This is a genomic window from Sinorhizobium sp. BG8 (assembly GCF_016864555.1).
In the GTDB taxonomy this organism is placed as follows: domain Bacteria; phylum Pseudomonadota; class Alphaproteobacteria; order Rhizobiales; family Rhizobiaceae; genus BG8.
In genome coordinates, this window is record NZ_CP044011.1 from 895,504 (window position 1) to 952,312 (window position 56,809).

General features: G+C 62.2%; 50 protein-coding genes, 1 tRNA gene, 1 other RNA gene and 1 pseudogene (2 of these 53 running past the window's edge). 29 read left to right on the top strand and 24 right to left on the bottom strand.

Annotated features, from left to right (window positions below; genetic code table 11):
- Positions 1-3,436, bottom strand: partial view of an alpha-2-macroglobulin family protein gene (locus F3Y30_RS04095; protein WP_203425266.1) — the 5' portion only. Its footprint begins 2,015 nt before the window's first position; only the first 3,436 of its 5,451 coding nucleotides appear in the window; its start codon is at positions 3,434-3,436; its stop codon lies beyond the left edge, outside the window.
- Positions 3,437-4,106: 670 nt separating this feature from the next.
- On the opposite strand from F3Y30_RS04095, the gene F3Y30_RS04100 reads away from it, so the two are divergent.
- A complete protein-coding gene (locus F3Y30_RS04100) occupies positions 4,107-5,051 on the top strand; it encodes an AEC family transporter (RefSeq protein ID WP_203425267.1) in 945 nt (314 codons plus the stop codon).
- A 100-nt stretch (positions 5,052-5,151) separates the two neighbouring features.
- On the opposite strand, the gene F3Y30_RS04105 is transcribed toward F3Y30_RS04100, so the two are convergent.
- Positions 5,152-5,760, bottom strand: coding sequence for a cytochrome c family protein (locus F3Y30_RS04105; RefSeq protein WP_203425268.1), 609 nt, complete (start codon positions 5,758-5,760; stop codon positions 5,152-5,154).
- A gap of 152 nt (positions 5,761-5,912) precedes the next feature.
- Here F3Y30_RS04105 and F3Y30_RS04110 point away from each other — a divergent pair, with 152 nt between their 5' ends.
- Positions 5,913-6,677: a 3-deoxy-manno-octulosonate cytidylyltransferase gene (locus F3Y30_RS04110; RefSeq protein ID WP_203425269.1), complete on the top strand. Its 765-nt coding sequence runs from the start codon at positions 5,913-5,915 to the stop codon at positions 6,675-6,677.
- Positions 6,677-7,531 carry a prephenate dehydratase gene (locus F3Y30_RS04115; RefSeq protein ID WP_203425270.1) on the top strand — a complete coding sequence of 285 codons (855 nt, stop codon included), beginning with the start codon at positions 6,677-6,679 and terminating at the stop codon, positions 7,529-7,531. The genes F3Y30_RS04110 and F3Y30_RS04115 overlap by 1 nt, the downstream gene beginning before the upstream one ends.
- Positions 7,532-7,570: 39 nt before the next feature.
- On the opposite strand, the gene nudC is transcribed toward F3Y30_RS04115, so the two are convergent.
- On the bottom strand, positions 7,571-8,542 hold the full coding sequence (gene nudC, locus F3Y30_RS04120) for an NAD(+) diphosphatase (protein WP_203425271.1): 972 nt from the start codon (positions 8,540-8,542) through the stop codon (positions 7,571-7,573).
- The gene (locus F3Y30_RS04125; RefSeq protein ID WP_203425272.1) at positions 8,539-8,949 is read right to left on the bottom strand and encodes an HIT family protein; all 411 of its coding nucleotides are present in this window, start codon (positions 8,947-8,949) and stop codon (positions 8,539-8,541) included. Before F3Y30_RS04125 ends, nudC begins: the two co-directional genes overlap by 4 nt.
- Positions 8,950-9,064: 115 nt before the next feature.
- Here F3Y30_RS04125 and ffs point away from each other — a divergent pair.
- From ffs to F3Y30_RS04140, 3 genes are all read left to right on the top strand, one after another.
- Positions 9,065-9,162, top strand: an RNA gene (ffs, locus tag F3Y30_RS04130) — signal recognition particle sRNA small type.
- A gap of 48 nt (positions 9,163-9,210) precedes the next feature.
- Complete coding sequence (locus F3Y30_RS04135) at positions 9,211-11,103, top strand: DNA polymerase III subunit gamma/tau (protein ID WP_203425273.1); 1,893 nt, start codon at positions 9,211-9,213, stop codon at positions 11,101-11,103.
- Between the two features lie 31 nt (positions 11,104-11,134).
- Positions 11,135-11,458: a YbaB/EbfC family nucleoid-associated protein gene (locus F3Y30_RS04140; RefSeq protein WP_203425274.1), complete on the top strand. Its 324-nt coding sequence runs from the start codon at positions 11,135-11,137 to the stop codon at positions 11,456-11,458.
- Here the strand turns inward: F3Y30_RS04140 and F3Y30_RS04145 are convergent, their stop codons facing one another.
- Both F3Y30_RS04145 and F3Y30_RS04150 read right to left on the bottom strand, forming a co-directional pair.
- Positions 11,459-13,279: a patatin-like phospholipase family protein gene (locus F3Y30_RS04145; RefSeq protein ID WP_203425275.1), complete on the bottom strand. Its 1,821-nt coding sequence runs from the start codon at positions 13,277-13,279 to the stop codon at positions 11,459-11,461.
- A gap of 73 nt (positions 13,280-13,352) precedes the next feature.
- Entirely contained in the window at positions 13,353-13,964 is a 612-nt protein-coding gene (locus tag F3Y30_RS04150; protein ID WP_203425276.1) for an MOSC domain-containing protein, read from the bottom strand.
- A 56-nt stretch (positions 13,965-14,020) separates the two neighbouring features.
- Here F3Y30_RS04150 and recR point away from each other — a divergent pair, with 56 nt between their 5' ends.
- Both recR and F3Y30_RS04160 read left to right on the top strand, forming a co-directional pair.
- Entirely contained in the window at positions 14,021-14,626 is a 606-nt protein-coding gene (gene recR / locus F3Y30_RS04155; protein WP_203425277.1) for a recombination mediator RecR, read from the top strand.
- Positions 14,627-14,637: 11 nt separating this feature from the next.
- Positions 14,638-15,909, top strand: coding sequence for a lytic murein transglycosylase (locus F3Y30_RS04160; RefSeq protein WP_203425278.1), 1,272 nt, complete (start codon positions 14,638-14,640; stop codon positions 15,907-15,909).
- Positions 15,910-15,957: 48 nt separating this feature from the next.
- Here the strand turns inward: F3Y30_RS04160 and F3Y30_RS04165 are convergent, their stop codons facing one another.
- On the bottom strand, positions 15,958-17,586 hold the full coding sequence (locus F3Y30_RS04165; RefSeq protein ID WP_203425279.1) for an MFS transporter: 1,629 nt from the start codon (positions 17,584-17,586) through the stop codon (positions 15,958-15,960).
- 286 nt (positions 17,587-17,872) lie between these two features.
- Between F3Y30_RS04165 and rimP the strand changes: the two genes are divergently transcribed.
- From rimP to F3Y30_RS04215, 10 genes and pseudogenes are all read left to right on the top strand, one after another.
- Positions 17,873-18,484, top strand: coding sequence for a ribosome maturation factor RimP (rimP, locus tag F3Y30_RS04170; RefSeq protein WP_203425280.1), 612 nt, complete (start codon positions 17,873-17,875; stop codon positions 18,482-18,484).
- 120 nt (positions 18,485-18,604) lie between these two features.
- Positions 18,605-20,212, top strand: coding sequence for a transcription termination factor NusA (gene nusA, locus F3Y30_RS04175; protein ID WP_203425281.1), 1,608 nt, complete (start codon positions 18,605-18,607; stop codon positions 20,210-20,212).
- Positions 20,213-20,246: 34 nt separating this feature from the next.
- Entirely contained in the window at positions 20,247-20,909 is a 663-nt protein-coding gene (locus F3Y30_RS04180) for an RNA-binding protein (protein WP_281435423.1), read from the top strand.
- Positions 20,910-21,013: 104 nt separating this feature from the next.
- Positions 21,014-23,679 (top strand): annotated as a pseudogene (infB, locus tag F3Y30_RS04185) (translation initiation factor IF-2).
- A gap of 242 nt (positions 23,680-23,921) precedes the next feature.
- A complete protein-coding gene (rbfA, locus tag F3Y30_RS04190; RefSeq protein ID WP_203425282.1) occupies positions 23,922-24,332 on the top strand; it encodes a 30S ribosome-binding factor RbfA in 411 nt (136 codons plus the stop codon).
- Positions 24,333-24,340: 8 nt separating this feature from the next.
- The gene (gene truB, locus F3Y30_RS04195; RefSeq protein ID WP_203425283.1) at positions 24,341-25,276 is read left to right on the top strand and encodes a tRNA pseudouridine(55) synthase TruB; all 936 of its coding nucleotides are present in this window, start codon (positions 24,341-24,343) and stop codon (positions 25,274-25,276) included.
- Positions 25,277-25,483: 207 nt separating this feature from the next.
- The gene (locus F3Y30_RS04200; RefSeq protein ID WP_203425284.1) at positions 25,484-27,199 is read left to right on the top strand and encodes a sensor histidine kinase; all 1,716 of its coding nucleotides are present in this window, start codon (positions 25,484-25,486) and stop codon (positions 27,197-27,199) included.
- A gap of 164 nt (positions 27,200-27,363) precedes the next feature.
- Positions 27,364-27,633, top strand: a complete 270-nt coding sequence (gene rpsO / locus F3Y30_RS04205) for a 30S ribosomal protein S15 (protein WP_134649621.1) — start codon at positions 27,364-27,366, stop codon at positions 27,631-27,633.
- 357 nt (positions 27,634-27,990) lie between these two features.
- Entirely contained in the window at positions 27,991-30,135 is a 2,145-nt protein-coding gene (pnp, locus tag F3Y30_RS04210) for a polyribonucleotide nucleotidyltransferase (RefSeq protein WP_203425285.1), read from the top strand.
- A 96-nt stretch (positions 30,136-30,231) separates the two neighbouring features.
- Positions 30,232-31,248 (top strand): class I SAM-dependent methyltransferase, encoded by a 1,017-nt coding sequence (locus F3Y30_RS04215; protein ID WP_203425286.1) that lies wholly within the window; start codon positions 30,232-30,234, stop codon positions 31,246-31,248.
- Positions 31,249-31,359: 111 nt separating this feature from the next.
- Here the strand turns inward: F3Y30_RS04215 and fabI are convergent, their stop codons facing one another.
- The 3 genes from fabI to fabA all read right to left on the bottom strand — a co-directional run bounded on the left by fabI (position 31,360) and on the right by fabA (position 34,034).
- Positions 31,360-32,166: an enoyl-ACP reductase FabI gene (gene fabI / locus F3Y30_RS04220; protein ID WP_203425287.1), complete on the bottom strand. Its 807-nt coding sequence runs from the start codon at positions 32,164-32,166 to the stop codon at positions 31,360-31,362.
- 4 nt (positions 32,167-32,170) lie between these two features.
- Positions 32,171-33,394 carry a beta-ketoacyl-ACP synthase I gene (gene fabB / locus F3Y30_RS04225; RefSeq protein WP_203425288.1) on the bottom strand — a complete coding sequence of 408 codons (1,224 nt, stop codon included), beginning with the start codon at positions 33,392-33,394 and terminating at the stop codon, positions 32,171-32,173.
- A 124-nt stretch (positions 33,395-33,518) separates the two neighbouring features.
- Positions 33,519-34,034, bottom strand: a complete 516-nt coding sequence (gene fabA / locus F3Y30_RS04230) for a 3-hydroxyacyl-[acyl-carrier-protein] dehydratase FabA (RefSeq protein WP_203425289.1) — start codon at positions 34,032-34,034, stop codon at positions 33,519-33,521.
- A 319-nt stretch (positions 34,035-34,353) separates the two neighbouring features.
- Between fabA and irrA the strand changes: the two genes are divergently transcribed.
- A complete protein-coding gene (irrA, locus tag F3Y30_RS04235) occupies positions 34,354-34,767 on the top strand; it encodes an iron response transcriptional regulator IrrA (RefSeq protein WP_203426481.1) in 414 nt (137 codons plus the stop codon).
- Positions 34,768-34,849: 82 nt separating this feature from the next.
- Here the strand turns inward: irrA and F3Y30_RS04240 are convergent, their stop codons facing one another.
- On the bottom strand, positions 34,850-35,485 hold the full coding sequence (locus F3Y30_RS04240; RefSeq protein ID WP_203425290.1) for a trimeric intracellular cation channel family protein: 636 nt from the start codon (positions 35,483-35,485) through the stop codon (positions 34,850-34,852).
- A gap of 207 nt (positions 35,486-35,692) precedes the next feature.
- Here F3Y30_RS04240 and F3Y30_RS04245 point away from each other — a divergent pair, with 207 nt between their 5' ends.
- The gene (locus F3Y30_RS04245) at positions 35,693-36,166 is read left to right on the top strand and encodes a hypothetical protein (RefSeq protein ID WP_203425291.1); all 474 of its coding nucleotides are present in this window, start codon (positions 35,693-35,695) and stop codon (positions 36,164-36,166) included.
- Positions 36,167-36,276: 110 nt separating this feature from the next.
- Positions 36,277-36,570, top strand: coding sequence for a hypothetical protein (locus F3Y30_RS04250; protein WP_203425292.1), 294 nt, complete (start codon positions 36,277-36,279; stop codon positions 36,568-36,570).
- 82 nt (positions 36,571-36,652) lie between these two features.
- Here F3Y30_RS04250 and F3Y30_RS04255 read toward each other — a convergent pair whose 3' ends face one another.
- Positions 36,653-37,423: a YdcF family protein gene (locus F3Y30_RS04255; protein WP_246752944.1), complete on the bottom strand. Its 771-nt coding sequence runs from the start codon at positions 37,421-37,423 to the stop codon at positions 36,653-36,655.
- A 419-nt stretch (positions 37,424-37,842) separates the two neighbouring features.
- On the opposite strand from F3Y30_RS04255, the gene F3Y30_RS04260 reads away from it, so the two are divergent.
- Entirely contained in the window at positions 37,843-38,166 is a 324-nt protein-coding gene (locus F3Y30_RS04260; protein WP_203425294.1) for a hypothetical protein, read from the top strand.
- An 83-nt stretch (positions 38,167-38,249) separates the two neighbouring features.
- On the opposite strand, the gene F3Y30_RS04265 is transcribed toward F3Y30_RS04260, so the two are convergent.
- The 7 genes from F3Y30_RS04265 to F3Y30_RS04290 form a co-directional block, all read right to left on the bottom strand.
- Positions 38,250-38,567: a hypothetical protein gene (locus F3Y30_RS04265; RefSeq protein ID WP_203425295.1), complete on the bottom strand. Its 318-nt coding sequence runs from the start codon at positions 38,565-38,567 to the stop codon at positions 38,250-38,252.
- A 257-nt stretch (positions 38,568-38,824) separates the two neighbouring features.
- Positions 38,825-39,037, bottom strand: a complete 213-nt coding sequence (locus F3Y30_RS04270; protein WP_203425296.1) for a hypothetical protein — start codon at positions 39,035-39,037, stop codon at positions 38,825-38,827.
- Between the two features lie 455 nt (positions 39,038-39,492).
- Positions 39,493-39,693, bottom strand: a complete 201-nt coding sequence (locus F3Y30_RS26155) for a hypothetical protein (RefSeq protein ID WP_246752945.1) — start codon at positions 39,691-39,693, stop codon at positions 39,493-39,495.
- Positions 39,694-39,722: 29 nt separating this feature from the next.
- Positions 39,723-39,965, bottom strand: coding sequence for a 30S ribosomal protein S21 (gene rpsU / locus F3Y30_RS04275; RefSeq protein ID WP_203426482.1), 243 nt, complete (start codon positions 39,963-39,965; stop codon positions 39,723-39,725).
- Positions 39,966-40,368: 403 nt separating this feature from the next.
- Positions 40,369-40,578: a cold-shock protein gene (locus F3Y30_RS04280; protein WP_203425297.1), complete on the bottom strand. Its 210-nt coding sequence runs from the start codon at positions 40,576-40,578 to the stop codon at positions 40,369-40,371.
- A gap of 325 nt (positions 40,579-40,903) precedes the next feature.
- Positions 40,904-40,979 (bottom strand) — tRNA-Ala (locus F3Y30_RS04285).
- A 144-nt stretch (positions 40,980-41,123) separates the two neighbouring features.
- Complete coding sequence (locus tag F3Y30_RS04290; RefSeq protein WP_203425298.1) at positions 41,124-41,513, bottom strand: TIGR02300 family protein; 390 nt, start codon at positions 41,511-41,513, stop codon at positions 41,124-41,126.
- Positions 41,514-41,821: 308 nt separating this feature from the next.
- Between F3Y30_RS04290 and aroA the strand changes: the two genes are divergently transcribed.
- The 3 genes from aroA (at position 41,822) to rpsA (ending at position 45,643) form a co-directional block, all read left to right on the top strand.
- Positions 41,822-43,189 carry a 3-phosphoshikimate 1-carboxyvinyltransferase gene (gene aroA / locus F3Y30_RS04295; RefSeq protein WP_203425299.1) on the top strand — a complete coding sequence of 456 codons (1,368 nt, stop codon included), beginning with the start codon at positions 41,822-41,824 and terminating at the stop codon, positions 43,187-43,189.
- Entirely contained in the window at positions 43,189-43,821 is a 633-nt protein-coding gene (gene cmk / locus F3Y30_RS04300) for a (d)CMP kinase (protein ID WP_203425300.1), read from the top strand. Before aroA ends, cmk begins: the two co-directional genes overlap by 1 nt.
- 115 nt (positions 43,822-43,936) lie before the next feature.
- Positions 43,937-45,643 carry a 30S ribosomal protein S1 gene (gene rpsA, locus F3Y30_RS04305; protein ID WP_203425301.1) on the top strand — a complete coding sequence of 569 codons (1,707 nt, stop codon included), beginning with the start codon at positions 43,937-43,939 and terminating at the stop codon, positions 45,641-45,643.
- Positions 45,644-45,718: 75 nt separating this feature from the next.
- Here the strand turns inward: rpsA and F3Y30_RS04310 are convergent, their stop codons facing one another.
- A complete protein-coding gene (locus F3Y30_RS04310) occupies positions 45,719-47,389 on the bottom strand; it encodes a hypothetical protein (protein WP_203425302.1) in 1,671 nt (556 codons plus the stop codon).
- 418 nt (positions 47,390-47,807) lie between these two features.
- On the opposite strand from F3Y30_RS04310, the gene F3Y30_RS04315 reads away from it, so the two are divergent.
- Together F3Y30_RS04315 and F3Y30_RS04320 are read left to right on the top strand one after the other, a co-directional pair.
- On the top strand, positions 47,808-49,190 hold the full coding sequence (locus F3Y30_RS04315; RefSeq protein ID WP_203425303.1) for a nicotinate phosphoribosyltransferase: 1,383 nt from the start codon (positions 47,808-47,810) through the stop codon (positions 49,188-49,190).
- Positions 49,191-49,247: 57 nt separating this feature from the next.
- Entirely contained in the window at positions 49,248-49,580 is a 333-nt protein-coding gene (locus F3Y30_RS04320; protein WP_203425304.1) for a DUF6665 family protein, read from the top strand.
- A 21-nt stretch (positions 49,581-49,601) separates the two neighbouring features.
- Here F3Y30_RS04320 and F3Y30_RS04325 read toward each other — a convergent pair whose 3' ends face one another.
- The 4 genes from F3Y30_RS04325 to F3Y30_RS04340 all read right to left on the bottom strand — a co-directional run bounded on the left by F3Y30_RS04325 (position 49,602) and on the right by F3Y30_RS04340 (position 53,570).
- Positions 49,602-50,852, bottom strand: a complete 1,251-nt coding sequence (locus F3Y30_RS04325; RefSeq protein ID WP_203425305.1) for a hypothetical protein — start codon at positions 50,850-50,852, stop codon at positions 49,602-49,604.
- 112 nt (positions 50,853-50,964) lie between these two features.
- The gene (locus F3Y30_RS04330) at positions 50,965-51,591 is read right to left on the bottom strand and encodes a ribonuclease D (RefSeq protein WP_203425306.1); all 627 of its coding nucleotides are present in this window, start codon (positions 51,589-51,591) and stop codon (positions 50,965-50,967) included.
- Between the two features lie 127 nt (positions 51,592-51,718).
- The gene (locus F3Y30_RS04335) at positions 51,719-52,990 is read right to left on the bottom strand and encodes an MFS transporter (RefSeq protein WP_203425307.1); all 1,272 of its coding nucleotides are present in this window, start codon (positions 52,988-52,990) and stop codon (positions 51,719-51,721) included.
- Positions 52,991-53,123: 133 nt separating this feature from the next.
- Positions 53,124-53,570 (bottom strand): helix-turn-helix domain-containing protein, encoded by a 447-nt coding sequence (locus F3Y30_RS04340; RefSeq protein ID WP_203425308.1) that lies wholly within the window; start codon positions 53,568-53,570, stop codon positions 53,124-53,126.
- Between the two features lie 307 nt (positions 53,571-53,877).
- On the opposite strand from F3Y30_RS04340, the gene F3Y30_RS04345 reads away from it, so the two are divergent.
- Positions 53,878-56,601, top strand: coding sequence for an ABC transporter transmembrane domain-containing protein (locus F3Y30_RS04345; protein ID WP_203425309.1), 2,724 nt, complete (start codon positions 53,878-53,880; stop codon positions 56,599-56,601).
- Positions 56,602-56,644: 43 nt separating this feature from the next.
- On the top strand, positions 56,645-56,809 hold the beginning of the coding sequence (locus F3Y30_RS04350) for a cyclic nucleotide-binding domain-containing protein (RefSeq protein ID WP_203425310.1). The gene runs 291 nt beyond the window's last position; 165 of the gene's 456 nt are visible here — the first part of the coding sequence; its start codon is at positions 56,645-56,647; its stop codon lies beyond the right edge, outside the window.

Sequence of the window (56,809 nt, forward strand, 5' to 3'; positions counted from 1 at the left end):
CCTGCAAGGCCGCCTGTCCGCCGTCGCCACCGGTTCTGAGCCTTCCGGTCGCCCCGAGCGAGCCGTCGATCAGGCGTCCATAGAGGTCGCGGATCTCGAGCCCGAGCCGCCTCTGACCGAAGTACCAGCCATCCGGATCAGGTGCCTCGTAGCGTGTAAGGTTCAGGATGCCGACGTCGACCGCGGCGACAGTGACATAGGCTTCCTCCCGGGCGCCGGCGCCTCTCACCTGGAGGCTCACGTCGAGAGCCTGCCGTGGCAGCATTTTTTCGGGCACCTCGAGCGCAACGTCGAGCTTGCGCTCGCCGGGATCGACCTTCACCCATTTGATGCCTATGGCGCGCATGGGCATGCGGCTTTGCTGTGCCTCGCCCGGACGGAAGAGGGTTGCCGTCACATAGGCGCCCGCGCCCCAATCCGCCGTGACGGGGATTTCGACCTCTCCGCCCGTCTCGTCGATGCTTTGGGTCGTCGTGGCGATCAGGCTCTCGGAACCTGCGGTCACTAGCAGTTCTCCGGCGTAGCGCGAGGAAACCTTCAGCTTTGCCGTTTCGCCCACGGAGTAGCTTTCCTTGTCTAGGGCGATTTCCAGGGCGTCGGGCGTTTCCGTCGAGGTTGCGGCCACGTACCAGCCAGCGTCGAACTCGACGCTTGTCGCCGGACCGTCCGGCTCGGGGGTCTCTACCTCCAACCGGTAGCGGCCCCAGGTCACCGGAACGGCAATCTCGGCGCCGTCGCCCGTCAGGTCGACCGAGCCGCTCGCAAGCTTCTGCGTCGAGAGCACCGGCTCATAGCGCCAGGAGCTCCCGTCCCGGTACCACTGGTAGTTCCTTTCCACGCTGAGAAGTCGCCACGGGAGGCCTGCCATCTGGATCTTGCGTCCTTCGCCATCGACGGCGATCACGTGGAACCGTGCGGTCGAATTCTCCGCGAGGTCGCCGGAGAATTCGGGCTTAACACCGATCATCGGGCCGGATGGCCTGACAGGAAGGACCAGGGAGCGCTCCACCGCCCGTCCGCCTGCTTCGGTCATCCTGAGCGTGACGCTGGCGTTCAGGAGCTGCGTGGTCGATGGAGGATCGGTGACGGTGACGTCGAAGACCGCTTTGCCGTTCTCGTCGAGTGTGTCGATGTTTTCGAGCGGGACTCGATTTTCCTCAAGCTCTTCCTCGTCCGCGAGACCAAAAAGATAGCCCTTGAGGGACGGATTTTCGCGGGTGGGCTTCAGACTGACATCGCCCTCGATGCTCAGGCCCGCAGCCGGTGCACCGTAGAGATACCGGCCTTCGACTTCGACAGGAACAGGCGCGCCGACCGCGATGTCCTTCGCCGTGCTCGTCATGTCGAACTCGATGCGGTCAGGGACAAAGTCGTCGACAAGAAACTGCTTCTCGGCGATCGCAGCCTGCTTGGAGTCTGCGAAGATCTGCATCGTCCAACTGCCGCGCATGGCGTTCGCCTGGATCGGCAGGTCGACCGTATGTCCGCCGAGCGCGCCACCCTGGCTGACGATCCGGCGATCCTCGACACCGTCCGGCCGCTGGAAGACGAAGGTGAGCGGCAGGTTCTCGACCGCACTTGCCTCGATGTCTCGGGCAAGCGCGGAAGCGTGGACGGTCTCGCCGGCGCGATAGATGCCGCGCTCGGTCCAGGCGAGAATGTCGATCGCGCCGGGCGCCGCGCGTCCCGTAACGCCACGGTCGGACAGATCGAATCCCGCGCGCGTCATATCGAGAAATACGAAATCCGAAGTGCCGTTTCGCGCCATGATGACCGCTGGAGCAGAAGCGGAACTGCCGCGGATGAGGCCCGCGGTGAACGTCGCATGGCCCGCGATGTCGGTCGTTGCCGTTCCCAGAACCTCGTTGTTCTTGGCTAGCAGCTGGAGTTCGACGTTCTGCATGGGCCGGGCGCTGTCCAGGGAGCGTGCGAAGACGTGTAGGCCGTCGGTGCCGGCGTAGGTGGTGAGGCCGATATCGGAAACCACGAACCACTGCGTGGCTCTTGCGTCCCAATCACGACCGGGGGAGTTGGAGGCAGTCGCCGTCATGACATAGATGCCTGGCTTGCGCTCGGGCAGGATCTCGTCGACGGGAACGCTTGTGACGACGTCCTTGTTGAGTTCCGTGCTGACGTCGACGGTACCCTTCCACACGCGCTCGCCGCTTTCATTCTCGATACGCTCGGCACTGTAGCCATCGATCTGGGTGAGGAGCTGCGAGCTGGCGAGGAGTGGTGCGATCGCCCGGTCGCCGATGCGGTACACCTCGAGATCGGCGCTCGGCGTGTTGACCGACACGATCGGAATGCCGCGCCGCGCCGAGCCGGGCAGTACGAAGCTGTCACCGGTGAACCGGACGCTCGCGGAGCGATCCTTCACATAGATGTCGAGGCTGACCGGAGACTCCAGCGTTTCCTCGACGGACGACGGCAGGCCGGCCCGGAAGCCGATCTTGTAACGCTGGCCGTGGGTAAGGCCCTCGATGCAGATCTGGCTGTCCTTGGCTTCGACTGCCTTCGGCGCCGTGCCATCGAGCGTAACAAAGGACGCATAGTCCGCCCCGACCTTGACGAGCGGCTCGGAAAACCGGACGCACGCCCGGGGATCGATGCTGTCGGCATCTATCGTGTGCTCGACGATGCGGAATCCCTGGCGTGCCTTCAGCGCCAGGTAGGCGGTGCGGACACTGGGATCGGCGACAAGGGCGAGGCTCGCCTTGTAGGCGTTGAGGCCCGCGCGATAGTTTTCGGATTTGTCCAGCGCATCTGCAAGAACCGCGAGCGCCTCGGCGCGAGAGGACGCGCTGCGTGTCAGCTGGTAGGCGTTGATCGCCGCCAGCACTCCCTGGTTGGCGATTTGCGAGTCGTTCTGTGCACGGGCTGCGGCGCGTGCCATCTCGATCCAGATGTATCGATCATCGGGAGAGATCGCCAGCGCGCTTCGGAAGGCGGTGATCGCCTGGCTGATACGGGAAGACACCGTTTCGATCCGGCCGAGGGCCGCCAGGCTTTCGGCGCCCTGTCCCTGCTGATCCGACGCAACCTCGAGGCCATCCTTCATGTCCCGCGCCTCGGCCAGCAATCGATCCGAAACGAAGGTCAGCCTTGGGGGCGCGCCGATGTCGGGTTCGCCGTCCGCCAGTATGATCTTCCCGGCAACCGTTCCCGGAAAGCTGGACAGCGTGTTGAAGTCCGACTTCAGGAAGCACCACTTTACTTTCGGATTGTAGGTGAACGCGCGGCAGGATTGGTCTGCGATGCAGCTCGCCTTGCAGCCGTCCAGGGTCACATCCTGAACGGTTCGAAGGTCGAAGCCGTAATAGTCGCTGTTTTCGCTCGTCACCGCTTCCCGCCGTGTCTCGGCGGTCGCGGGCAGCCCTATGCCCGCGAAGGCCAGGAAGAAAACCGAAAAGGCGACCAGTTTGCGTACCGACATGAATTCCTCCAAGGGTGGCGATATGTGCTGTCCCGAGATCGACGCATCACATGAAGCGGCTGTTTAGTTCTCGCGCCTTCCTTCGGTGCGACGCGCGTTTCCGCCTCCTCCGTCCGTGCCGAGGCTAACGCGTCAACCGCAAGCTGCAAGGTACCTCAAGCAAGATGATCCGGAAATTTTGCGATGTCGACAAAGGGGACGTTTGGCGGGACTGTTTTAAAAGAGGGTTCGCAATCTTTTTCGGTCGGGAGCGCGCGGGAGGCCAAATCCGGCGGTTGCGGTCCGTTTGTTAACTATTCGTTAACCCTGCAAACGCATGATCGCTTCATCGACGGTTCGCGATTCCTGTCACACGGCTGTTATGCGCAGTCTCTAGGAAGGTCGCAACGGGCTGATGCTACCCGCCAAAGGGTGGCTCGGCGGAGAAATGTGTCCCCGCGCTGACCACGGATGTACTGGCAGCGCGAGGGACGCTTCCCCGACTGGATCGGGGGTGGGAAGCGGGGTTCGACCCCGCTTTTTTCATTCGCGTGTATCTCGATGCCGCCGGCTTTTTGATCGGCGGGCATGGACCCGATCCCGAGATTGCTCTACCCATCGAATGCTGGTTCGGGCAATGCGCGGCCAGTCTTGCTGCCCGCATCGATTCTCGCCGACCCCAGAAGCCCACATGACCGACGTCGCATTCAATGTCGTTCCAATCTTCGCACTGATCTTTCTCGGTTGGCTGCTTGTCCGCACTGGCTATCTGCAAGGCGGTGTGGGTGAGGCATTGGGGGAGTTCGTCTTCCGTGTCGCGGTGCCGGTTTTGTTGTTCCGCACGATAGCGGAAGCCGATTTTTCCGGCGAATCCCCCTGGCGGATATGGGTCGCCTATTTCAGCGGCGTCGCCGTCACCTGGACGGCGGGTCACGTCTTCGCCACGCGGGTCTATGGACGGGATCAGCGATTTGGGGTTCTCGCAGGCGTGTCGTCGGCCTTCGCCAACACGGTCTTCGTGGGATTGCCGCTGGTCTCGCGCATCGTCGGGGAAGAGGGGCTCGTGGCCCTCTCCGTGCTTTTGTCCGTGCATCTTCCCGTGATGATGGTCGCGGGGAGCGTGCTGATGGAGCGGGCCGAGCGCAAGGAGGGCGGGCGCCCGGCGCAGAGCATGGCAAAGCTGCTGCTCGGCATTGGGCGCAATCTCCTCTACAATCCGCTGGTCATCGGGCTTGTCGCCGGTGCGCTTTTCCACCTGGGGGGCGTACCGCTCGGCGGACCGGCCAAGGTCATCGTCGACCAGCTCGCAGCCGTTGCCGCCCCGGCGGCTCTCATCTCGATCGGCATGGCGCTGGTGAAGTACGGCGTGAAGGGCAACCTGGGACCGGCACTGACGATGACCGCCTTCAAGCTGTTCCTGCTCCCTGCCTGCGTATACACGGCCTGCCAGTTCCTGGGCCTCGATCCGCAGTGGACTGCGGCCATGGTCCTGACGTCGGCGGTGCCGACCGGCGTCAATGCCTGGCTGCTCGCCAATCACTTCGGCGTCGGCCATGCGCTAGCCTCGTCAACCATTACGATGACCACGGCGGTCGGAGTATTCAGCGTGTCGTTCTGGGCCTGGCTGCTCGGCTAAAGATCAAGCGCGCGGCTGTCGCGATCGACAACGTCGAAATCTTCCAAAGAAAAACCCGGCGCGAGGCCGGGTCTGTCCGTGTCCGAGTTGGGAGCGGGCCTTACTGCTGGGCCGGTGCCGCTTCCGTTCCGGTGGTGGCACTTGCGCCTTCGGCAGCGGGCTCGGGCAGCGGAGCCGGCGAATCGGAGAGGCTGCGCAGATAGGCGATCAGGTTTGCGCGCTCGTCATCCTTCTTCAGACCCGCGAAGCCCATTGCCGTGCCGGCGATGTACTTCTTCGGCGCGGTGAGGAAGTGGTTCAGGTGCTCGAAGTCCCAGACCTGCTTGCCGCCTTCGGAGAAGGTCGTCATCGCGGCCGAGTAGCTGAAGCCCTCGTGCGAGGCGATCGGGCGGTTTACGACATCCCAGAGATCGGGGCCGACCTTGTTAGGCCCTCCCTTCTCCCCGGAATGACAGGCTTGACACTTCTTGAATACGGCTTCGCCAGCGGCGGCGTCGGCCTTCGCCAGAAGCGTTGCGATCGGAACGGCAGCGGCTTCGGCCGCGCCACCACCGCCACCTTCAGCGCCGGCCTCTTCGGCCACGATCGTGAAACCTTCCTTTTCGGGAGCTTCCGAGTGAAAAATACCTTCCGATGCGATCGATACCGACATAAGTACGAAAACGGTACCGAGCAGGGCCCCAACACCCATATTCACATAAGAGTTCATCCGCAAACGCTCCCCTCGAACCGGCTTAAACAAGCCGGCCAGTCTTGAAATCGCGCGGAACCTATGTCTTTTGCTGCGTCGTTGCAACAGAGATTGTGGCTCCCGCACTGAGACCTTTTGACACTTTTCGCGGGGGTTTTGAAGGGTTACCCATGAATCAGGTGAATTTTGACCAGACGCTCGTCCTCATTCCGGCACGCATGGCGTCGACGCGTCTCCCCGGCAAGCCCCTGGCGGATATCTGCGGTCTGCCGATGATCGTTCAGGTTGCCAAGCGCGCGTTCGAGGCTCGCGCCGGCCGCATCGTCGTCGCTGTGGACCATCAGGACGTTTTTGACGCCGTGACCCGGGCCGGTTTCGAGGCGGTGATGACCCGCGTCGACCATCAGTCGGGGTCGGACCGGATCCACGAGGCACTCGCCAAGGCCGACCCCGAGGGCAAGGCGAACACCATCATCAACGTGCAGGGCGACCTTCCGACCATCGATCCCGATGCGATCCGCGCGTCCCTTCGTCCCCTGGAAGATGCCGCGGTGGACATTGCGACATTGACGACCGAGATCACGGACGAGGAAGAGAAATCCAATCCAAACGTGGTGAAGGTGGTTGGCTCCCCGCTGAGCGAAACGCGTCTCCGGGCGCTTTACTTCACACGTGCGACCGCTCCGCACGGCAAGGGCCCGCTCTACCACCACATCGGGCTATATGCTTATCGTCGCAAGGCCTTGGAGGCTTTCGTCTCGCTGAAGCCGTCCACCCTCGAGATGCGCGAGTCCCTCGAACAGCTGCGCGCGCTCGAGGCAGGCATGCGGATCGATGCCGAGATCATCGAGACCGTGCCGCTCGGCGTCGACACTGCGGGCGACCTCGACAAGGCGCGCGCCATTCTTTCCGCATCTCGCCCGGGAGGAGTCTGATGACGCTCAAGACCAATAAGATCGCCTTTCAGGGCGACTACGGTGCCAATTCGGACATGGCGTGCCGCGACATGTTTCCCGACATGGAGCCGCTGCCCTGCCAAACCTTCGAGGATGCCTTCCTCGCGGTGGAGAATGGTGAGGCCGATCTGGCAATGATCCCGATCGAGAACACCATCGCCGGCCGAGTGGCAGACATCCACCACCTTCTGCCGGATTCGCGGCTGAACATCGTCGGCGAGTATTTCATGCCGATCCGGTTCCAGCTGATGGTGCTCCCCGGCGTGACGAAGGATGAAGTCCGTACGGTTCACAGCCACATCCATGCCCTCGGGCAGTGCCGCAACATCGTGCGCCGCAACGGCTGGAAGCCGGTGATCGCCGGCGATACGGCTGGCGCGGCAAAGCTTGTCTCCGAGACCAAGGACCGCAGCATGGCGGCGCTTGCGCCGCGCCTGGCGGCGGATCTCTATGGCCTGGAGATCATTGCCGAGAACGTGGAGGATGCCGATTCGAACGTGACGCGTTTCGTCGTGCTGTCACGCGAACAGACGCAGGTCTCGCGTACCCATGACGACGAGATCATCGTCACGACCTTCGTCTTCAACGTTCGCAACATACCGGCAGCCCTCTACAAGGCGCTCGGCGGTTTCGCGACGAACGGCATCAACATGACCAAGCTCGAGAGCTACCAGATCGGCGGAAGGTTCGTGGCGACGCAGTTCTACGCCGACATTCAGGGCCACGTGCTCGATCCGAACGTCAACAGGGCGTTGGAGGAGCTGCGGTTCTTCTCGGAGAAGGTCCGGATCCTTGGCGTCTACAAGGGACACAAGATGCGCGGCCAGCTCTGAGGCCGCGCAAGTTCGAATCCGCGCGGATTACCCCGCGCTCTACGACCAATCGAGCCAGTCGCGCATCAGGCGGTGGGCGATGGCACCCTTGGGCGGCGGCGAAGTCGTGCCGGAAACGGCGCCGGTCGCGGCATTGCGCTCCAGCATTTCGGCCGTCTCACTGCGCGTGAACCAGCGGCAGTCTTCCAGCTCCTGCTCGTCGCGATGGATGTCGAAGGATTTGGCCTCGCCGTAACAGCCGATCATCAGGGAATGCGGCATCGGCCAGGGTTGGGAGGCATGGTACCGCACCCGCCCCACGCGGATACCGGACTCCTCGAGCGTTTCCCGCCGTACGGCATGCTCGATTGTTTCGCCGGGCTCGACGAAGCCGGCAAGACACGAATACATGCCTTCCGGAAAATGCGGAGAGCGGCCGAGGAGGCACAGGTCCCGCTCGATATCGATGACCAGCATGATGGCGACAGGGTCGGTTCGCGGGAATATCGTGTGGCCGCATGCCTCGCAGACGCGGCGATAACCGCCGATCTCGGACCTGTTGGCCCCGCCGCACTTCCCGCAGAAGCGGTTGTTGAGGTTCCAGGTGAGAAGGCTCGACGCCTGGGCGAACTGGCCAAGAAGATCGTCGCCCAGCATCTGCTGGCGATAAAGGGTGCGCCCGTCGGCAGCTCTCAGCGGCTCGTGCAGCGTGTCGGGGTCCGCCTTGACCGGGATCGCCAGGCGCGGCTCGCCGTTTTTCAGGTAGCCGAGCAGGATCGCCTCGTCGGCGATCGGATCGAGGCTTGCCAGTTCGTAGGGCGCAAAGAGTGGATCGACGATCTGTTCGTCGTGCTTGACGACGAGCTTGCCTCCGGCAAAGGCAAAGGCATGGACGTTCGCCGCCGCAAAGGCTGCTTCCACGCAATCCGCGGCACGGTATTCGGAACGTCGGTCGAGGCTGTTTTCCGCAAAGGCGACGAGCGTGCTGGGCTCAGCATGCGGCAGATGGAAGTCGAACAGGGATGACGTCATGATTTCAGGGCTTCCACCAGCTTGGCTGCGAGGCTTGCCCTTTCCTCGTCATCGCGAATCTCGGCGCTTCCGAAACCCCAGACCGGGCCGGGCCAGTTCGGATCGCCCTCGTTTCGGGCGATGACGTGCACATGCAGCTGCCGCACGATGTTTCCAATCGCTGCGACGTTGATCTTCGTCGCACCGGTCGCGCGCTTCAGGGCCTCGCCAACGAGAGCCGTCTCGAAAGTGAGCATGGTCTGGTCCAGGGGCGTCAGCTCGAAAACTTCGCTGATGCCGCCGCGTTGGGGAATGAGCACGAGCCAGGGCCACCGGCCGTCCTTCATCAGCCGCAATTCGCACAGGCCGATCTTGGTCACCAGATCGCTGTCGCGTGCAAGCCGTTCGTCGAGGTGGTATTCCGTCAAGTTTCGCTCCCGGAGTTTCTTTGACAAGAGTCATGCCATGGGTTCGGATGATGCTCCAACAGTTTTTTGAGGGCGTGGCTTGCAATTGGGTTCAATATTGCCGATATGGGGTACGGGAGGTTGGTGGTGGACGAGCCACTCGCCAACCGGGTCAGGTCCGGAAGGAAGCAGCCCTAACGAGCCCAGGCACGGGTCATCGTGCCAGCCTCCCACCCTTTTCCGTCCTGTCTGGACAAGACTTATAGCCAAGCGGCAGGGGCGATGACCGACAATACCCTTCCTCCAGAGCAGGAAAAGCCGGCCGCGTACCGCGTGCTGGCGCGCAAATATCGACCCAAGGATTTTTCGGACCTCATGGTCGGCCAGGAGCCGATGGTGCGGACGCTGACGAACGCGTTCGAGACCGGCCGCATCGCCCAGGCCTACATGCTGACCGGGGTGCGCGGTGTCGGCAAGACGACGACGGCGCGAATTCTCGCCCGCGCACTCAATTACAAGACTGCCGAAATCGACAAGCCGACGATCGACCTCAGGATACCGGGCGAACATTGCCAGGCCATCATGGAAGGCCGGCACGTCGATGTGATCGAAATGGACGCGGCCTCGCACACCGGCATCGACGATATCCGTGAGATCATCGAACAGGTTCGCTACCGGCCAGTCTCCGCGCGCTACAAGGTCTATATCGTCGACGAGGTGCACATGCTCTCGACGCAGGCTTTCAACGGTCTCCTGAAGACCCTCGAGGAGCCTCCGGAGCATGTGAAGTTCATCTTCGCCACCACCGAGATCAGGAAGGTTCCCATCACGGTCCTTTCCCGATGCCAGCGCTTCGACCTGCGCCGCATCGGTGCGTCCGAGCTGGTTGGCCTGTTCACGACCATCCTCGGCAAGGAAGGTGTCTCTGCGGATGCCGACGCCCTGGCAATGATCGCCCGTGCGGCGGAAGGCTCGGCGCGCGATGGCCTGTCACTTCTCGACCAGGCAATCGCCCATGGGAGCGGCGCCGTCGAGGTTGAGGCGGTTCGCTCAATGCTCGGCCTTGCGGACCGAGCGCGGATCGTCGATCTTTTCGAGCATATCGTGAGGGGCGACGCTGCCGCGGCGCTCGCCGAATTTTCCGCCCAGTACGAGGCGGGTGCGAGCCCGCCCGTGGTGCTCACCGATCTTGCCGACTTCACCCACCTGGTGACCCGCCTGAAGTATGTGCCCGAAGCGGTCACCGATCAGTCGCTGAGCGAAATCGAGCGGGTACGCGGACTGGAGTTCGCCAATTCCATAACCGTGAGCACACTCTCGCGCATGTGGCAGATGCTGTTGAAGGGGATTCCCGAGACGGAGTCCTCCAGCAGGCCTGCAGGCGCGGCCGAAATGGTCCTCATTCGCCTTGCTCATGCGGCCAACCTCCCGTCGCCGGAAGATGCGGCACGGCGTCTCGCCGAGCTTGCGAACGGCGATGCGGCCGGCGGAAACGGTCCGAGGCCTTCCGCCGCCGGTTACCCGGGGAGCAGTGTCCAGCAGCCAAGCGCTGCCATGCCGGCGCAGACGCTCGCGCGCCCCTCCGAATCCGGCCCGGCCCGCCCCTCCGGCGGAAGTGCGGCGACGATGCTGCGCGCGGTTCCCCAGGCAGCCCCGCAGCCCGAGACGGTCGGGCGTATCGAGACGCGCGCGGCGGAAGCTCCAGCCGCGCAAGCCGCCGCGAAGGTGCCCGTCGCTTCCCTTAATGACATTGCGGATCTCTGCACGAAGAACCGCGACATTCGACTGCGCGCGCTGTTGCGCGGTTTCGTGCGCCTCGTCCGGCTGGAGCCGGGCCGGCTCGAGATCAACCTCGGCGACGACGCGCCGAAATCACTGGTCGCCGATCTGCAGCGCAGGCTCGAGGAATGGACTGGTACGCGCTGGATGGTGATCCTGTCGCGGGAGGCGGGTTCCCTCACGCTTGCCGAGGCGGAGGCCAAGGAACAGGAGGATCGCGTCGCAGACGCGCGCCAGGATCCGGATGTAGCGGCAATCCTCCAGCGCTTCCCCGGAGCGAAGATCACCGACGTGCGCATCAAGGTGCAGGAAGCGGAGGTCGAGACCCTGGAGGCGCCGGCCGCCGCCGAGTCTGCCGAGGGCGACATTCTCCCAGGCGACGATATCGAATACTGAAAAACCCGAGAACGACGAGAAGGAGAGACCGATGCGCGACATCATGGGCATGATGGGCAAGGTCAAGGAAATGCAGGCCAAGATGGAGAAGATGCAGGAGGAGATCGCTGCGCTGGAGGTCTCCGGCACGTCCGGCGGTGGTCTCGTCTCCGTTACGCTCGATGGGAAGGGCAATTTGAAGGGCTTGAAGGTCGACCCCTCGCTCTTCAAGGAAGATGATGTCGAGATCCTCGAGGATCTGATCGTCGCCGCCCACAAGGATGCCAAGGACAAGGCCGAAGCGCTGGCCGCCGAGAAGACCAAGGCGCTGACGGCCGGTCTCCCGATCCCGCCCGGCTTCAAGCTGCCGTTCTGATCACCCGTTCGGTGCTGGTGGTGGCGGTGGGGCGCTCGGCGCGCGCGCGCTTGTTTCCATACTTGCCGCAATGCGCAGATTGGCCTTCTGGCGCGTGACCGGATCCGTTGCCGGCGCTCCCGCCGAATGACCGGCTGCCGCCGCTTTTTCCGCGAAGGTTCTCAAGGCCTCCCGTCTTTCCCCGGAAAGATCGACGAATCCGGTCGGCGTGTAAGAGGAAAGAATGGTCTCGTAGGCGAATGCGCCGGGCTCGAGTGATCCTGCCGTTCCGACGGGGCCGCCCTCGGCATCGAAGCGTTCCTGCATTCGCTTGAGGGATTGCGCGAGCGTCGGAAGCGCCGTGATGGCGCGCCGCCAGCGGTGCTCGTTGAAGCTGAAATTGCTGATGACCGTCGTTCCGGCTTCCTTGCCGAGTTCGGAGAGGTAGGACACGGTCTTTTTCTCCATGTCGAGGTTGAGGCCGCCCTCCTTGCTGTCGTCGAGCCGGATCTCGACGATGCGCTCGCTGTAACCGTGCAGCTGGCTTTGCAGCGTGTCCTGCCAGTTCCGCGCAGTGGACAGGATGGAGGCGACGAATCCCGAAAGGCCGCTGACCGGCAGGACCGGCGTGATATCGTCTTCCTCCTCGCCTTCCTGGAACGTGTTCGGCATGAATACCCGTCTGCTGTGCCTTCGCGGATCGTAACTTGCGAGCGAGATGCCGAAGGTCGGGCGTGACGGCAGGAGGCTGTCGAAAAGATGGATAGGGAAGTTGCTGGTGATGCCGCCATCCGAAAACAGGCAGCGCACCGGAACGGGTTCCTTGGAGTCGTCGGTAGGCACGAGTGAAAGATCACGGCGGTAGAGCGGAACGGCGCGTATAAGGCCGGGGAAACTGAGGCTCATCCGGGCGATGACCGCCACCGGCAGTTCCTCTGACGGCGGCAGGTCATAGAAATCCGATGGAATACCCTTGCCTGTGGCCTCCCGCTTGCTGCTGACCCTTAGCAGGTAGTTCATGATCGATGGGGGGAACAGCAACTCGAATTCCGACTTGCGGAAGCAGTGGACCCTCGTGGCGAAGGGAAGTTCGTAGGGGCGCCGCGACGAAAGATCGGTCGTGACACTGGCCACCCGGATTTCCGCTTTCGTCAGGTCACCGATCGTCAGCGGATCGCCGCCGCTTCGCCCGGCCACCGCCTCGATTTCAGCTGCGATCCAGTCCGTGAAGCCGGGTTCGGTTTCTCCCGGCTGCGTGAGGCCACTGCACAGCCCGAAGTCATTGGATGGAAGGACGGTCGTGACTGCCCGGTAAAGCGCATAGACGAGCATCCCGAGGACGCCGATGAGCAAGAGAACCAAGCCGAGAAGGGCGCCTTCGATGCTCCGACTGAGGAGCGCTATCAGCAATCCCGGAATGGCGCCGATGATCACCTCCTTCGCAAAGCTGCGGAGCGTCTGCAACAGCACCGCCCAAACCTTGCTGCCTTTCGCGCGGATGGCGGCCATGCCGATACTGAAGAGAGGTTTTGTTTCCTGCGATGGCTGGAAGAAGGTCGGAAGCCTGGCCGCGAGCACGTCGGGCATCGCGTTCACGCGCTCGAAGCCGGCATTCCTTTCCACCGGATCGGTCGAGGTGCTCCGCCTGTATTCCGCCGCTGCCGCCATGACCGCTCCGATCGCCCCGGCGGAAGTGCCGCCGATGGAGTGGAAACGGTAGGTCTTCGCAAGTTCGCAGATCGCATGCGGGAAGACCACGCCGGACGTGATGCCCCCCTTCATGATGAGATCGCAATTCTTGGTCGGGTTTGCGTAGGGCAGTGCAGCGTTCGTGTCTGTCATGCGGCACCTCTTGGTCGAGTTGCACCAGTATGGATTGCATAACGAAATATTGCACGCGTTTTTGTTGTGAAGGTCAGCCAGTCAGCGCGGCCTTGAGCCTGCCATTGATCGGGGTTGCAAGATAGCGCAACCGGTCTGCTTCCGACAGGTTCTTTCCGAAGGTCGCCAGCAGTTCAGGCATCGTGACGCGCTCCCCGGGGAAAGCGGAGTAAGTGACGGGATCGCCGGCCTGTACCACGCCGTCGCTGAGGACGCGGCAATAGAAGCCGGGCCGTCCGGCCTTCAGGAAGACGCTGGCGAAGCCCGGATCGCCCATGCGCGCGGCAAAGGTCGCGCAGGGAACGCGTGCCGAGGTGACCTCGAGCAATACCGTCTCGGTCTCGAACCGGTCGCCGACCGAGACATCCCGGCTGTCGATTCCCTCGATAACCAGATTTTCGCCGAACGTCCCGGGATCGAGTGTCCGGCCGAGTCGCTCCGCCCACCAGTCGACGTCGATGGAGCCCAACCCATAGATGGCCTGATCCGGACCGCCATGATGCTTGCGATTGCAGATCGTGTCGCCGATCAGGCCTTCGCGGTCGAGCATGACCGGGGCGCTGACGGGGCGCTTGAAGATACCGGTCTTGTAGGACCGTCCAGGGGTCACTTCCGCTTGTCCGATACAGACCGAGCTGATTTTCATGATCGCACAATCCTTCCGCGATTCCGTTACCGGAAGATATGGAGTAGAAACCGCCCATGGCAAAACGAGTCACCGGCCCCGAAATTGAAAAACTCATTCAGCTCCTGGCGAAGGTCCCGGGTCTCGGCCCGCGTTCGGCGCGCCGCGCCGCTCTTCACCTCGTCAAGAAGAAGGACCAGCTGCTGGGGCCGCTTGCCGACGCCATGGGTGAGGCGCATCGCAAGGTACGCATCTGCTCCTGCTGCGGCAACGTCGATACGATCGATCCCTGCACCGTCTGCACGGACGAGCGCCGGGACCAGTCCGTCATCATCGTGGTGGAGGATGTCTCCGATCTCTGGGCGCTGGAGCGGGCGGGCGCAATGAACGCCGCCTATCACGTCCTCGGCGGCACGCTTTCGCCCCTCGACGGGATCGGGCCTGACGATCTCAACATTCGCGGACTGATCGAGCGCATCAGCGCCGGCGGAGTGCGTGAACTGATCATCGCCGTCAACGCGACAGTCGAGGGTCAGACGACCGCGCACTACATCACCGACCAGCTGGCGGGGCTCGAGGTCAAGATAACCCGGCTTGCCCACGGCGTGCCCGTCGGAGGCGAGCTCGACTATCTCGATGAAGGTACGCTGACGGCAGCGCTCAGGGCGCGAACGGCGATATGAGGGGGCCAGGAATGCGGCTTGAAAGCTTGCGCGTACGCGCGTGCCTGCATACGCGAACTGCAGTTGCGGCTCTCTCCCTGCTCTTGGGCGCGCTTCCCTCCCATGCCGCATCGAAGGCGGAAGTCGAGGGCCAGTTCCAGGCCTGGCTCGCCAACGACCTGTGGCCGGAAGCTTCGAAATCCGGGGTCTCGCAAAAGGCCTTCAAGTCGGCATTCGAGGGCGTGCACCTCAATTGGGATCTTCCTGATCTGGTACCCCCGGGTGCGGCTCCGCAGAAGGAGCAGAAGCAGAGCCAGGCGGAATTCTCGTCTCCGGGCGCGTATTTTTCAGAGAAGCGACTGCAAGGGCTCGCGACGAGCGGAAGATCGCTCGCCAAGACTCACGCCGCGACGTTGCGCAAGGTCGAGCAGGCCTATGGCGTGCCCGGCGAGATCATCCTCGCCGTGTGGGGACGCGAATCCGGCTTCGGCCGTGCGGATATTCCGCATCCGGCAATCGAGGTTCTGGCCACCAAGGCCTTCATGTCGACGCGCAAGGATCTCTTCCGCCGCGAGCTTGTCGCCGCCCTGCACATCATCGATGGCGGAGACCGTACGCCATCCCAGCTGAAGGGCTCGTGGGCGGGCGCCATGGGGCAGCCCCAGTTCATGCCGACGAGCTATCTGAAGTATGCCGTCGATTTCGATGGCGATGGTGTCCGGGACATATGGAATTCCGTTCCCGACAGCCTTGCGTCCATCGCGAACTACTTGCGCAAGAAGGGTTGGGAAGCGGGCCGCTCGTGGGGTTACGAGGTCACCATCCCTGCCGGCGTCACATGCGCCCAGGAGGGGCCTGATCTTGCCAAGCCGGTTTCGGCCTGGGCTGGCAGCGGCATCACCCGGATTTCCGGAAAGCCGTTCCCGAAGTCTGAGCTCGGCGCCTCCGCGATGATGCTGGTTCCGGCCGGGCGGCACGGCCCGGAGTTCATCGTCACGCCGAACTTCTACGTCATCAAGGAGTACAACAACTCCGACCTCTATGCGCTCTACATCGGCAACCTGGCCGACCGCATCGCCTACGGCTCCGGCCCGTTCGAAGCGAACTGGGGTGATGTTGGCAAGATGTTGCGCTCGGATGTGCTGGCCATGCAGCAAGCCCTGGTGGCGAAGGGCTACGACGTCGGCAAGGCCGATGGCCTGCCCGGATTCAAGACCAGGCGCTCCCTCGGTGACTGGCAGGCGAAGGCGGGAATGACACCGACCTGTTTCCCCGACGCTTCCCTGAAGGCGAAGCTGCGGTAGGCGCGTCGTCGCGCGCCTCTTTGGCGTGCAGCCCGCCGGCCCACCCGTTCAGTGCATGTCGACCTGCTGCTTGTAGCGCTCGTATTCGGTCGGAAGGATCGTCTGGCGTTCGATCATGCGATGGACCCGCGGAGCGTCCGCGCTGCGATGCAGTGCTCGCAGCCGGTCGCCGTTTTCCGCGTCGGCCTTGGTGCGGCGCTGGTTGTGACGAACGTATTCGACCCATGTCGGGACATGATAGGTTTCCGTCCATACCGTGGGGTTTTCCAGATCCCGCATCAGGGTCCATTGCCCCGCCCCGTCGCGGATGCGGATGCGCCTCCGCTCGGTCATCGCCGTCAGGAACTCGGGAATGTCGGCTTCGTCAATCTCGTAGTCGATCAGCACCACGATGGGTCCGCTTCGGGGCTTCAGGTCGAGCGGAAGCTGCGGCTCGTGGAAACGGTTAAGTGGGTCGAGGTCGAGCGTCTCGAACTGCGGAAGGCCGAAACGCAGCCCGAGGGCAGCGCCGACGACCATCACTCCAGCCGCCCAGAAGAGGGCGTTCTGGGCGCCGTGCGCATCGGCAACTGCGCCCCACAGCCAGCTTCCGCCAGCGATGCCGCCGAAGGTGGTCGTCTGGTAGAGCGACAGGGCGCGCGCAACGACCCATCGCGGGGTTGAAAGCTGGACGGTCGTGTTGAACAGCGACAATGCCAGCACCCAGCATGCTCCGGCGATCAGGAGCGCAGGGCCTGTGACGAACGCGTGGGTACTGAGGGCCGTAACGCAGCCGCTGAAGGCAAAGCCTGTAAACGCCAGGCGCACGGTCCATTCGCTCGACAACAGCTCGCGCATCCGTGCGCTCACCAGCGCACCGGCGATCGCGCCCAGGCCGAAACAGCCGAGCAGAATGCCGTAGGTGAGCGGGCCCCCTTGCACCAGGTCGCGCGCGACCAGCGGCAGGAGCGCGAGGATGGCACTCGTGGAGAGGCCGAAGGCGAAGCCTCGCAGCAGGACCTTGCCGATGTTGGGCGACATGGAGACGTAGCGGAAACCCGCGGAGATGGCGCGGCCGAAGCTCTCTCGCGGCAGCGGGCTCACCGGCACTGCAGGCTTCCAGCGCAGGAGTGCGAAGATGAGAGCGAAGTAGCTGCACGCATTGACGGCGAAGGCGGCCGCAGCACCTGCCGCAGCAACGATCGCACCACCCACTGCCGGTCCGACGCTGCGTGTGATGTTGAAACCCATGCTGTTCAGCGCGACCGCCGCCGGAAGGTCGCTTCTGGGTACCATGTCACCGACGGAGGCCTGCCAGGCGGGATTGTTGAGCGCGGTGCCGCAGCCGATCAGGAAGGTGAAGAACAGGAGTAGCCACGGCGTGATCAGCCCGTACCACGCACAGAGCGTCAGGGTCACGGACACGACGAGCATGAAGCCTTGTGCCGCCAGCATGATGCGGCGGCGGTCGAAATTGTCCGCGAGCGCTCCGGAGGCGAGCGAGAAAAGCATGATCGGCAGTGACGTGGAGGCCTGCACGAGTGCGACCATGTTGGCCGAGTCCGAGATCGACGCCATCATCCAGGCCGCCCCGACCGCCTGGATCAGTCCGCCGAAGTTGGAAACAAGGCTCGCCGCCCAGATGATGCGGAAGGTTTCGTGCTTGAAAGGGGCCAGGGGGGATGAGGAACTTGGCACCGGGAACTCGCTCGGATCGTGTCTGCTTCTGATGGGACCGGGTGTAAGGTAGTCGCCTGAGGGCTCACGGCAAGCACGACAGGCGCACCTTTGTCCGGTGCGGTCTTCTGCGCCCCCGAAACGCGGGCGTCAACATCCCGGTTTCCGGCCTCTCTTGATATTTCCTCCGCCACCGCGTATATAGCCGATAAATTCTTGATCGGCTGATGAAGAGTGGGACCGCGAGGACCCGCTCTTTTTTATTGCCCCGATCAGGCGCATTATCGAGCATGCCGGAGGGCATCACGTGTCCGACACGAATGAAACGACTGAAAGATATGATCCGCGGCTGATCGTCGAGACCGGTCTCGACCGTCGCGTGGCCGACATCATAGAACCCGTTCTGGTGCAGCTGGGGTACCGTCTCGTGCGCGTACGGCTCTCGGCACAGAACGGTCTGACCCTGCAGATCATGTGCGAGCGCAACGACGGCACCATGACGGTCGAGGATTGCGAGACCGTTTCGACCGCGGTTTCGCCGGTCCTCGATGTTGAGGATCCCATCGACAAGGCGTATCATCTCGAGGTGTCGTCGCCGGGTATCGACCGGCCCATGGTCCGCAAGTCCGATTTCGTGCGTTGGCTCGGGCATCTCGTCAAGTGCGAGACGTCGATTCTCGTCGACAACCGGAAGCGTTTCCGCGGCAAGATTCTGGCCGCCGATGCGGATGGCTTCACCATCGAGCGCGATCAGCCTGCATATGGCGAGGAGCCGAGGGTCGTAATTCCGTTTACGGCGCTCGCCGAGGCGAAGCTGATACTGACCGACGATCTGATCCGTGACGCACTGCGCGCCGACAAGGAAGCCAAGGCTGCGCAGGCCGCGAACCAGAACGACGAGGACGCGGAAGAGCTTTAATGAACCCTGTACTGCGCGCTCGAATGGGCGGCAACGGGGCGAACCGAGAGACAACCGGAACGGCAAGCCGTTCCATGAGCCGAGGCGGATGCGCCGGCAACACGATGGAGACTTACGACAATGGCAGTCAGTGCTAACCGGCTAGAACTTCTGCAGATCGCAGATGCTGTGGCGCGCGAAAAGGTCATCGACAGAGAGATCGTGCTGGCTGCGATGGCCGATGCCATCCAGAAGGCGGCACGCTCGCGCTACGGTTCGGAATCGAACATCCGCGCCGACATCAATTCCAAGACCGGTGAAATCCGCCTCCAGCGCCTGCTGGAAGTCGTCGATCACGCCGAGGACTACTCGACCCAGATCCCGCTGGAACTCGCCCGCGACCGCAATCCGGACGCCAAGCTCGGCGACTTCATCGCAGATCCGCTGCCGCCGATGGATTTCGGCCGTATCGCCGCCCAGTCGGCCAAGCAGGTCATCGTGCAGAAGGTGCGCGAGGCCGAGCGTGATCGCCAGTATGAGGAATACAAGGACCGCATGGGCGAGATCGTCAACGGTACGGTCAAGCGCGTGGAATATGGCAACGTCATCGTCGATCTCGGCCGTGGCGAAGGCATCATCCGTCGCGACGAGATGATCCCGCGCGAAAACATGCGCTACGGCGACCGCGTCCGTGCCTACGTCTACGACGTGCGCCGCGAGCAGCGCGGCCCGCAGATCTTCCTGTCGCGCACCCATCCGCAGTTCATGGTCAAGCTCTTCACCATGGAAGTGCCGGAAATCTACGACGGTATCATCCAGATCAAGTCGGTTGCCCGTGATCCGGGTTCACGCGCCAAGATCGCCGTCATCTCGAACGATAGCTCAATCGACCCGGTTGGCGCCTGCGTCGGTATGCGTGGTTCGCGCGTGCAGGCGGTTGTCGGTGAGTTGCAGGGCGAAAAGATCGACATCATTCCGTGGTCGCAGGACCCTGCTTCCTTCATCGTCAACGCTTTGCAGCCGGCCGAGGTCGCCAAGGTCGTTCTCGACGAGGATGCGGAGCGCATCGAAGTGGTCGTGCCCGACGAGCAGCTGTCGCTCGCCATCGGTCGCCGCGGTCAGAACGTTCGCCTCGCTTCGCAGCTTACCGGCTGGGATATCGACATCCTGACCGAGCAGGAAGAGAGCGAGCGCCGCCAGAAGGAATTCAACGAGCGCACGGCCCTGTTCATGGACGCGCTCGACGTCGACGAGATGGTTGGCCAGGTGCTGGCTTCCGAAGGCTTTGCGGCCGTTGAGGAGCTCGCCTATGTCGAGCTCGATGAAATCTCTTCGATCGATGGTTTCGACGAGGATACGGCCGTCGAAATCCAGACCCGCGCTCGCGAGTACCTCGATCGTCTGGAAGCCGAACTCGATGCCAAGCGCAAGGAGCTTGGTGTTTCGGACGACCTTCGTAAGATTGACGGCCTGACCGGGCAGATGCTGGTCGCGCTCGGCGAAGACGGCATCAAGACGATGGAAGATTTCGCAGGCTGCGCCGCGGACGACCTCGTCGGCTGGACCGAACGCAAGGACGGCGAGACCAAGAAGTTCGAAGGCCTGTTCTCCAAGCTCGACGTTTCCCGCGCGGAAGCCGAGGCGATGATCGTTCAGGCCCGTCTTGCTGCCGGCTGGATCACCGAGGAAGAACTCGCCGAGAGCCAGACCGAGGCCGAAATCGTGGAAGGCGCCGAACAGGACGCCTGAGGCGCCCGGTTCGACGCGGAAAGCGGGGAAGCCTTTGGCGGTCAGCAAACGCAAGGAAGACAGTGACGGCGCGCGCATGTGCATCGTCACGCGGGCGAGCGGCGATACGGACGAACTCATCCGTTTCGTCGCCGGACCGGACGGAACCGTGGTCCCCGACCTCAAGCGGCAGCTTCCGGGCCGTGGCTGCTGGGTCACGGCGGAACGCTCCGTCGTCGAGAAGGCCGTTTCGAAGCGGCTTTTCGCCAAGGCATTGAAATCGGACGTCAAGGCCGACCCGGGCCTCGGCGCGGAGGTCGAAAGACTTTTCGTGCTGCAGCTTGCGGGGATGATGAACATGGCCCGCAAGGCAGGCCAGTTCATTACCGGCTCGACCAAGGTGGAGCAGGCGGTGCGCAGTCTCGCGGCGCTTGCGGTGTTCCATGCGGCCGATGCGGCCCCGGACGGCGTGCGCAAGATCGATCAGGCTCGCAAGGCGATGAGTTTCGCGAGCGAGGACGAGCAGGAAATACCCTCCTTCCGCTTCGCGACCGAGGCGGAAATGGAGGGCCTTTTGGGTCAGAATGCTTTTATCCATGCCGCAGCGCTTGCAGGGCAGGCGGGTGAGGGTGTAGTGAAGCGCGCAATCATGCTCGAAAAGTACCGTGGCAACAGCCGGGTCGGGGCACATGGCGGCGCTGGCCAGCCAAACCAATGACACTGTCACCGGCTTCCGGCCGGCCTGCTTTGCATTGGATGAACGAAATTGAACGACGGGGTCTGGTGATACGCATCCGGCTCTGATCTTAGGAACGGAACGGAATGACCGACAACAAAGACGACAAGACAATCAGCGTGGCAGGCAAGAAGACGCTGACCCTGAAGCCCTCCGGGGTTCAGCAGGGAACCGTGCGCCAGGACATCGGTCGTGGCCGCACGAAGGCTGTCGTGGTCGAGACGCGCAAGCGCCGGATCTCGCGCCCCGAGGACGAGCGACCGCAAGTCGTGCCGGTCCCCCGGTGGCGAAGGCTCCGGAGCCGGCTCCCGTTCGCCAGCAGCCCGCGCCGCCTCCGCGCCAAGAACAGCCGCGACCGCGTGTAGGCGTCGTCCTGAACCAGCTTTCTGCTGATGAGATCGAGGCGCGCCGCCGTGCGCTGGCCGAAGCCCAGATCCGTGACGCCGAAGAAGCCCGTCAGCGGGCCGAGGAAGAGGCTCGCCGCAAGGTCGAGGAAGAAGCTCGCCGCAAGGCGGAAGAGGAAGAGCGCCTTCGGCTCGAAAAGGAAGAGGCCGAACGTCGCGCTGCTGCTGCTGCGCGGGGCGAACCCGAGGCGCAGCCGGAAGAGAAGCAGGAACAGCCCGTCGTGGCTCCGGCTGCTGTCGCGGCTCGTCCTGCCGAGCAGCGTCCGCAGGCAGCACGCCCGGCACCCGCCGCCGCTCCCGGCACCCCGGCCGCAACGCCGGCCGTGCGCACCAGGCGCCCCGAGACAGAGGAAGACGACCGCGGCCCGCGCAACAATGCCGGTCCGGCACGTGGCAAGGTCGTTCGTCCGGAGCCCGCGAAGGTTCCGGCTCGTCCCAAGGGCGATGAAGGCCGTCGCCAGGGCAAGCTGACGCTCACCAACGCCAGCGCCGATGAGGATGGTTCGCAGCGTGGTCGTTCGTTGTCGGCGATGCGTCGCCGCCAGGAGAAGTTCAAGCGCTCCATGATGCAGGAAACGCGCGAGAAGATCTCGCGTGAAGTCGTGCTGCCGGAGACCATCACCATTCAGGAACTGTCGCAGCGCATGTCCGAACGCGCCGTCGACGTCATCAAGTACCTGATGAAGGAAGGCCAGATGATGAAGCCCGGCGATCTGATCGACGCCGACCTGGCTGAACTCATCGCCGGCGAATTCGGCCACACCGTCAAGCGCGTTTCCGAATCCGACGTCGAAGAGGGCATCTTCAACGTCGCCGACGAGGCGGGCGACCTGGAATCGCGTCCGCCGATCGTGACCATCATGGGCCACGTCGACCACGGCAAGACGTCGCTGCTCGACGCCATCCGTCATGCCAACGTGGTCGCTGGCGAAGCCGGGGGCATCACGCAGCATATCGGTGCCTACCAGGTCGAGCAGAACGGTAACAAGATCACCTTCATCGACACGCCCGGCCACGCCGCGTTCACCGCCATGCGTGCCCGTGGTGCGCAGGCGACTGACATCGCGATCCTCGTGGTGGCGGCAGACGACAGCGTGATGCCGCAGACGATCGAGTCCATCAACCACGCCAAGGCGGCGGGTGTTCCGATCATCGTGGCGATCAACAAGATCGACAAGCCGTCCGCCGACGCCCAGCGCGTTCGCACGCAGCTCCTCCAGCACGAGGTCTTCGTCGAATCCATGGGCGGTGAAACGCTTGACGTGGAAGTCTCGGCCAAGAACGGCACGAACCTCGACAAGCTGCTCGAGGCGATCCTGCTCCAGGCCGAAATCCTCGACCTCAAGGCGAACCCGAACCGCACCGCGGAAGGTGTCGTCGTCGAAGCCCAGCTCGATCGCGGTCGCGGCGCCGTCGCCACAGTTCTCGTGCAGACGGGTACGCTGCGTCCTGGCCAGATCCTCGTCGCCGGCGACCAGTGGGGCCGCGTGCGCGCTCTCGTCAATGACAAGGGCGAACACGTCAAGGAAGCTGGCCCGTCGATGCCGGTCGAAGTGCTCGGCCTTTCGGGCACGCCGGCCGCCGGTGACAAGTTCGCCGTGGTCGAGAACGAAGGTCGCGCCCGCGAGATTTCCGAGTACCGCCAGCGCCTCGCCCGCGAAAAGCAGGTGGCGCGCCAGTCGGGTTCGCGTGGCTCGCTGGAACAGATGATGAGCCAGCTCCAGAGCTCCGGCCTCAAGGAGTTCCCGCTGCTGATCAAGGGCGACGTGCAAGGCTCCATCGAAGCCATTGCCGGCGCGCTCGAAAAGCTCGGTACCGACGAAGTGCGGGTGCGCATCGTGCATTCCGGCGCCGGCGCCATCACGGAATCGGACATTTCGCTCGCCGAAGCGTCCAACGCCGCGATCATCGGCTTCAACGTCCGCGCGAACGCACAGGCTCGCTCGCTCGCCGAGCGTCAGGGCATCGAAATCCGCTACTACAACATCATCTACGATCTGGTGGATGACGTGAAGGCGGCCATGTCCGGCCTGCTCTCGCCCGAACGCCGCGAAACCTTCCTCGGCTATGCCGAGATCCTGGAAGTGTTCAACATCACCAAGGTCGGCAAGGTCGCGGGTTGCCGCGTCACCGAAGGCAAGGTCGAGCGTGGTGTGGGCGTGCGTCTCGTGCGCGACAACGTCGTCATCCACGAAGGCAAGCTCAAGACGCTCAAGCGCTTCAAGGACGAGGTCTCGGAAGTCAATGTCGGCCAGGAATGCGGCATGGCCTTCGAGAACTACGAAGACATCCGCGCCGGCGACCAGATCGAGTGCTTCCGCGTCGAGCATGTCACGCGCACGCTCTGATAGCGGCCAATTATTCATACGACGGCAAGGGGCGCTTCGGCGCCCCTTCCTGTATCAGAAGGGTTCATGGCCGCGAGGCGGCATTGTCCTTCCCTGACCCGATCAAGGCGGTGGACGGAAGGCTTCTCGCCCTGCCGGCCACCCGTGTCTTGACCTTTTGACACAAAAGGTTCATTTCACCCTCTCTTTTGACAAGGGTTCGAACCCCAGGGCCGGCTGACGGCAGACAGAGACCACAGACCATGACCAAGGCAACGACTTCCGCGCCGTCGCAGCGCATGCTTCGTGTTGGCGAACAGGTGCGCGCAGCGATCACCCAGATCCTTCAGCGCGGCGAAGTGCGCGATCCGCTGATAGAGAAGACGGTGATCTCGATTTCGGAGGTACGCATGTCTCCGGACCTGAAGCACGCCACGGCCTATGTCACGCCGCTTGGGGTGGCCGACCACACCACAGTGATCGAAGCCCTGAACCGCAACGCGAAATACATTCGCGGCCGCCTTGGCCCGCAGTTGCGGCAGATGAAATACATGCCGGACGTGCGCTTCCGCGACGATACCAGCTTTGACAATTACAAGAAGATCGATGAGCTCCTGCGCTCCCCAGAGGTCGCGCGCGACCTCTCCGCAGGCGACGAGAACGAAGAACAATAGAAGTACAGATGTCCAAACCACGCAAACCCAAGGGGCGCCCGGTTTCCGGATGGCTCATCCTCGACAAGCCCTTCGACTTCGGGTCGACGGAAGCAGTTTCCAAGATCAAGTGGCTCTTCAAGGCCCAGAAGGCCGGACATGCGGGAACCCTTGACCCCCTTGCTTCCGGCATGCTGCCGATTGCTCTCGGCGATGCCACCAAGACGGTTCCCTATGTCATGGATGGTCGCAAGATCTATGAGTTCACGGTGACCTGGGGCGAGGAGCGGTCGACGGACGATCTGGAAGGCGACGTGACACGAAGCAGCTCGGATCGCCCCACCGCAGAGGCCATTCACGCGCTAATTCCCGCCTACACGGGGACAATCCAGCAAATTCCGCCGCAGTTTTCAGCGATCAAGATCGAAGGCGAGCGCGCCTACGATCTCGCCCGGGAAGGCGAGACCGTCGAGATCCCGTCGCGCGAGGTCGAGATTCACCGGCTGACTCTGGTCGGATGCCCGGACGAGAACACTGCACACTTCGAGGTCGAATGCGGAAAGGGCACGTACGTGCGTGCGCTCGCGCGTGATTTCGGTCGGGACCTCGGGTGCTACGGTCACGTTTCCTCGCTACGCCGTACCTTCGTCGCCCCGTTCGGCGAGGAGGACATGGTGCCGCTTGCGGATCTGGTGGCGCTGGAGTCCATCGAGGACGACGCGGAGCGGCTGGCCGCACTGGACGAGTTCCTGATCGACACGGCGGAGGCACTTTCCGACCTTCCGCATGTCGCGGTCAGCGAAGACCAGGCGCATCGGCTGCGGATGGGCAATCCGATCATCCTGCGGGGCCGCGACGCTCCCGTATCGGCGGACGAAGCCTATGCGACCGCGCGCGGCAAGCTCGTCGCTATCGGCGAAGTGGGTGGCGGGGAGTTTCGCCCGAAGAGGGTCTTCGCCGGTTGACGGCGGGTCTCTTCACGAAGGCGCCTCGCCCGGTCCGGGCGAGCGCGCGAAATATCGCCACTTGATTTCCCCTGACGGGCGCGGCTTTATAGGCGCCTGAAGTCGTCGCGTGTCGGGCATGCACGCTCAATACGTCAAGCTCTTTCGCTGGCTAAGGGCACGGCGCGGCCTGGCACCGGGCAGAAAGGGTGGCCGGTGACGATCGCAATGAAAGAGGCAACAGCGCCTTCCGAGAAGGCTCTCCGCTCGTTCTGGCGCAGGTGGCTGCACCGGCCGATTGCCTTTTACATGGTCTGCCTCATCCTCGTCGTCGTCGTTCCGGCGTTTCTCTTTGCCATTATCGTCGTGGAGCGCACGAACGAGGCGCAGGAGAGGATCTTAGAATCCCTGCTCCGGACATCCACAGGTGCCGTCAATCGGGTGGTGGAGCGCGAAGTGTCGGGCATGGTCTCGACACTGAATTTCCTCTCGACCTCCGATCACCTTCAGAAAGGCAACTTCGAGGAGCTGCATGCGCAGGCCGTCAAGGCGCTCGCCGGCAGTAATACCCACTTCCTGCTGATCGACCGGAACCTCCATCAGGTTCTGAACACGCGCGTGAGTTACGGCGCGCCTCTCGGTCCGACGTCCGACCCCGAGACTGCCGAGGATGTGTTCGAGCGCGATACGCTCGCTGTCTCCAACCTCTTCTTCGGCAAGACGGCCCAGAAGTGGGTGTTCAACGTCTATCAACCGGTGCGCCTTGCCTCCGGCGAAAGCATGTTGCTCACTCTGACCAAAAATGCCGAAAGCCTGGAGAATGCGGTCAACCGGGACATTCTTTCCCCGGGCTGGAGCGCCGCCGTTCTTGATGGCGCAGGCAACGTGATCGTTTCGACCGATACGACCCAGCAGACCGGAGCACCCTTCTTCCTGCAGGTCGTCCCATCCCTCAGGCTCGGCGTGAGTACGATGTCCCATGGCGGCGAAGAATATCGTGTCGTGACGGAATTCTCTGCCGTGACCGGCTGGAAGATCATCGCCTGGGCCAAGGCTTCGGCGGTGCAGGCGCCTGCCGAGGCTTCGTTCCTCTGGCTCACGATCGGAGGCCTTGTCTTCGCCGTGATCGCTGCTTGCGGAGGTCTCGCCATCGCACGGATTGTCTCGCGCGATGTGAGGATGCTGGCGAGCGATGCCCGCAAGCTCGGAGAAGGCAAGCGAATTCCTCCGCGCCGTCACGCGGTCGCCGAGCTCGAGACGGTCTCACGTGCCCTCTCGACGGCTTCGGATGCCCGCAGGAGAGCCGAGGGGGAAGTGCGGTTCCTGATGCGCGAGGTGGCCCATCGTTCGAAAAACCAGCTTACGGTGATTCAGGCGATGCTCAACCAGTCCGCAAACAAGGCGGAATCGGCGAGCGAATTCGCCGATGCTTTCCGCAAGCGGGTTGCGGGGCTCGCCCGGTCGACCGACCTGATGATCGACAATGCCAGCCAGGGCGTGAATTTCGCCGATCTCGCCCGAAACCAGCTGAAGCCCTTCGCTCCCGACGAGCCGCGCCGCCTGACGATCGCGGGACCCGAGGTTCTTCTCGATGCGCAGACATCGCAAACCCTCGGCATGGCGTTGCACGAGCTTGCGACCAACGCCACGAAATACGGCGCCTTTGCCAATAGCGACGGAACCGTCACCCTCACTTGGACCGATGACGGCGAGACCCTTCGCATCGTCTGGCGCGAGCGCGGTGCTGAGATCGAGCCGGAACACCGCGCCAGTGATCGGAAGGGTTTCGGCAGCACGGTTCTCGAGCGGATGCTCAGCATGGCCCTTGACGCGACGCTCGAACGGCAAATGCACGAAGATGGAATCGAGTGGAATGTCAGCATACCGTCGCGGAACCTCAGGGCGGCGGATCATCCGGAGGTTGCGGACGGCGAGCAAGGCTGACGGCGCACGCTTTTGGGGGCCGGTATCTCCCCTTCCATTTCGTGGCTGAATGGTTTATAGGCACGCCCAGCATTCGGGCCTGGCCCGTCTGCCTTCATGGCCATTGCTGGACGACATCCCGGCAATTGGCGACCCAAGTCCTCCATTGATGAAAGGATCATTCGATGTCGATCACTGCTGAGCGCAAGGCTGCGCTGATCAAGGAATACGCGACCGTCGAAGGCGATACCGGTTCTCCGGAAGTCCAGGTTGCAATCCTGACCGAGCGCATCAACAACCTGACGGAACACTTCAAGGGCCACAAGAAGGACAACCACTCCCGTCGTGGTCTTCTGACGATGGTTTCGAGCCGCCGCTCGCTTCTTGACTATCTCAAGAAGAAGGACGAGTCCCGTTACAGCAAGCTGATTGCTGCACTGGGCATTCGCCGCTAAGTTTTTCTGGCGGGCGTTCCTTGCGGAGCGCCCGCCAGTTGTTTTTGCGGAGTTCTCCGCCGACCGTTCCATGTCGTGCTTTGCCCGTGGGCGGCCGATCGGAACGAGACTATTCCAGCGGGCCGGGTGGGCCGGTCCTGCGGAACCAACCGATGACCTGTCATGGGGCAGGATTGCAGGATGCTTCAGGCGCTCGCCTGTCTCCGGCGTGGCGGGAAGCGCCATAGCCGGGCGGTGCAGAATTCGCCCTCCGCGCGAAGCCTCCCGTTGTCTTGCCCATGATGTGTCATGAATGCGGATCAGAGCCACCTGCGCCTAGCGGCGGCGGTGCCAGGATCCGCACATGAAGGACAAGATATGTTCGATACCCATACGGTTGAAATTGAATGGGCGGGCCGCCCGCTCAAGCTCGAAACCGGCAAGATCGCGCGTCAGGCTGACGGCGCAGTGCTTGCCACCTACGGCGAAACCGTCGTCCTCGCGACTGTCGTTTCTGCCAAGGCGCCGAAGCCCGGCCAGGACTTCTTCCCGCTGACCGTAAACTACCAGGAAAAGACCTATGCCGCCGGCAAGATCCCGGGCGGCTACTTCAAGCGCGAAGGACGCCCGAGCGAGAACGAGACGCTCGTATCTCGCCTGATCGACCGTCCCATCCGCCCGCTGTTCCCGGAAGGCTACAAGAACGACACGCAGGTCATCGTGACCGTCGTTCAGCACGACCTCGAGAACAACCCCGACATCCTGTCGATGGTTGCTGCTTCTGCAGCGCTCACGCTGTCCGGGATTCCCTTCATGGGCCCGATCGGCGGCGCACGCGTCGGCTACATCAATGGCCAGTACGTCCTGAACCCGCACCTCGATGAAATGACCGAGTCGACCCTCGACCTCGTCGTTGCCGGAACCCAGGAAGCTGTGCTCATGGTCGAATCCGAGGCCAAGGAGCTTCCGGAAGACATCATGCTCGGCGCCGTCGTCTTCGGACAGAAGGGCTTCCAGCCGGTTATCGATGCGATCATCAAGCTCGCCGAAGTTGCTGCCAAGGAGCCGCGCGAATTCGAGCCGGAAGACTATTCCGCTCTCGAGACCGCCATGCTCGGCATTGCCGAGGCAGAACTGCGTGATGCCTACAAGATCACTGAAAAGGCCGCCCGCTACGCAGCCGTCGACGCGGTAAAGGCGAAGGTCAAGGCGCACTTCCTGCCCGAAGGCGTTGAAAACCCGGAATACACCGCCGAGGAAATCGGCGCGGTCTTCAAGCACCTGCAGGCCAAGATCGTTCGCTGGAACATCCTCGACACCAAGAGCCGCATCGATGGCCGTGACCTCGTCACCGTCCGTCCGATCGTCGCAGAAGTCGGCCTGCTCCCGCGCACGCACGGTTCGGCCCTCTTCACCCGCGGCGAAACCCAGGCCATCGTCGTTGCCACCCTCGGCACCGGCGAAGACGAGCAGTACGTCGATTCCTTGACTGGCATGTACAAGGAAAACTTCATGCTGCACTACAACTTCCCGCCCTTCTCGGTCGGTGAAACGGGCCGCATGGGTTCCCCGGGCCGCCGCGAAATCGGTCACGGCAAGCTTGCCTGGCGCGCCATCCACCCGATGCTGCCGGCCGCCGACCAGTTTCCCTACACGCTGCGTGTCGTCTCGGAGATCACCGAGTCGAACGGTTCGTCCTCGATGGCTACCGTTTGCGGGACCTCGCTTGCTCTGATGGACGCGGGCGTTCCGCTTGCAAAGCCGGTCGCCGGTATCGCCATGGGCCTCATCAAGGAAGACGAGCGCTTCGCCGTCCTGTCGGACATCCTCGGTGACGAAGACCACCTCGGCGACATGGACTTCAAGGTTGCAGGCACCGACGCCGGCATCACCTCGCTGCAGATGGACATCAAGATCGACGGCATCACCGAGGAGATCATGAAGGTCGCTCTCGACCAGGCCAAGGGCGGTCGTCTGCACATCCTCGGCGAAATGGCCAAGGCAATCACCGAGAGTCGTTCGGAACTCGGCGAGTTCGCTCCCCGCATCGAAGTCATGAACATCCCGGTCGACAAGATCCGCGAAGTCATCGGTTCGGGCGGCAAGGTCATCCGCGAGATCGTCGAAAAGACCGGCGCCAAGGTCAACATCGAAGACGACGGTACCGTCAAGATCGCATCGTCCTCGGCCAAGGAAATCGAAGCGGCCCGCAAGTGGATCCACTCGATCGTCGCCGAACCGGAAGTTGGCCAGATCTACGAAGGGACGGTCGTCAAGACCGCCGACTTCGGCGCCTTCGTCAACTTCTTCGGCCCGCGCGATGGTCTCGTCCACATCTCGCAGCTCGCTTCCGAGCGCGTCGCTAAGACCTCGGATGTCGTCAAGGAAGGCGACAAGGTCTGGGTCAAGCTGATGGGCTTCGACGAGCGCGGCAAGGTTCGCCTCTCCATGAAGGTCGTCGACCAGGCGACCGGCAAGGAAGTCGTTGCCGAGAAGAAGGGCGACGGCGAAGCCGCCGAGTAATCGAGGCTCGATGAAAATCCGGGGGCGCGGAGCGGCACGTTCCGCGCCCCTTTCTTTATACCGGGAGCTGGTGCTCCCCCTCCAGGACCCCCCGCCATGTCGCGTGATGCTCTCAAGACGCTCTATCATCCCTTTGCAGCCGGTATCGTTGAACCGCCGGGTGCCGGGCAGCGCTATCTGTTCCTTGGCGCCGAGGCTGGCCAAAGGGCACCGGATGGGTTTCAGGCGGAGATCCATTCGGTCCAGCCGTTGCGCTCGCTCTTCCGCGCTCTCGAGGCCGCACGCCTCCAGGTCACGCCTGTCATCGAGGGAGAAGAATACGACGGGGCACTGATCCTGTGCGGCAAGCACAAGGGCCAGAACGAGGACCGGATTGCGGAGGCGCTCCGGCGCGTCCGGGAAGGTGGGCTGATCGTCGTCGCAGGCGGGAAGGAAGACGGAATCCAGTCTCTCCGCAAGCGCATTGCCCAGTTTGAGTTTGGGGGCGACCACACGCCCAAGTATCACGGCGTCGCATTCTGGTTCCAGCGGCCCGCAAACATTGCCGAAGCAGCCAAGGCGCTTTCGGCCCGTTCCGTTCGGGTTGAGGATCGCTTCACGGCAACGCCGGGCATGTTCTCGCATGATCGGGTCGACGCCGCATCCGAGATGCTGGCAGCCCGGATCCCTGCCGATTTCAAGGGCCATGCGGCCGATTTCGGTGCTGGATGGGGTTATCTCTCCGTGATGCTTGCGGAGCACGCTCCGGGCCTCAAGGGTGTCGATCTCTTCGAGGCCGACTACGATGCGCTGGAGGCCGCCAGGGCAAACATCGCGGAGAACTGCCCGAACGTCCCCACACGCTTCTTCTGGAGCGACCTGACGAGCGAGCAGCCTCGCGACCACTACGATCTCATCGTGATGAATCCGCCCTTCCACGAGGGCCATGCGGCAGACCACGGCCTCGGAGCGGCAATGATCCGCATGGCGGCCAAGGCATTGAAGGTCGGCGGACGGCTCATGCTCGTCGCCAATCGCGGGCTGCCCTACGAGCCCGTGCTGTCGGAGGCGTTCAAGGAAAGCGGCGAGATCTCGCGCAATGCGCGCTTCAAGGTTCTCTGGGGCAGGCGCTAGAGCCGCTCATCGGGCGATCCGGTCCCGCGGGAAAAAGCGGATCGCCTTGGCAAGACTTAGGAGCAAGGAGGCCGGACGCGATCGAGATCGGCGCCCGGCTGGGGAACATGCCTACTCGGCGTCCGCCTTCGCCAGCGTATCCAGGACCGGCATCGAGGTGATGTTGTAGCCGGAGTCGACGTAGTGGATCTCGCCCGTCACGCCGCTGGACAGGGGGGAGAGCAGGTAGAGAGCGGAATTTCCGACGTCTTCGATCGTGACCGTGCGGCGCAGCGGAGAGTTCTTCTGCTGCCAAGAGAGCATTGCGCGCGCATCGGAAATGCCGGCGCCGGCGAGCGTCCGGATCGGGCCAGCCGAGATCGCGTTGACGCGAATTCCGCGTGGGCCGTAGTCGCCCGCCAGATAGCGCACCGAAGCCTCGAGAGCGGCCTTCGCAACACCCATGACATTGTAGTTCGGCATGACGCGCATCGACCCGTTGTAGGTCAGCGTCAACATCGTGCCGCCTTCGTTCATAAGTTCTGCTGCGCGCTTCGCGATCTCGGTAAAGGAGAAGCAGGAGATTACCATGGTCCGGGTGAAATTCTCCCGGCTGGTATTGGCGTAGAGCCCCTTCAGCTCGTTCTTGTCGGAGAAACCGATGGCGTGAACCACGAAGTCGAGCTTGCCCCACCGTTCCTTGATCGCCGAAATCACGGAGTCGACCGAAGCGATGTCTTCGACGTCACAGGGCAGCAGGAAGTCTGAACCAAGCTCAGCGGCGAGAGGCTTGACCCGCTTTCCGAGTGCCTCCCCCTGATACGTGAATGCCAGTTCCGCACCCTGACTGGCGAGTGCCTTGGATATTCCCCATGCGATCGAATGATTGTTCGCGACACCCATGATGAGGCCGCGTTTTCCGTTCATCAAGCCAGTCATTGCATCACCCGTTGTAACGCTGGAATACCAGCGTGGCGTTCGTCCCGCCAAATCCGAAGGAGTTCGACAGCGCAGTGTCGATCTTTGCATTGTCGATGCGCTTGCGCACGATCGGCACGCCTTCGAATTCCGGGTCGAGTTCGGTGATGTGTGCACTTTCGCCGATGAAGCCCGCCTGCATCATCAGCAGGCTGTAAATGGATTCCTGGACGCCGGCGGCTCCCAGCGAATGCCCCGTCAGCGACTTTGTCGACTGGATGTAGGGAAGCTTCGAGCCGAACACTTCGCGGATCGCTCCGATTTCCTTGCTGTCGCCGACCGGGGTGGAGGTGCCGTGAGTATTGATGTAGTCGACGTCGCCCTTGACCGTCGAAAGCGCCTGGCGCATGCACCGGATCGCGCCTTCGCCGGAGGGGGCTACCATGTCGTAGCCGTCTGATGTCGCGCCGTAGCCGACGACTTCGGCGTAGATCTTGGCGCCGCGCGCCTTGGCGTGCTCCAGTTCTTCCAGAACCAGTACGCCCGCACCGCCGGCAATCACGAAGCCGTCACGGCTTGCATCATAGGCCCGCGATGCGGTTGCCGGCGTGTCGTTGTACTTGGAGGACATGGCGCCCATTGCGTCGAACAGGTTCGACATGGACCAGTCGAGATCCTCGTGGCCACCGGCAAACATCACGTCCTGCTTGCCCCACTGGATCATTTCCACGGCATTGCCGATGCAGTGCGCGGAAGTCGAGCAGGCCGACGAGATGGAGTAGTTGACGCCGTGGATCTTGAACCAGGTCGCAAGGGTCGCCGACGCGGTCGAAGACATGGCCTTCGGCACGGCGAAGGGGCCGATCCGCTTGGGGCTGTTGTTCTTTTCGGTGATCTCCGCCGCTTCCACGATGGTGCGCGTGGAAGGCCCGCCCGATCCCATGATGATGCCGGTACGCTCGTTCTGGGCGTACTCATTCTCTTCCAGGCCCGAATCGGCGATGGCCTGCTTCATCGCGACGTGGTTCCAGGCTCCGCCCTGCGAGAGAAAACGCATGGCCCGACGATCGACGAGGTCGGTCGGATCGAGGGAAGGGGAGCCCCAGACCTGGCACTTGAAGCCATGGTCGGCAAAGTCCTGCGAGAAACTGATACCGGATTTCGCTTCGCGGAGCGATCCGGTGACCTCCTCCGCGTTGTTCCCGATGGAAGATACGATCCCTAGACCCGTTACAACAACCCGTCTCATTGTTTTTGACCTTCTTGCTTACTCGGCGGAACGACCCGCGTAAAAAGCGAGGCGGTTGTCCGCGTTGACGTCGGATGTCGCGGGCAGGCGGGTGCCTGCGCCGCGACGGGCAGCTCTGTGCTGCTCAGGCGGCCTTGTCCTGAAAGAGTCCGACGCGCAGGTCGGTCGCCTTGTAGATGACTTCTCCGTCCGCTTTCATCCAGCCGTCCGCGATGCCGAGGACGAGCCGGCCGCGCATGACGCGCTTGAAGTCGATGCCGTACTCGACGAGTTTCGTCGCGGGCGTGACCATGCCGGTGAACTTCACTTCGCCGGTCGAGATCGCCCGGCCCTTGCCTGGCTCGCCGAGCCAGCCGAGATAGAAGCCGGTCAGCTGCCACATCGCGTCGAGACCGAGGCAGCCCGGCATGACGGGATCGCCCTGGAAATGGCAGGGAAAGAACCAGAGATCCGGAGTGATGTCGAACTCCGCGCGAATGAAGCCTTTGTCGTGCGGTCCGCCGGTCTCGGAGATTTCGGTGATCCGGTTGAACATCAGCATCGGAGGAAGCGGAAGCTGCGCATTGCCGGGGCCAAACATTTCGCCCCGTCCGCAGGTCAGGATTTCCTCGTAGTTGAAGCTGGATTGCCGTGTGGTCATCTGAGTGTCTAATCCCCGCACTTTGGTTTTCGTTAACAGCTTTAAAGCAGGATCACCTCAAAATGAAGCATCCGCATGACCCTTCCCGTCCTGATACCCCATGCTGGCGACAAGGAAGGCTTTGCTTATTGCCGGTGTCGCATACATGATGACTGCGCCCTCAGCCAGTGCAAATTGAGCGCAGGTGCGCAAAGTGCCCGGTTTTCCGCATGTTCGCGGCTGTCCTGTGTTCTGGTTGCTATTGAAACCTTCGAATTGCAAAGTTATATCGGAAGCTCAATTCAGTTTGTCAAAGATCAGGCACGCGGACTACCTGCTGATGACGCATGGAAAAGAAATGCCCATTGAAGAGCGCCTGCGCCACTCCGGGTTGCGCCCGACGCGCCAGCGCGTTGCGCTTGCCGATCTGTTGTTCGCCAAGGGCGACCGGCATCTGACGGTCGAGGAGCTTCACGAGGAAGCGGTCGGCGCGGGCGTGCCCGTCTCGCTGGCGACCGTCTACAATACCCTCCATCAGTTCACCGAGGCGGGGCTCATCCGTGTGCTCGCCGTCGAAAGCTCCAAGACTTACTTCGACACCAACGTATCCGATCATCACCACTTCTTCGTGGAAGGTGACAACCACGTCCTCGATATTCCCGTCAGCAACATCGAGATCGGCAATCTTCCGGATGCGCCGGAAGGCATGGAGATCGCCCATGTCGATGTCATCATAAGGCTTCGTCGAAAATAGCCGCAGGGGGCCAGGACGCTACGTCCTGGCATGCGCACTTCGCTGTTCGGGCGGAAACGGTCCAGTCCTGGCGAATGCTTGGCTACATGACGTCTTCGGGGCGCCTGCCGGGCCTCGGTTTGTAAACCGGAAAGCACCAGCCGAAACGAAGCGCACCGGCGCGCACGACAAAGGCCGACAGCGTGCCGACGACGGAGGCGAAGATGAGCGATGTGCCCGCTAGAGTGGCGACCGTAAACGCCGCCGCACCGATCAGCGCCGCTGTGATGTAGATCTCCGGTCTGAGCAGAACCGAGGGTTCGTCAGCAAGAACGTCGCGCAGGATCCCCCCGAAACTCGCAGTCATGACCCCTGTGACGATCGCGATGATGGGCGAACCCGTGACGGACAGCCCCTTGGCCGCACCCATGACGCAATACGCGGAAAGGCCGATCGCGTCGAACCACAGAAGCAGTCTGTATCGCGACTCGACCAGGTGGGCGGTGAAGAAGACGATAAGCCCCACCGTGATGCAAACCACGATATAGACCGGATTGTTCACCCAGAACACCGGCAGCGTCCCGATGATGATGTCGCGCAGTGTCCCGCCGCCGACACCGGTGACTAGGGCGAGGAAGAGAAAGCCTATGATGTCGATCTGCTTGCGGGACGCCGAAAGCGCGCCCGTTGCAGCGAAGACCGCCACACCGGCATAGTCGAGGAGTTCAAGAACGGTCAAGGTGAGCCTTCCGCAAGTGGGGATTGCACGCGAATCCGCATTCTGCACAGCTTCGCGACAGATTGCATGGCGTATTTTGCGGCCAGCGTCGCCGGGATTCGCTTGTCGCGGCCGTTCGGCGCGAGCATGCCCACACCAGGTGGTGGCCGTCTCCCTCGACTGGATCATCGCCCATCCGGAATACCGCGCCGCAAAGAGGTCGATGTAATGAATGTTCGTGCCGGAATGCTTGCCCTCTGCCTTCCGTTCCTCCTCGTGCAGGTGAATGACCTGTCGGCGCAGAACCTGATCGCGGATGTCGTTTCGCACGAGAAGGAAGCGGTGGGCCAGAAGTGCAAGGCCGCCGAGTATGCCGAGGATTTTGTCTCCCTGGTGGACTTCAACAACGACGGTCTCGATGACGTCATCACCAATCTGGGTGCGGTGAGGTGTGACGGCGAGGTGGGCGGCCTCTGCGGCGAGGTCGGATGCCCCTACAACTTCTATATTCAGGTGGCCGAAGGAGGCTACTTCTTTGCCGCAAATGCCGATCTCTACGGCTACGATGTCAAGAAGCGCTACGGCAACATGGTCCTTGAGCTCAAGGCGAATGCCGCCTCCTGCGGACGGGATGACTCCGAATACTGCTCAATGACGATAAGAGTGCGTGGCGCCCGGTTCGAGACGATCTCGAAGAAGTGATCCTCTCTCCGTTAGCGGTCTGGCCTGCAACACCTTCTCATGAGACCCTGAACGCGTGATTTGCGTTCAGGCACGGCAAACTCCATTGCGCCTGTTCCGGAGACGAACCGATGCGCACGGTGCTGACATTGGCGGCGGCATTTCTCCTCGGCACGCCCGCCTTGCCGCACAGCTTCTATGAGGTCGCCTGTTGCTCCGGCCGCGATTGCAAACCCATCCCTGCAGGCGACGTGACGCCGACGAAGGAGGGCTGGCGGGTCCGCATTACCGGCGAAGTGATCAAGTACAACAGCTGGCCCCTCAAGCGGTCTCCCGACGGGGAATTCCATCGTTGCACCGCCTTCGGCAATTTCGGTCCCAATGGCCGTACCCAGTGTCTCTACGTTCCTGATATGGCGGAATAGCCTGTCGACCGTTTAGCTCGCCCGGTGACTGACCGGCGACCGATGGCTGTGTCTCCAGCGACCGAGCTGGGATCGAGCCGTTCTATCCGGGAAAGAGAGCATCGGTGCGGCCCGTGACGTAGTAGGCAAGCAGACCCGTCCATTCACGAAGGGCGGTGGTCATGATCTGTGCATTGGTGGAAGGCTGCGTGAAATCGAACGCCAGGCCAGCAACTCCGGTCGTGCGGTAGTCGGTCGGCCAGGGCTGGACATCGATCCCGGCCCGGCGAAACAGTCCCATCGCACGCGGCATGTGAAAGGCGGAGGTTACCAGCAGGCAGCCGGAGAGATTGTTGGTCGTCAGCACCTCGCTCGTCTTCGAAACGTTCTCGAAAGTCGTGCGGGACTGGGTCTCCAGGAGCAGCCGTTCCGGAGGGATGCCGAATGTCTCGAAGAAGTCCCGAGAAACGGCGGCATCGCCCGCATAGGTGCCGCTGAAGGAGCCATCTCCGCCGGAAATCAGTATCCGGGCCTGCGGAAAGAGGCGCGCCAGCCTCAGCGTTTCGATGAAGCGGTCGCCGGCCTGGTTTATTTCGAAGCCGCCGCGGGCGGCTATGACCTCCGCCTCTATTCCGCCGCCGAGCACGATGATGCATCCCGGCCCGGACGCGGGCAGGCTCGTGCGTTCGAAGCGGTCCTCGAGGGGCTGCAACAGCACCGTGCCGGTGGAGGTGAAGAGCGTCACGAACAGAAGGAGCGCCGCGCAGAGGAGGGCGAGGCTGCGCAAGCGCCGCCATTTGAGCGCGCCGAAGATCATGCCACCGGCGAGCAGCACGAAGCTCAACGAGAGTGGTTGCGCCGCAAGCCAGGCCATTTTTGAGATGAGATAGGTCAATCGTTGCCTTTCCTGCAGAACTTGGCCGATGTCGACGGTGACGCGCTCCGCATCGGGCGGCGCCGCCAACCCGAAGATGTGCCCCATTCGCGAGTTCCGGTCATTCCGGTACGGCCACTGAGTGCGATGGCGCGTGCCACGGCACGATCCGCGCATGTGCTGCTAGCAAAACAAGGTAAAGAAAATCGAACCGCGACCTTGGTGCGGCGCCGGCCGCATGCCGGCCGATGCCTCACCCATGATAGAATGGCTGCCGGCACGGTTGGGCGACCGTCCTCGTGCCACACGGAAATCGCGGCACGCGCCATCACTATCAACGCCTTCTATATCCCCCCGCAATGGAACATAGTGTGGATGGTTTCAGTTGTCCCATGGCAAACCTCATCAGGAGACAGGCAATGGCAGACGATAAGAAAAGCGCAAAACCACCGCTTGGCGTGGTTCGACCCGGCAACAAGGCTTCGGAGGATCCCATGGCTGACGAGTTCGATGCGACTGCGGCGGCAGGCGAATCGGTAAGCGAACAGATCGAGGCACTCCGGGCGGAGATTGGCCGGCTGAAGGAGAGCGCAGGGCTTCTGGCTGAGGGCACGGGTCACCTTGCCATGTCCCAGGCGAGATCGCTTCGCGACGACGCCGAGGAACTGATCGTGGCCAACCCCTTTGCCGCCCTCGCCGGAGCGGCTTTGGTTGGATATCTCTTCGGCTTGACCAGGCGCTAGAGCCCATCAGTCCTGCTTCGGCGCATGAAAACGGGCAGCCTCGACGGGCTGCCCGTTACTTATCGCGCCCTGGCACCGACCATTCACCAGTAGCGCCGGCGCGGTGGTTCGCTGGTCGCGGACGCCAGGAGAAAGCCGACTGCAAGACCGGCGAGTGCGGATGTCACGACGATCGCCGACAGCGCGGCCGGGTGGCTGCGGGCGGTGTCGGCCACGGCAGTGCCTTCGGATCTTACATAGTCGGCTGCGTTCGAGACTGCCGGTCGGGCTGCTCGAAAAGCGTGTCGCGCCCGGCGGTTTAAGCCCTTGTAAGTATCGGTGCCCTGGTCCGCCAGCTGCTTGTGCAGTCGTGCGAGGTCATCTCGAAGGGCGGCGATCTGGGATTGCGCATCGGTAGCCATTGCTTTCTCCTTGCTGCTCTCGAACTCGAACGGCTGCCGGGCTGTTCGGGTTCCACAGAGTTTCGGAATTTTCGCAGTTGCCACCCGTCCCTGGTTTCCCGGAAGTCCAGAATGCAGATGGGTTGTCTCTGGCACAAAGTGATGGGCATCGGCGAACTTCGCACGATGCCCGGAGCAACTCGGTAGCGTGGCTTTCAGCGCGAGCAACTCGGTCGATGCCGGCGGTCCGGCTGCCAAGCGGCTCCGCGAGGAGAATTTCAGTCGGAAGTCTCGTTAGCGATGCGGCCTTGCTTTTTGAGCACTATCGCATCGTCCGTTGAGGGCATCTCCGTGTCGTCGGTGGTAGTGATGCTGGCGGTCGTGATTTCGGTGTCGACTGACGCCGTGACCTTCTTGTGTGCCGGGCAGTCCGCAAGGGCCGCGGAGGCGGAGAAGCACAGGACGGCTGCGATGGTAAGCGCTGCTTTCATGATGGGACTCCTTCGCTCTTCAAGACCGGCGAAGTCTAGTCTCGGTCGGCGCCCTGTCCAAATCACGCTTTTGTATGCTGCCCGTGACACTGGAGCGGTTGCGACAGCATAGCGCCATCCCAGCTGACGGAGAAACTCGCTTGTTCTCTCCGGAAAACGGTAGTGCGACGGGTCGAGCGGCGTAAAGCGCGCCGATCGACGGTTCGACACCTATCGGCAGACGAGGTGGTAAGCTGCTGCTCCGACATGCAGGCGCCAGCGGCATGCCCGGTATTGCTCTTTGTCTGCCGCTCGCAGTAGCCGCAGTCGCTTCTGACGTTGACCACGGATGTACTGGCACTGATGGATTAGCGATGATGAGGAAGGTCGGGGCGGTTTCGCCCCGACTTTTTTGTTTCTGACGTTTGAGAGGGGAGCCGGCCGCGTGCGAGCGCAACGGGCCGCGACAAGCCACCTTACTCCGATCGCGGCTTTGCTTCTGCGTTTGGTTGCGCCAGGCGCAGTGCACGTAGTTTCTGTGTCTTCTTGTCGCGCGCAGCGGTCTCCGCCGCGACGATGTTCTTGGCAGTCGTGTCGATCGGGGAAGCCGTTCCATGCGCCGGCAGCTTGTCCGGCTTGAAAAACCCTTTTTGGTGACAGTCATCTGTCCCTCCCATTGAGGAAAGCAGCGGGCTGCCCTCTGTCGTCATCGGGCCCGGGCTACTACCTTCCTTTTCGGAGCAGGCAACAGGCCTTCGCGCTGGGCTTTCTTGCGGGCGAGCTTGCGAAACCGCCGGATTGCGTCTGCTTTTTCGCGTGCGCGCTTTTCAGACGGCTTCTCATAGGCGGTGTGCGCCTTCATTTCCCGAAACAGGCCTTCGCGCTGCATTTTCTTCTTCAGCGCGCGGAGCGCCTGTTCAACGTTGTTTTCCCTGACGAGTACCTGCAAAACGTCTCCTTGTGCAGCCGCTGCTGCTATCTCTTGACCTTCATTGGACTTGAATTGATCCACGAGAACGTCGACACGGAGCTCTCGGCCCTTGTGGGCATGACGTAGCTTCAGGATCGATTTCAGCCTCGGTGATGCGTCGCTCATATTTCACGTCTTCAAACTTGACGCGATGCTAAGCAATTCCCTGCGCTTCAGGCAAAACCACAGCGATACGGCATTTGCGGTCGTATTCCGTTGTTCGAAAAGCGTCGCTCTTGATGACGACATTATCACCAACGGTGTAGCAGGGCCTCGGCATGCGATCCTCCTCCCTGCAAAAACAAAGGCCGGGAAAGCTCCCGACCTTCGACCAAAGCTCCGGCGTGCCAGTACCTCCGTGGTCACGCTGAGCAATGAAACATTAGGCTGCCTGCAGGTTGTCTGCCGAGCTTTTGCCGGAGCGCTTGTCCTGCACGATATCGTAACGGATCTTCTGCCCCTCGTTGAGGCCACGCATGCCAGCGCGCTCCACGGCAGAGATGTGGACGAAAACGTCCGTGCTTCCGTTATCGGGCTGTATGAACCCGAATCCCTTGGTGCTGTTGAACCACTTTACTGTGCCTGTGTTCATAACGATATCCTTCAATCGTTGTTGATGCGGTCGAAACGACCGTTGTGATAATCGACGATGAGAGGAGATCTGAGAGCGCCCATGGGGCTGCGGACAAGAGTCGCTAGCAAAGTTCGATGCCGCCAAGTATGGCGCATTGCGGGTGGATAGCAAGTGCTAATGTATAAACGGGCCAATTCCGGCACCGAAGCCGAGGGATGAAAGACGACTGTCGCGTCGACTTTCATGTCGCAATCCAGGGGCACATATGCCGATCTGCAACAGCGTGAAGTCACTCTCTGTGAGCGGGTGCCGTTCGACGAGATTGTTGCTTAGGGAAGAAATTTGGTGGAGCTAAGCGGGATCGAACCGCTGACCTCTTGCATGCCATGCAAGCGCTCTCCCAGCTGAGCTATAGCCCCATAACGGGTCCGGCAAGGCCGGTTTCCGGGATACCGAAGCGAGTTTCCTCGGCAGGTGCGGCTTCATACTTCTGGTTCTCGAAGATGGCAAGCCGAAAATTCCAATCCGGCCGGTTTTTTTGAACCGGCCGGAATATCATGCACTTAGACGTCGTCCTCGTCGCCGGTCACGCCGATGATGCCGGTCATGTCCTCGTCGTCGTCGTCTTCGTCCTGCTCGAGGAAGGTGTCGTCGTCATCGTCGCCGATTTCGACGTCGTCGTCGCCCAGATCCGGAAGATCATCGCCGCCCGCTGCTTCGTCGTCGGCATCCTCCAGCGAAACCAGTTCGACTTCCGTGTTCTCGGTATCGACTTCGTTGACTTCTTCCTCCTCGTCCTTCTCCATGACGGAAGCGGCCGAAGTCTCTTCGAAGAACGAGAGAGGGTAGGACTTGCCGGTGTAGGGCGATACGATCGGGTCCCGGTTCAGGTCATAGAACTTGCGTCCTGTCTCCGGGTCTATGCGCTTGGTTCCGAGTTCCGGTTTTGCCACAGTCAAAGCCTCTTGAATGGCCGAATTATTTCCGGCGCAGCCGGATTACCGGCGGGTGAACGGTAGAAAGAATTAGCCGGTCCCCATAATCGTCTTGGCCTCGCGTGTCAAAGCCAAACTTTGGGCGGAGTTTTCGCGGGGCATGCCGCGCGGCAAGTCCGGCAAACCCGTCCGGTTTTTCGCAGCTGGATGATGACGCTCCATACTCTTTATGCTAGGCAGCCCCGACTTCAGCGGGGTCGCGATCCGAAAACGACGACAATCGGCCGTCCGCCGCCCTTGGAAAATAGACCAGAGGAAACTGCCCCATGTCGCATGGCGCCCAGTCACGGCCCGCAACCGCCCGCAAATCCGTTGGCCTTTCGGGCACCGTTCGCATCCCTGGCGACAAGTCGATCTCTCATCGCTCCTTCATGTTCGGTGGCCTCGCGAGCGGCGAAAGCCGTATCACCGGCCTGCTCGAAGGCGAGGATGTGATCAATACCGGCAAGGCCATGCAGGCCATGGGAGCGAAAATCCGCAAGGAAGGCGACACGTGGATCATCAACGGCGTCGGCAACGGCGCGCTGCTGGCGCCGGAAGCACCGCTCGATTTCGGCAATGCCGGTACCGGTTGCCGGCTGACGATGGGTCTTGTCGGCGTCTATGATTTCAGTTCAACTTTCATCGGCGATGCTTCGCTGACCAAGCGCCCGATGGGCCGCGTGCTGAACCCGCTGCGCGAAATGGGTGTGCAGGTGAAGGCCGAAGACGGTGATCGCCTGCCGGTCACGCTCCACGGCCCCGCGACACCGACGCCGATCACCTATCGCGTGCCCATGGCTTCCGCCCAGGTAAAATCCGCCGTCTTGCTCGCCGGTCTCAATACGCCCGGCATCACCACCGTGATCGAACCGGTGATGACGCGCGACCATACCGAGAAGATGCTGCAGGGCTTCGGCGCCAATCTGACGGTCGAGACGGATGCCGACGGCGTCCGCACGATCCGCCTCGAAGGCCGGGGCAAGCTGACTGGCCAGACGATCGATGTGCCGGGCGATCCTTCGTCCACGGCATTTCCGCTGGTGGCGGCCCTGCTTGTGCCGGACTCGGACGTTACCATCTTCAACGTGCTGATGAACCCGACCCGCACCGGCCTCATCCTGACGCTCCAGGAAATGGGAGCCGACATCGAGGTCCTCAATGCCCGGCTTGCCGGCGGCGAGGACGTGGCGGACCTGCGCGTCCGCTCCTCTCGCCTCAAGGGCGTGACCGTGCCGGAAGATCGCGCGCCGTCCATGATTGACGAGTATCCGGTTCTCGCCGTTGCCGCGTCCTTCGCCGAGGGCACGACAGTCATGAACGGGCTCGAAGAGCTGCGTGTGAAGGAATCGGACCGCCTGTCCGCCGTGGCCGAAGGCCTGAAACTCAACGGCGTCGACTGCGACGAGGGCAAGGCCTCGCTGGTCGTGCGTGGCCGCCCGGATGGCAAGGGGCTCGGCAATGCGTCCGGCGCTGCCGTCGCCACGCACCTCGATCACCGCATCGCCATGAGCTTCCTCGTCATGGGGCTGGTTTCGGAGCATCCGGTGACGGTGGACGATGCGACGATGATCGCTACGAGCTTTCCGGAATTCATGGACCTGATGACGGGTCTTGGTGCGAGGATAGAGCAGGCGGAGAACAAGGCGGTCTGATGACGTTCACGATTGCAATCGATGGCCCCGCGGCCGCCGGAAAAGGTACGCTGTCGCGGAAGGTCGCCGAGGCCTACGGGTTTCACCACCTCGATACGGGCCTCACCTACCGGGCGACCGCCAAGGCGCTGATCGACCGTGGCCTGCCGCTAGACAACGAGGCTGTGGCCGCCGATGTCGCCCGCACGCTCGATCTCGGCGGGCTCGACCGCAACGTTCTCTCGGCCCACGAGATCGGTGAGGCCGCCTCCAAGATTGCCGTGATGCCGTCCGTCCGTCGCGCACTCGTGGAGGCCCAGCGGGCGTTCGCGATACGTGAACCCGGTACTGTCCTTGATGGTCGGGACATCGGCACCGTGGTGTGCCCGGAGGCGCCCGTGAAGCTCTACGTGACGGCCTCGGCCGAGGTAAGGGCCAAGCGGCGGCGGGACGAGATCAACAGCGCCGGCGGATCGGCCGATTTCGATACGATCCTCGCCGATATCGTGCGGCGCGACGAGCGTGATTCCGGTCGCTCCGACAGCCCGCTCCGGCGGGCTGATGACGCGCACTTGCTAGATACGTCCGAAATGAGTATAGAGGCGGCGTTTTCGGCGGCGAAGGCAATCATCGACGCCGCACTTAAGCACTAGGTTCGAAGGCAGTCCCCGCGCCGGATTTGCTCCATTCCATGGAGCGGACGCGCTTCGTTCGTGATCAACGCTAACCACCGGCGCTCGTGCCTTTATCGGCACATCAGGAGTTTCCATGTCTCAAGCTAATCCCACGCGCGAAGATTTCGCAGCCCTGCTGCAGGAATCCTTTGCCACGCACGACCTGGCCGAAGGCTACGTCACCAAGGGCATCATCACCGGCATCGAGAAGGACGTCGCCATCGTTGACGTCGGCCTCAAGGTCGAAGGCCGCATCGCCCTCAAGGAATTCGGCGCCAAGTCCAAGGACGGCACGCTGAAGGTCGGCGATGAAGTTGAAGTCTATGTCGAGCGCATTGAAAACGCTCTCGGCGAAGCTGTTCTGTCGCGCGAAAAGGCTCGCCGCGAAGAAAGCTGGGCTCGTCTCGAAGTCAAGTTCGAAGCTGGCGAGCGCGTCGAAGGCGTCATCTTCAACCAGGTCAAGGGTGGCTTCACCGTCGATCTCGACGGCGCCGTTGCCTTCCTGCCGCGTTCGCAGGTCGACATCCGTCCGATCCGCGACGTCACGCCGCTTATGCACAACCCGCAGCCCTTCGAAATCCTCAAGATGGACAAGCGCCGCGGCAACATCGTTGTATCGCGCCGCACGGTTCTCGAAGAGTCCCGCGCCGAGCAGCGTTCTGAAATCGTTCAGAACCTCGAAGAAGGCCAGGTTGTTGACGGCGTCGTCAAGAACATCACCGATTACGGTGCGTTCGTTGACCTCGGCGGCATCGACGGCCTGCTGCACGTCACTGACATGGCATGGCGTCGCGTCAACCATCCGTCGGAGATCCTGTCCATCGGCCAGCAGGTCAAGGTCCAGATCATCCGCATCAACCAGGAAACCCACCGTATCTCGCTCGGCATGAAGCAGCTCGAGTCGGATCCGTGGGATGGCATCGGCACGAAGTACCCGGTCGGCAAGAAGATCTCCGGTACCGTCACGAACATCACCGACTACGGTGCGTTCGTCGAGCTGGAGCCGGGCATCGAAGGCCTGATCCACATCTCCGAAATGTCCTGGACCAAGAAGAACGTACACCCCGGCAAGATCCTGTCCACGAGCCAGGAAGTCGACGTGGTCGTTCTCGAAGTCGATCCGACCAAGCGTCGTATCTCGCTCGGCCTCAAGCAGACGCTCGAGAACCCGTGGCAGGCATTCGCCCACAGCCATCCGGCCGGCACCGAAGTCGAAGGCGAAGTCAAGAACAAGACCGAATTCGGCCTGTTCATTGGCCTCGACGGCGACGTCGACGGCATGGTTCACCTCTCCGACCTCGACTGGAACCGTCCGGGCGAACAGGTCATCGAGGAGTTCAACAAGGGTGACGTGGTCAAGGCCGTCGTTCTCGACGTTGACGTCGACAAGGAGCGCATCTCGCTCGGCATCAAGCAGCTCGGCCGCGATGCGGTTGGCGACGCTGCTGCTTCCGGCGACCTGCGCAAGAATGCAGTCGTCTCCTGCGAAGTCATCGCGATCAACGATGGCGGCATCGAAGTGAAGCTGGTCAACCATGAAGACCTGATCGCGTTCATCCGTCGTGCCGACCTGTCGCGCGACCGTGACGAACAGCGTCCGGAGCGTTTCTCGATTGGTCAGGTTGTCGACGCTCGCGTCACCAACTTCTCCAAGAAGGACCGCAAGATCCAGCTGTCGATCAAGGCTCTGGAAATTGCCGAAGAGAAGGAAGCAGTCGCTCAGTTCGGTTCGTCCGACTCCGGCGCTTCGCTCGGCGACATCCTTGGTGCGGCTCTGAAGAACCGCGGCAACAACGAGTAATCGCTGTCGCACGAATTGAGAAAGCCCGCGGAAAGCGATTTCCGCGGGCTTTCTTTTTGGAAGGCCTTGTTGATCTCAGGTCCAGTAGTCGCCGAGCCTTTGGTAGAACACATGTCCCGGATCCGGCGGTCCGACCAGGTCGGTGATCTTCTGGCGGCGGCGCTGGGTGTCCGGATCTTCCTCTTCCAGTCGGCCCGCCGGCTCCTCGTCCCCGTCCGAATGCGAATGTTCGCCCTTCGGATCCTCGTCTCCTGCCGGCTCGTCGGTCTCGTCCTCCTCGGGATGGCCGCGAAGTTCCGTCCGTTCTTCCATGTCCTCGGGCGCTGCGAGGTAGGGAATCGTAGCAAAACCCATGCCGTCGCGCGCAGGCACCTGGACCGGGTGATCCTTCGTCGCCTCGGGAAGCGTGTCCGCCGCTTGGCGATGGACGACGCGGGGCTCTGGCGGGGTCTGCTGCGTTTCGCCTGCCGCCTCCTGCGGAAAGACGGCGGAGGAGGGGAGGTCGTTTCGCGCCGCACCTGCGTGCGCCTTTTCGCCGGTCGCCGCAGCCTGGGTGCCGCGCTCGGATGTTTCCGCTTCCGGTGCCTCGCCGGAGACCAGCTGGAGGAGGGCGCGTTGTTTCGCACCCTCTTTGTCCAGGGGAGCCGTTTCGGGAGGCAGGGGCAATTCGAGCAGCGACTTGAGCATGCTTCTTTCGTCGTCGCTTAGATTGGCGATTATCCCGCTGATCAGGCGTCGGACTGACTTCAGTTCTTCCGCCGGAAGCTCTGGGGCCAAGGCCGCTTCGTCGACCTGAACATTGCTGCGAACGGCGCGGATACCCTCTTCTTCCTCCGCCGCTTCAACTGGGGGATCCAACTGGGCTGCGACGGTCGCCGATTTCGGAGGTGCCAGGGCTGCCGGCTTCGGCTCGGCTGCGGAGGAAGTCGCGTCCTGCATTTGCTCTGCGCGTGTGCTTGAACCCTCCTCGGGTGTTTCCTGAGGGCCGGTTGGCGTGGTCATTGCTCCGGCAGAAGCCGGATCTTGGATCCTTGAGGCGGATCTCGGAGCAGAAGGGATGGAGGCGGTTGTCTTAAGGTCGGGATCACGCTCGTCGCCGGCGGGTTCTTCGCTGCCGTCGATCTCGAACATCTGGCTGAGAGCGATCTGCAAGGCACGCACATCCAACTGCTGGAGACGACCCGAACCGGTTGCGGCAGGTTTTTCTGCGCTGTTCGCGATTGCCGCGAGCTGCCCTTCCAGGCTCGGCAATCGTTGCACGGAAGGAGCCGTGTCCTCCTGACCTGCAAGCAGTCCGGATTGCGTGGCTCCGGCAAGCAGCAGTGTCGCAAGCTTGCGCGCCTCCAATCCGTTCGGATTGCGGATGATTTCGGCGATGAGCCGGGTCGGAAGCATCGAGATCGCCTGGCTCAGGAGCCGCTCGACCACTTGCCTGGTTTCCGGGGGAAGCTTCGCCAGCAGCTCCGCGAGTTGGCGCTCGGATCCGTTCACACCCGCGCCCGAAGCCTGGGCCGTGCCGAACACCGTGAGTATTTCGGCAAGCAGTTTCTGGATCTCCGTATCGGCGTCGGGGTTTTGCTGCATGTGGTGCAACATCGTCTCGATCAGGCGCAGCATCACCGCCGAGCGCAACCTTTCGAGGTTGTCGCCGCGCGCCCCGCTGGCGTCGGCATTCGAGATCGCCGTCGCCGGGGCGGCGGACGTCAGGACGGCCTGGCCATTCGGGGTCGCCACGTACGGCAACATCGGTATGCTCCTCGGTTCTGCGCGGCCGTTCTCTGCGGCCGTGACGGCTTACTATGATCCATTTTCATTCGGATGGCGCATCATGCGCGACGGGGGGAGTTGGCCAAGATCCGCGAAGTACTCGATGATCGAACGCGGGGTCACGGTAGAACCGGACAGGCGGCATGCTGCTGTCGTGTCGGAACGGGTAATCTCCACGGGATCCGACCAAGTCTTGATGGATAAGAAATCGCACTGTTTGGTTAATGAAGTGCTAACTGTGTAACTGTTTGTTTCGCATCTGCAGCAACGACAGTCGAAATCGTTCGCCGTCTGGCTATTGCTCCTTGCCTGTGCCGCGCGTAAACCTTGCCCACAGGCGGGGACGCGCCCACGGCCCTCACGGGCACCGGTTCGCGTCGGGTGGAGCATTGCAAGAATGAGCCTTACGAATCTGATCCTCAACACCGACAGCTACAAGTTCAGTCACTACCTTCAGTATCCGCCGGGGACGCAGGCGATCAGTTCCTACGTCGAGGCTCGCGGCCACTCCGAGCAGCCGGAGGTCGTGTTCTTCGGTCTACAGATGTTCCTGAAGGAGTATCTCTCCAAGCCGGTGACGATGCAGGACGTCGACGAAGCAGAACCCATCGTCAGGGCTCACGGCCTGCCATTCAATCGTGAGGGCTGGACGCGCATCGTCAGGCAGTTCGGCGGACGGTTGCCTCTCCTCATAGAAGCGCTTCCCGAAGGAACCCTCGTCAAGCGCGGCGTTCCGGTCGCACAGGTTGTCAACACCGACCCTCAATCCTTCTGGCTCACATCCTATCTCGAGACGGCGCTGTTGAGGGCGATCTGGTATCCAAGCACCGTCGCCTCGAATTCGCGCAGGGTGAAGCAGATCATCCAGCCGGTTCTCGAGCGGACCTGCGACGACCCGGCCGCCGTGCTGCCGTTCCGCCTCCACGACTTCGGCGCCCGCGGTACGGGTGCGCTCGAACAGGCAGGCATCGGCGGCGCGGCTCATCTGGTGAACTTCATGGGCACCGACACGATGACAGGCGTGCTTTATGCCCGTCGATACTATCATGCGGAAATGGCCGGTTTTTCCATTCCGGCTTCGGAGCATGCGACCATGACCGCCTGGGGGCGGGAACGGGAGGCGGAGGCCTACGGCAACATGATTGACCAGTTCGGGGGCAGAGGCCTCTACGCGGTCGTATCCGACAGCTATGACATTCATAACGCTGTCTCCGAAATCTGGGGGAAACAGCTGCAGGAGAGAGTGAAGGCCGCGGGCGGTACCTTGGTCATCCGCCCCGATAGCGGCGACCCCGTGGAGACGCCGGTCCAGGTGGTTCGCCAGCTGGCCTATCACTTTGGCACGCACCTGAACGCGAAGGGCTTCAAGGTGCTGGACGACAGCGTGCGGATCATACAGGGAGACGGCATTTCCACTGCGGACATCGCTCAGATCCTCGGCCGGCTGGAGGCCTTCGGATTTTCGGCGGAGAACATCGCCTTCGGCATGGGGGCGGCCCTGTTGCAGAAGGTCAACCGCGATACCTACTCCTTCGCCATGAAGGCGAACGCGCGGCAGGACGACCGGGGTGTTTGGCACGACGTCTACAAGCGTCCGGCCACAATGAACGTCAAATCCTCGAAGGCCGGACGGCAGGCGGTTGTATCGGGCTTTGGTGGGCTCGAGGCTGCGCGCATCGACCAGCTCGGCAATCGAAAGAACCATATGGCCCCGGTCTGGAAGGACGGAGTTCTTCTCAAGGACTGGACATTCACAGAGGTGCGCGAGAGAGCCGCCTGACCTCTTGCAGCAACGCGTCTGTCGCTCCATCTTGGGTACCGTGACTGGAGACGAGACATGACGGTTCGCCCGCCCCAAGCACTTGCCCCATCCTTCAGCAAGGATAGCGGGCTCAACGCTCTCGAATACGAGCTTATGGCCGAACGGGCGGATTCGCTCGGCCGGCATGGGCTCAAGGTTGAGAAGGCTCTGGCGTTGCTTGCTGAGCGCGTCTCCGTTGGCTGTTCGCCCGAGGAACGCGAGGACCTGTTGAACGATGCGGCCGACAAGGTCTGGGCCTTCTTCATCCAGCGCGAAATGTGCGGCCTTCGAAGCCAGAAGGATGCGATACGACGTTACGGCATTCCACCGGATGTCATGGCGAGATTGGGCATCGTCCGGCGGAAGTAGCCGGCAACGGGCGACCTCCCGTCACCAGGCCATCATTTGGCGTGTGAAGAGGTCGTAGATGCCGTTGTCGTCGACGCGAAGAACGAAGATGTCCTTCTCTGCCTCCTCGCGCTTTTCTTTTTCTTGCGCGCTCGTCTCATCCAGATCGCGAAGGGCTTCCTCGGTCGTTGTTGCAGGGGCGTCGTCGCCCGCAGCAACAGTCTCTCCAGTCTCCGTGGCGATCTTTTCTATCTGCTTGGCTGCCGTAACGCTGGCCGCAAGGAGCTGAATGGTCGCAAGAGGATCATCTGGCGAACCCTGGGCATCGCCCGCGACTTCATTGGTGGCTGCGGCCTTGTTGGCGAGCTTTACCGCCTCCTGCAGTTCACGCACGTCGTCGAGTTTCTCGCCAGCCTCCAGAACCGTGATCTTTGCCTCCCGCTCGGCGTGGGTCTCCGTGTCCTCAATGCGCGTCGGGTCTCGGCGAGTACGTTCGAGCTTAAGCTCCTCCAGGCTTTTCGGGTCCGCCGCGTCTTCGAGGCGGTCGATCACCTTCTGCATTTCGGGCGTGAGCGCCTTTTCTGCGCGCGCTTTCTCCGCAAGCGCGTCCTTCAGTTCTAAGGCTTCCTGGCCGTTGGGGTTGCGGATCGCGGCGATCAGGTCCTCGGCGCCGATCCCGAGTTCGGAAAGGCCGGTCTGGTTCTCCAGCATGTCCTTGTCTGCCGGCAGTTCGTCGCGCAGGCGCGTGAGCATCGACGCGAGCCGCTGTCCGAAGTCGGCGTCCGCCTCATCCTCGCGCTGGACGATGCCGCTTGCAAAGGCGAGCCGTGCCACGAGGTTGGCGGCCGTATCGTCCGTCGTAACTCCGCCCATCGCGGTCTTGACGGATTCGACCGTCGTACCAAGCAAATCGAGCGTGATGGCCGCGTCTTCGGTCCCGTCGCTCGGTGCCACGCTCTGGACGAGTTCCAGCATGTCGCTGAGGCGCTGCGCGAAGGCGTAGCTCGTCTCGTCGGCGCGCTGCGAAACGCCGAGGGCGTCGCTAAAGCGCGAGATCAGCTTGGCGAGCTTGTCCTCGTTTCGGGCATTGCTGCCGAAGAAATGCTCGTTGATGCGGGCGTTGGCCTGCTGCGTCGTCTCGTCGGAACGCAGTTGTGCCAGCTGAATGTCGTCGGTCTTGCGTCCGCTCTGCTTTTCGGCCTCTTCACGGCGGCGTTCTTCCAGATCGCCTACGATGGATTGCATCGTATTCGATATGACCGCGGACAGACCGCTCTGCACCGGTGTCAGCATCGGTAACCTCCTGAGATCGTGTTCAGGATAGGAACAACCGATTAACCGGGCATTAAGCGTCTCACGCGCGATGTTGGGGGATTACGCCTCTCAACAGCGACCCGCAAAAGGCTCAGCTGTGAGCGAAGATATCCGTCTCTTCCCAGCCGAGCAGATCGAGCTTGGCGCGTGTCGGAAGGAAGGCGAAGCAGGCTTCGGCGTGCTCCCTGCGACCATCGCGCACCAGCCGCGCCATGAGCTTGTCGCGCAGGGCATGGAGGTGGAGGACGTCGGAGGCCGCATATTCGAGCTGGGCCGGCGTGAGAACCTCGGCCGCCCAGTCGGACGACTGCTGCTGCTTGGAGATGTCGACCTCGAGCATCTCCTTGAGATTGTCCTTCAAACCGTGCCGGTCGGTATAGGTACGCACGAGGCGCGAGGCGATCTTGGTGCAGAATACCGGGGTCGTCGTCACGCCGAAGGTATGGAACAGCACCGCGATATCGAAGCGGCCATAGTGGAAGATCTTCTGGCGAGATGGATCGGCGAGCATGGCGACGAGGTTCGGCGCCTGCTTCTGGCCGGCCGCGATGCGAATGACATCCGCCGTGCCGTCGCCGGGCGAAAGCTGCACGACGCAGAGCCGGTCGCGACGTGGGATCAGACCGAGCGTCTCGGTATCGACCGCGATCGCATCGGTATAGCGGGCCGCGTCCGCGGCTGAAATGTCGCCATCGTGGAAGCGTATCGAACTCGCCATGCAAACCCCGCATCGATCATCGTGAATGTGACAGCGCTATACCGCATGTTGGCGCTGGGGGGTACTGTTCCGCGAAAGATAGTTTGGCGAGGCCGCCCCGTCCGCTTGCCGGCGAGGCGGCCTTTACTCATGCTGTGGCCTGGACCCTGTTGCCCCGTCCGGCGAGGACGAGCGGTGCCGCCAGCAGGCACAGTGCCCCGGCAATGGTCAGGGCAGGCAGGTAGCTCTGGTAGTTGTCGCGAATAAATCCGCCGCCGAATGCCGCGAAGGCTGCCCCGATCTGGTGACCGGTAAAGACCCAGCCGAAGACGAGGTTTGCGCGGTCCCGGCCGAAGCGCTGTGCCGTCAGCTTTACCGTCGGGGGGACGGTTGCGACCCAGTCGAGCCCGTAGAAGATCGCGAAAATCGCCAGGCCGTAGAATTCGAACCCCGTGAAAGGGAGCCAGATCAGGGACAGGCCACGCAGCCCGTAGTACCAGAAAAGCAGCCATCGATTGTCGTAGCGGTCCGACAGCCAGCCTGAAGCGATAGTCCCGACCAGATCGAAGATGCCGACAATCGCGAGGATGGAGGTCGCCGTGATCGCGGTCATGCCGAAGTCGGCGCAGAGTGGAACGAAGTGGGTCTGGATGAGACCATTGGTCGAAGCCCCGCAAACGAAGAACGACAGGAACAACACCCAGAAGACGCGGGTTCTCGATGCGTCGATAAGGGCATCGATCGGCGAATTGCTTTGAATGGCGCCCGTCGGGGCGGGTTCTTCGTGCAACTGGCCGTAGGGGCGAAGTCCGAGATCGCTCGGCCGGTCGCGCATGAACAGCAGGATGCCGGTAGCGCAGATCGAGAGCATCACGAGTATGAAGGCGACGGCGATGCGCCAGCCCCCGGCCTCGGTGATCGCGGCGATCAGGGGCAGGAAGACGAGCTGACCGGTAGCGGTGCTGGCCGTCAGGATGCCGATGACCAGGCCGCGCCGCTCGGTGAACCAGCGGGTCGCAATGGTGGCGCCCAGAACCATTGCGGTGAGGCCGGTGCCGATGCCGACGACGAAGCCCCAGAGAATGATGAGCTGCCAGACTTCACGCATGAACAGAGACAAGCCCATCCCGGCGAATACGACGGACAGAGCGGTCAGGGTCATGCGGCGTAGTCCGTAGCGGTTCATCAGGGCCGCGGCGAAGGGCGCCATCAGACCGAACAGGAAGAACCGGATAGCAAGGGCTGCGGAAATCTCCGAAGCCTCCCAGCCGAACTCCTTTTGAAGCGGAAGCATGAGGACGCTGGGTGCCCCGACGGTCCCCGCCGTAACGAGCATGGTCAAAAAGGCGACGGCGGCAATCATCCATCCATAGTGGATGCCGCGCCGTTCAAAGCGGGTGGAAATGGCGACAGAAAGCATAGGGTGGCTCCGTCCGGGCCGACCGGGTCGGCGCAACAGTGACTATCATTATGCAAGTAAATAGCAGCGAAGCTAGCATAATGCAAGTTACTGGGTGGTCGAATCACCGTGCGTCGCAGGTGACGGCACTGGGTCAGGCGGTCTTCGCGGATCGCAAGGAAAAGTTCTGCGTGGTGATTTCGCGCCCGCTCACGCGGTCCACATAGACGGGATCCGCCGGCAGGCCGGTCTCGTTGTCGAATGCCTTCATCGTCCTGCCGCGATCGGCAAGATGGCGATTACCGAACTCCGCAAGTGCCAGCAGGACGGGCTGAAGATCGCGACCTTGCTCGGTGAGCACGTATTCATGGCGCACGGGCCGGTCCTGGTAGGCGCGCTTTTCCAGCAATCCTTCCGAGACAAGCCGGCGCAGGCGGGTCGTCAGGATATTGGGTGCAATCCCGAGGCTCTTCTGGAGTTCGTCGAAGCGGCTTCGTCCGAAGAACACGTCGCGCAGGATCAGGATGCTCCACCACTCGCCAACCTTGTCGAGGGAGCGTGCTATCGGGCAGACCATGTCTTCGAAACTTTTGCGTTGCATGGCGAAAAAATAGGTCTTTTACTAGCGTCATGCAAGTTAGCAGCGCCTGCGACTGTCCGGTACCGGCGAGGATCTATGGCTGCAGGTTCCGACGATCTGTGATGGGGCGCGGATGGAAAACCGCCCGGGCCACGTGAACTCAGGCTTTTTCTCAGGTACTGATCGTTTCGCGCTTTAGGCAACACGAGGCGAGTTTCCTACGCAAGCGATATCGTCCGAGCGCGTACAATACGCTTTTTTGACGTGATTCTTGTGCTGGACTGGCTTAAATCTATTTCCCCTCATCAACAGGTACGTCGATCTCCGTATGGAAAAGAGCCTAACCCGCTACATCTGGACTCACACGCGGAACCAGCAGTTGTGGATCCTCTTCGTCGTTCTCGCATCCATGATTCCCTATTTCATGGCCTTCGATCTTCCCAAGCAGATCATCAACGGGCCGATTCAGGGAAGTGGGTTCGAGTCGGCGGATTCGACGCAGCTCTTCATGAAAACGGAAGTGCATATTCCCGGGTTTGGAGACGTGCTGCTCTTTCCGGGCATAGAGCTCGACCGCATGTCCACGCTGATGGCGCTCAGCATCACGTTCCTGTTGCTCGTGATCGTCAACGGTCTGCTGAAATTCTACATCAACACCTACAAGGGGCGCCTCGGCGAGCGCCTGTTGCGGCGCATACGCTTCGAGCTCATCGACAAGATTCTTCGGTTTCCGCCCTCAATCTTCAAGCGGATGAAGGCCGCGGAAGTCTCGAGCATGGTCAAGGACGAGGTGGAGCCCATGGGTGGCTTCACCGGCGATGCGTTCGTACAGCCGGCGCTTGTCGGCGGGCAGGCGATCGCGGCGCTGACATTCATCCTCCTCCAGAACTTCTGGCTCGGATTGATCGCGGCCTTCATGGCCGCCATCCAGGTCGGCATCATTCCGAAGATGCGACGCCGCCTGATTGAGCTCGGCCGGCAACGGCAGCTTGGCGCGCGCCATCTTGCGGGCCGGGTCAGTGAGATCATCGATGGCATCGGAACGATCCACGCCTACGACACGTCCAACTACGAGCGCGCCGACGCGGCCAATCAGTTAGGCCACATCTTCAAGATCCGCTACGACCTGTACCAGTGGAAGTTCATGGTGAAGTTCATCAATAACTTCCTGTCCCAGCTGACGCCGTTCCTCTTCTACAGTATCGGCGGCTATCTGACGCTTAAGGGCAATCTCGACGTGGGGCAGCTGGTGGCTGTCATCAACGCCTACAAGGATCTGCCGGGGCCGCTGAAGGAACTCATCGATTGGGATCAGGCCCGCCAGGACGTCCAAGTCAAGTACGAGCAGGTCGTCGAGCAGTTCAACGCCGCTTCCGTTCTCGATTCTTCTATCCAGGCATTGGCTCCTGAGGCGCCCGCTGCTGTTCTGGCTCCGCTTGCCGCCGTCAACCTGAGCCTGGAGGACGATAGTGGGGCCACTCTCCTTCACCGGGTAACGCTGAAGATCGAGCATGGCGAGACCGTTGCCATCGTCGACAATGCCGGCAACGGCGGTGAAGCGCTCGCCGATGCCTTCGGCCGGGTCATATGGCCGTCCGCAGGCAGGGTGACAGCCGGGGAGCGCGATCTACTGGACTGGCCGGAATCGCATAGCGGTCGGCAGATCTCGCACGTCTCGTCTGAAACCTACTTCTTCCTCGGGAGCCTTCGGGACAATCTTCTCTATGGTCTCAAGCACGCACCCCTCGTGCCCGTGACCTACGAGGGCCCGCATCTTCTGCACCGCAAGTGGGCGATCCACGAGGCCCGCTTGGCGGGCAATCCGGATTTCGATCTCATGAGCGACTGGATTGACTACAGCTCGACCACGATCAACGAAGGCAATCCGCAGGATCTGACCGCTACCATGCTCGCGGTGTTGGATGTCGTGCAACTGTCGACCGATGTCCTGGATCTCGCGATGCGTTCGACATTCGATCCGTTGTCCAAAGCCCGGCTTGCCGAGGGGATCGTGGAAATGCGCAACGCACTCGGCGCCGAACTCGCAAAGGACGGAATGGCGGACTATGTCGTGCGCTTCGAGCCAGAAGGCTACAACGTGGAAGCGACGGTCGGTGACAACCTGCTGTTCGGAAGCCTCTCCGACCCGAGTTCAACGATCCCCGCGATCGTCTCCACCGACTACTTCCGGTCGGTCGTTGCACAGACGGGATTGTCCTCGATTCTCTTCGACATGGGTTACACCATCGCGGAGAATACGGTTGAAATCTTCGGCGATCTGCCGCCGGACCATCCCTTCTTCCAGGAACTATCCTTCATAAGCGCCGACGAAATTCCCTATTACCAGCAGCTGCTGCAGAAGCTGCAGCTGGGCGGCTTCGAGACCGCGGGAAACAAGGAGAGGCGCGACATCATCCGGCTCAGCTTCTTCTACATCGAGCCGCGTCACCGCTTTGGCGTGCTGACACCGGAGATAATGCAGAAGATCGTGGACACGCGGCATATCTTCCACGAGGGGCTGCCGCAGGACTTGAGGGCTCTGATAGAGCCTTACGATCCGGAACGGTATCTCGCCGCCACGACGCTCATCGAAAACATCCTGTTCGGCAAGATCAGCCATCGGCATGCCGATGCCTCACAGCGTATTCGCGCCGTCGTCACAAAACTGATACGCGAGAGGGGCATGTATGGCGATGTGCTTGAAATCGGTCTCGATTTCAGTCTCGGCGCTGGCGGAAAGCGGTTGACCACCGCGCAACGCCAGAAACTCAACCTGGCCCGAGCGCTGATGCGCAGATCGGATTTCTATGTCTTCAATCGCCCCCTCCCGGGACTGGATAGTCGCTTGCAGGAAGAGATCGTGGAAAACGTTCTCCTTTTCCTGGGCAAGAACGCAAACAATCCTACGATCATATGGGTACTGTCGAATGTTTCGCTTTGCAGATTGTTCGAGCGGGTTATAGTCTTCGACCAAGGGACGGTGGTCCAGGATGGAACGTACGAGACTCTTTCTCAGGAAAGCGGTATATTAAACGAACTGGTATCAACATAAGATGCCTTGCTGATAATCGGGATATATTGGAGCAGATGTAGTCATGCTTCTTAACGACGAAGTTCAGTTGTTGCGGCGCGTTCCTCTCTTTGCGGGAGTTGAGCCGGCAAAACTAAAGCTCCTTGCATTTGCCTCCGATCGCCTGAATTATGCCCCTGGCCAGACGTTATTTCGACAAGGAGACGCTGGTGACGCCGCCTATGTGGTC

What these genes read in the sequence shown, in the direction of transcription:
- F3Y30_RS04100 (WP_203425267.1), top strand. Translation starts at nt 4,107, where the DNA reads ATGACCGACGTCGCATTCAATGTCGTTCCAATCTTCGCACTGATCTTT.
- F3Y30_RS04105 (WP_203425268.1), bottom strand. Translation starts at nt 5,760, where the DNA reads ATGAACTCTTATGTGAATATGGGTGTTGGGGCCCTGCTCGGTACCGTT.
- F3Y30_RS04110 (WP_203425269.1), top strand. Translation starts at nt 5,913, where the DNA reads ATGAATCAGGTGAATTTTGACCAGACGCTCGTCCTCATTCCGGCACGC.
- F3Y30_RS04115 (WP_203425270.1), top strand. Translation starts at nt 6,677, where the DNA reads ATGACGCTCAAGACCAATAAGATCGCCTTTCAGGGCGACTACGGTGCC.
- nudC (WP_203425271.1), bottom strand. Translation starts at nt 8,542, where the DNA reads ATGACGTCATCCCTGTTCGACTTCCATCTGCCGCATGCTGAGCCCAGC.
- F3Y30_RS04135 (WP_203425273.1), top strand. Translation starts at nt 9,211, where the DNA reads ATGACCGACAATACCCTTCCTCCAGAGCAGGAAAAGCCGGCCGCGTAC.
- F3Y30_RS04140 (WP_203425274.1), top strand. Translation starts at nt 11,135, where the DNA reads ATGCGCGACATCATGGGCATGATGGGCAAGGTCAAGGAAATGCAGGCC.
- F3Y30_RS04145 (WP_203425275.1), bottom strand. Translation starts at nt 13,279, where the DNA reads ATGACAGACACGAACGCTGCACTGCCCTACGCAAACCCGACCAAGAAT.
- F3Y30_RS04150 (WP_203425276.1), bottom strand. Translation starts at nt 13,964, where the DNA reads ATGAAAATCAGCTCGGTCTGTATCGGACAAGCGGAAGTGACCCCTGGA.
- recR (WP_203425277.1), top strand. Translation starts at nt 14,021, where the DNA reads ATGGCAAAACGAGTCACCGGCCCCGAAATTGAAAAACTCATTCAGCTC.
- F3Y30_RS04160 (WP_203425278.1), top strand. Translation starts at nt 14,638, where the DNA reads ATGCGGCTTGAAAGCTTGCGCGTACGCGCGTGCCTGCATACGCGAACT.
- nusA (WP_203425281.1), top strand. Translation starts at nt 18,605, where the DNA reads ATGGCAGTCAGTGCTAACCGGCTAGAACTTCTGCAGATCGCAGATGCT.
- rbfA (WP_203425282.1), top strand. Translation starts at nt 23,922, where the DNA reads ATGACCAAGGCAACGACTTCCGCGCCGTCGCAGCGCATGCTTCGTGTT.
- truB (WP_203425283.1), top strand. Translation starts at nt 24,341, where the DNA reads ATGTCCAAACCACGCAAACCCAAGGGGCGCCCGGTTTCCGGATGGCTC.
- F3Y30_RS04200 (WP_203425284.1), top strand. Translation starts at nt 25,484, where the DNA reads ATGAAAGAGGCAACAGCGCCTTCCGAGAAGGCTCTCCGCTCGTTCTGG.
- rpsO (WP_134649621.1), top strand. Translation starts at nt 27,364, where the DNA reads ATGTCGATCACTGCTGAGCGCAAGGCTGCGCTGATCAAGGAATACGCG.
- pnp (WP_203425285.1), top strand. Translation starts at nt 27,991, where the DNA reads ATGTTCGATACCCATACGGTTGAAATTGAATGGGCGGGCCGCCCGCTC.
- F3Y30_RS04215 (WP_203425286.1), top strand. Translation starts at nt 30,232, where the DNA reads ATGTCGCGTGATGCTCTCAAGACGCTCTATCATCCCTTTGCAGCCGGT.
- fabI (WP_203425287.1), bottom strand. Translation starts at nt 32,166, where the DNA reads ATGACTGGCTTGATGAACGGAAAACGCGGCCTCATCATGGGTGTCGCG.
- fabB (WP_203425288.1), bottom strand. Translation starts at nt 33,394, where the DNA reads ATGAGACGGGTTGTTGTAACGGGTCTAGGGATCGTATCTTCCATCGGG.
- fabA (WP_203425289.1), bottom strand. Translation starts at nt 34,034, where the DNA reads ATGACCACACGGCAATCCAGCTTCAACTACGAGGAAATCCTGACCTGC.
- irrA (WP_203426481.1), top strand. Translation starts at nt 34,354, where the DNA reads ATGACGCATGGAAAAGAAATGCCCATTGAAGAGCGCCTGCGCCACTCC.
- F3Y30_RS04245 (WP_203425291.1), top strand. Translation starts at nt 35,693, where the DNA reads ATGAATGTTCGTGCCGGAATGCTTGCCCTCTGCCTTCCGTTCCTCCTC.
- F3Y30_RS04250 (WP_203425292.1), top strand. Translation starts at nt 36,277, where the DNA reads ATGCGCACGGTGCTGACATTGGCGGCGGCATTTCTCCTCGGCACGCCC.
- F3Y30_RS04255 (WP_246752944.1), bottom strand. Translation starts at nt 37,423, where the DNA reads ATGGCCTGGCTTGCGGCGCAACCACTCTCGTTGAGCTTCGTGCTGCTC.
- F3Y30_RS04260 (WP_203425294.1), top strand. Translation starts at nt 37,843, where the DNA reads ATGGCAGACGATAAGAAAAGCGCAAAACCACCGCTTGGCGTGGTTCGA.
- F3Y30_RS04265 (WP_203425295.1), bottom strand. Translation starts at nt 38,567, where the DNA reads ATGGCTACCGATGCGCAATCCCAGATCGCCGCCCTTCGAGATGACCTC.
- F3Y30_RS04270 (WP_203425296.1), bottom strand. Translation starts at nt 39,037, where the DNA reads ATGAAAGCAGCGCTTACCATCGCAGCCGTCCTGTGCTTCTCCGCCTCC.
- F3Y30_RS26155 (WP_246752945.1), bottom strand. Translation starts at nt 39,693, where the DNA reads ATGGGAGGGACAGATGACTGTCACCAAAAAGGGTTTTTCAAGCCGGAC.
- F3Y30_RS04280 (WP_203425297.1), bottom strand. Translation starts at nt 40,578, where the DNA reads ATGAACACAGGCACAGTAAAGTGGTTCAACAGCACCAAGGGATTCGGG.
- aroA (WP_203425299.1), top strand. Translation starts at nt 41,822, where the DNA reads ATGTCGCATGGCGCCCAGTCACGGCCCGCAACCGCCCGCAAATCCGTT.
- cmk (WP_203425300.1), top strand. Translation starts at nt 43,189, where the DNA reads ATGACGTTCACGATTGCAATCGATGGCCCCGCGGCCGCCGGAAAAGGT.
- rpsA (WP_203425301.1), top strand. Translation starts at nt 43,937, where the DNA reads ATGTCTCAAGCTAATCCCACGCGCGAAGATTTCGCAGCCCTGCTGCAG.
- F3Y30_RS04310 (WP_203425302.1), bottom strand. Translation starts at nt 47,389, where the DNA reads ATGTTGCCGTACGTGGCGACCCCGAATGGCCAGGCCGTCCTGACGTCC.
- F3Y30_RS04315 (WP_203425303.1), top strand. Translation starts at nt 47,808, where the DNA reads ATGAGCCTTACGAATCTGATCCTCAACACCGACAGCTACAAGTTCAGT.
- F3Y30_RS04320 (WP_203425304.1), top strand. Translation starts at nt 49,248, where the DNA reads ATGACGGTTCGCCCGCCCCAAGCACTTGCCCCATCCTTCAGCAAGGAT.
- F3Y30_RS04325 (WP_203425305.1), bottom strand. Translation starts at nt 50,852, where the DNA reads ATGCTGACACCGGTGCAGAGCGGTCTGTCCGCGGTCATATCGAATACG.
- F3Y30_RS04330 (WP_203425306.1), bottom strand. Translation starts at nt 51,591, where the DNA reads ATGGCGAGTTCGATACGCTTCCACGATGGCGACATTTCAGCCGCGGAC.
- F3Y30_RS04335 (WP_203425307.1), bottom strand. Translation starts at nt 52,990, where the DNA reads ATGCTTTCTGTCGCCATTTCCACCCGCTTTGAACGGCGCGGCATCCAC.
- F3Y30_RS04340 (WP_203425308.1), bottom strand. Translation starts at nt 53,570, where the DNA reads ATGCAACGCAAAAGTTTCGAAGACATGGTCTGCCCGATAGCACGCTCC.
- F3Y30_RS04345 (WP_203425309.1), top strand. Translation starts at nt 53,878, where the DNA reads ATGGAAAAGAGCCTAACCCGCTACATCTGGACTCACACGCGGAACCAG.